We start from the raw sequence: 40,824 nt of genomic DNA on the forward strand, positions 1-40,824 counted from the left end.
GTACTGTCTCCGCCTGACCGACGCCCTCGGCCCCGCGGGCACCCGCCGCCTCCGATGCCGGGGGCACCCGCCGTACGATCTCCGCATGACCGACGCCCTCGGACCCGGCGGGCACCCGCCCCCTCCGACGCCGAGGCCGCCCGCCGTACTGTCTCCGCCTGACCGACGCCCTCGGCCCCGCGGGCACCCGCCGCCTCCGATGCCGGGGGCACCCGCCGTACGATCTCCGCATGACCGACGCGCGGATCGAGGCCCTGACAGAACTGCCCGCTGACACCGCCGAAGCGGTGCTCGGCCTGATCGAGGCGGCGACCGCCGCGGACGGGCAGCCCGCCGTCTCCGAGAGCGGGCGGCTCCATGTGCGCGGCGGCGCGCGCGAGGGCGTACGGCACCTGCTGCTGTGGACGCCTGGCGAGGCCGGGGCCGAGGGGGCCGACGGGGCCGGGGCCGACCTGACCGGATACGCGCAGATCGACGGCTCGGACCCGGTCGAGGCGCCCTCCGCCGAACTCGTCGTCCACCCCGCGCGGCGCTCCCGCGGCCACGGCCGCACCCTGGCCGCGGCCCTTCTGGACACCACCGGCAAGCGGGTACGCGTCTGGGCCCACGGCGGCCACCCCGCCGCCCGGCACCTCGCCGTCCAGCTCGGCCTCAAGCTCTTCCGCGAGTTGCGGCAGATGCGGCGGCCCCTGACCCCCGACGCCGCCGACCTCCCCGAGCCGCGGCTGCCCGACGGCATCACCGTCCGCACCTTCGTCCCCGGCCGCGACGACGCCGCGTGGCTCGCCGTCAACGCCGCCGCCTTCGCCCACCACCCCGAGCAGGGCTCCCTCACCCAGCGCGACCTCTCCGACCGCCTCGCCGAGCCCTGGTTCGACCCCGCCGGCTTCTTCCTCGCCTTCCGCGGCGACGACCTCGTCGGCTTCCACTGGACCAAAGTCCACCCCGAAGGGCTCGGCGAGGTCTACGTCGTCGGCGTCCTCCCCGCCGAGCAGGGTTCCGGCCTCGGCCGCGCCCTCACCGCCCTCGGGCTCCGCCACCTCGCCCGTGACCGCCGCCTTCCCGCCGCCCTGCTCTACGTCGACGCCGACAACCCCGCCGCCCTCTCCGTCTACGAACGCCTCGGCTTCACCACCCACGAGGTCGACCTCATGTACCGCACCGAAACCTGAGCCCCCCTCCCGCAGGGCCTGCCTTTTTTTGGGGGCGCGCCCCCGTACGTCCACCCCCCGCACGGCCTGCTTCGAGGGGCGCGCCCCCTCTGCGTCCACCCCGCGCACGGCCTGTCTTTAGGGCGCGCGTCCCCCGCGCCTCCGCCTTGCGCACGGCCTGTTCTTAGGGGCGCGGGGAACTGCGCGACCAGCCCCCACCGGGCTTTCAGCCCGAAAACAACAGCATCTGCCCCGCTGGGGCCGGTTCTCAAAGGCGCACCACCGCGCGGGCTGAGCGCGCAGTTCCCCGCGCCCCTGAAAAGATCGGCCCACCCCCCGGCAGAAGAACCCCCGGGGCCGCGCCCCTAAAAACACGTGGCCGGCGCCCGGCAGAAGAACCGCCCCAGGGCGAGCCCCTGAAAAGATCGGCCCACCGCCCCGGCAGGGGCCCCGCGCGGGGCCGCGCCGCTGGAAAGGCGCTCACCTGCGCGAGGTGGACGGGGAGGGGGCGGACCGGAGGGTTCGGACGGGGCGCGGGCCCTGATTCGAAGGCACCCCCGCTGGAAGCGTCCCGCTTGCCTGACGGCAACGCTCTCGTTACCGGCGATTCAACCTCGCTTGCGAGCATCGCAGGATGCAGCCCGCTGCCCCCGCACCCCCTCCCCCGCCCGACCTGCCGAAACCCTCGGGTACACGGGACAATGGAGCGACGGCCCACGGTCGCCCCGAGCCGGCCGCAGGCCGCCCCGTGCCGGACCAGGAGGAGGGCTCGCATCTCATGGCCCAGACGAATCACCCCAGTTTTCCCGCCCAGCCGCAGCAGTCGTTGGCGTCCGGGACGTTCCGCCCCCGCGTCGTACCGAATCCGGACCCGGGATCGTCGAGCCTGGGCGAGGCGAGCGAGGAATTCGGTGAGGAATTGCCGCAGGGCCGCTTCCTGGACCGCGAACGCAGCTGGCTGGCGTTCAACGAGCGGGTGCTGGAGCTGGCCGAGGACCCGGCGACCCCGCTCCTCGAACGGGCTAACTTCCTGGCGATATTCGCCAGCAATCTGGACGAGTTCTTCATGGTCAGGGTCGCGGGCCTGAAGCGGCGTATCGCGACCGGTGTCGCGACCCGCTCGGCGTCCGGCGCCCAGCCGCGCGAGGTGCTGGACCTGATCCTGACCAGGTCGCGGGAGCTGATGGCCAGGCACGCGGCCTGCTTCCAGAACGACGTGGCGCCGCAGCTCGCGGACGAGGGCATCCACGTCATCCGCTGGCACGAGCTGACCGAGAAGGAGCAGGCGCGACTGTTCACGCTGTTCCGGCAGCAGATCTTCCCGGTGCTGACCCCGCTGGCCGTCGACCCGGCGCACCCGTTCCCGTACATCTCGGGTCTGTCGCTGAATCTGGCGGTGGTGGTACGGAATCCGGTCTCGGGCAACGAGCACTTCGCGCGGGTGAAGGTGCCGCCGATCCTGTCGCGCTTCCTGGAGGCGGGCCCGCAGCGGTACGTGCCGCTGGAGGACGTGATCGCCGCGCACCTGGAGGAACTGTTCCCCGGCATGGAGGTGCTCGACCACCACATGTTCCGGGTCACGCGCAACGAGGACCTGGAAGTGGAGGAGGACGACGGCGAGAACCTGCTCCAGGCGCTGGAGAAGGAACTCATGCGCCGCCGCTTCGGCCCGCCGGTCCGCCTGGAGGTCGAGGAGTCCATCGCCCCGCGCGTGCTCGACCTGCTGGTGCACGAGCTGAAGATGAAGCACAACGAGGTGTATCCGCTGCCGGGTCCGCTGGACCTGACCGGGCTGTTCGCCATCGCGGGCCTGGACCGCCCCGAGCTGAAGTACCAGAAGTTCGTGGCGGGCACCCACCGCGACCTGGCGGAGGTCGAGTCCGCGTCGGCGCCCGACATCTTCGCGGCGCTGCGCCGCCGGGACGTGCTGCTGCACCACCCGTACGACTCCTTCTCCACCTCCGTGCAGGCGTTCCTCGACCAGGCCGCCGCCGACCCCGACGTGCTGGCGATCAAGCAGACGCTGTACCGGACGTCGGGCGACTCGCCGATCGTGGACGCGCTGATCGACGCGGCCGAGGCGGGCAAGCAGGTGCTGGTGCTGGTCGAGCTGAAGGCGCGCTTCGACGAGCAGGCCAACATCAAGTGGGCGCGCAAGCTGGAGGAGGCGGGCTGCCATGTCGTGTACGGCCTGGTCGGCCTCAAGACGCACTGCAAGCTGTCGCTGGTGGTCCGCCAGGAGGACGACACCCTGCGCCGCTACAGCCACGTCGGCACCGGCAACTACCACCCGAAGACGGCCCGGCTGTACGAGGACCTCGGCCTGCTGACGGCCGACCCCCAGGTGGGCGCGGATCTGTCGCACCTGTTCAACCGGCTGTCCGGCTACTCGCGCCGCGAGGTCTACAACCGGCTGCTGGTCGCGCCGCGCAGTCTGCGCGAGGGCCTGATCTCCCGGATCATGGAGGAGATCGCGCACCAGCGCGCCGGGCGTCCCGCGTATGTCCGGCTGAAGGTGAACTCGATCGTCGACGAGCAGATCATCGACGCGCTCTACCGGGCCTCGCAGGCCGGGGTCCCGGTGGACATCTGGGTGCGCGGGATCTGCGCGGTACGGCCGGGCGTCGCCGGTCTTTCCGAGAACATCAAGGTCCGCAGCGTGCTCGGACGCTTCCTCGAACACTCGCGGGTGTTCGCGTTCGGCAACGGCGGCGAGACCGAAGTCTGGTTCGGCAGCGCCGACATGATGCACCGTAACCTCGACCGCCGCATCGAGGCGCTGGTCAGGGTCGCCGACCCGACCCACCGCGCCACCCTCAACCGCCTGCTGGAGGACGGGATGTCGGACACGACCTCCTCCTGGCACCTGGCGGCGGACGGTAATTGGACCCGGCACAGCACCGACCCGGACGGGAAGCCGCTGCGCAATGTCCAGGAGATGCTCATCGACGCCCGGAGGCGCCGGCGTGGCCCAGCAGCAGCTACCTGACAGCCCCCCGCTGACCCCCGCGGGAAGCGGCGACCCGGGCCCACCGGCCGCCGCCCCCGCACCGGGCGGCACGACGGGGACACGTACGACGCAAGCGCGTACACCGCAATCGCGGACGGCCGCGGCGCCCACGGCCGACGCGGGCCCGACGCCCGCGGCCCCGCCCGGCGGTACGGCGGGCGCTACGGCGGGCGGCACTCTCGCGCGCTATCTGCACGACCAGGCCACCGCCTTCCTGCGGGCCCTGAGCCTGCGGGCCGAGCACGAGGGCGACGCCGACGAACTGCTGCGGGCCAGCGCCCGGCGGATCGGCGGGGTCCTGCACATCTACGCGCCGCTGACCGACCCGGTGTGGGCCGAGTCCCTCCGCGCCGAACTGGGCTGGCTGGCCACCACCTTGGCCCGCGAGCCGCAGTACACCGCCCGGCTGGCGCGGCTGCTGGAGGCGCTGCGGCGACTGTCGGCCGCCGCGGACCCGGGCCTGGACGCCGGCGGCAAGGCCCCCGCGGACACCGGCGACGTCCCGGGGCCGCCCGCGCCCGCGGTCCCGCCGCCCCCGGCCGGGAGCGGTCCGCTGGCGCTGGGCGCCGCGCGCGCCGGGGCGCTGCTGGAGCGGCAGCTCACGCTGGCCCGTACCCGGGCGCACTCGGCGACGCTCCAGGCGATGGGCTCCTCGCGTTTCCACGCGCTCGCGGACAACATCGCCGTCCTGGCCTCCGAGGTGCCGCTGACCGCGGCGGCCGAGGGACCGGCCGCGACCGTACTGCCGCCGCTCGCCGCCCAGGCGGACCGGCGGCTGGCCGACGCGGCGGGCGCGCTGCCGCTGCTGCGCGCGGCGCACCCGTACAACGCGGAGGCCGTCCAGGCGGCGCTCGGCACCGAGCTGACGGCCGACCTCCAGGACTCCCCCTGGCACCAGGTACGGGTGCTGCTGCGGCTGAGCCGTTACGCGGCCGAGGTCTGCCGGGGCATCGACCCGGGCGGCGAGGCGGCGGCGCAGCGGCTGGCCGAGGCGGCCGTACTGCTGGCCAGGCACCGCGAGGCGGCCGAGTGCGCGGCGGCCGTCGCGGCGGCGGCCCGCACCCCGCGCATAGCTCCGGCGACCGCGTACGCGCTGGGCGTGCTCCACGCCGACCAGCGGCACGAGGTGGAGGCCGCGCGCTTCGCCTTCTCGCGGCTGTGGCAGCCGGGCTCTGGCGCCTCTCGGCCCGGTCCCGTAGCGAGTGCCGTGCCGGGGTCCGCACCGGGACCCGTACCGGGCTCTGGGCCGGGCTCTGGGCCGGGCTCTGGGCCGGGCTCTGGGCCGGGCTCTGGGCCGAATTCCGTACCGGGGGCGCGCACGGAATGAAACGCGCGGGCGACAAGAGCGGAACGACCGTACGGGCGGCGGGCGTCGTGCTGTGGCGCGTCTCGCCGTACCACGGCGGGATCGAACTGGCGCTGGTGCACCGGCCGCGTTACGACGACTGGAGCCTGCCGAAGGGCAAGCTGAAGCGCGGCGAGGAATTCCCGGCCGCCGCGCTGCGCGAGACCCGTGAGGAGACCGGCCTGGGCTGCTCACTCGGCGCACCGCTGCCGACGTCGCGCTATCTGGTGGACGGCCGCCCCAAGGAGGTCCGCTACTGGGCGGCCGAGGCGTGGGCGGGCTCTTTCGTCCCCAACGACGAGGTGGACCGGATGATCTGGCTGCCGCCCTCCGCGGCCCGCCGCAGGCTCACCCACGACCGCGACCGGCCCCTCGTGGACGCGCTGCTGCACGCGCTGGCGGGCTGACGGCGGTCGGCGGAGCGGTCCCACAGCGGGCTCATCGGGCCTGCCCTACCGGCTCGCGGGGCCCGAGCAGGTGGACGAGCGGACGCCCGAGCGGGTGGACGGCCGGCGAACCGACGTACCCCTGCGTGCCGATCGGCCCGCCCAGCGGCCGTAACCGGCCCGTGTCACCCCCGTGACCTGCCCGTGTTCCTTTGTGACACAACGGCAGCCCCGGATGCCACTTCGTCACCACGGCGCGCGTAACGCGCGTAGCGGCACCACCCTGATAGACGAGGTTCACCTGGCGTTCACCCCCTTCCGTCGGTCGCTTCACTTCATCTGCCTAATTTCGGGCTTACCGGTGAGCATCACGCGACGCCGGGTGGATGCAGAACCCATAACCCTCTGCTTCGCCGTCCACCGGCGGGCTTTTGGAAGGAACACACGAAGGTGAAGCTTCAGCGTAAGAACGGGCTGCGGGCCCTGACCGTCGGCGCGGTCGCGATTACCGGCGCGCTGGTCCTGAGCGCCTGTGGTTCGGACAACAACAACGACTCCACGTCCACGCCCAGCGGCAGCGCCTCGGCCAGCTCGTCCGACAGCAGCGCCAACGCGAGCGGCATCGCCTGTGAGAAGGGCCAGATCCTGGCCTCCGGCTCCAGTGCCCAGCAGAACGCGATCGAGTCGTGGGTCAAGGACTACCAGCAGGCCTGCTCCGGCGCGACGATCAACTACAAGACCTCGTCCTCCGGTGAGGGCATCGTCGACTTCAACCAGGGCACGGACGCCTTCGCGGGCTCCGACTCCCCGCTGAAGCCCGAAGAGGTCACCGCCTCCAAGAAGGTCTGCACCAACGGCCAGGGCATCAGCATCCCGATGGTCGGCGGCCCGATCGCCGTCGGTTACAACCTCTCCGGTGTGAGCAACCTGGTTCTGGACGCGCCCACCCTGGCGAAGATCTTCAACTCGAAGATCACCAACTGGAACGACGAAGCGATCAAGAAGCTCAACCCGGGTGTCACCCTGCCGAGCTCCAAGATCCAGACCGTGCACCGCCAGGACGAGTCCGGCACCACGGACAACCTGACCAAGTACCTGAAGGGCGCCGCTCCGGCCGACTGGCCGTACGAGCACGCGAAGGCGTGGATGGGCAAGGGCGGCCAGGCCGCCGCGAAGTCCGCCGGTGTCGCCGCGCTCGTCAAGCAGACCGAGGGCTCCATCGGTTACTTCGAGCTGTCCTACGCGACCGCCAGCACCATCCCGACGGTGAAGATCAACACCGGTGCCTCCGCGCCGGTCGAGGCCACCTCGCAGAACGCGTCGGCCGGTATCGCCTCCGCCAAGGTCGTCGGCACCGGTTCCGACCTGTCCCTGGACCTGGGCGCCGCGTACACCACCAAGGCGGACAACGCCTACCCGATCGTCCTGGTGACGTACGAGATCGCCTGCGACAAGGGCAACAAGGCCGACACCCTGCCGCTCACCAAGTCCTTCCTGACCTACATCGCCAGCGACGCCGGTCAGGCGAAGCTCTCGGCGGCCGGCTACGCCCCGCTGCCGACCGAGATCGCCACGAAGGTCCGCTCCACCATCACCGCCCTGTCCTAGTCGAGTCGGCGGGCCCCGCGGTCCTGGCGACCGCGGGGCCCGCCGTACATCCGGTGCACCGCCGCCGGGGGACCGAAAGTCCCCCACCCAGACCGGAGAAATCCCTATGACCACCACCGCCCCTCCCCCTACCGCGCCACCGGTGGAGACGAAGACCGTCACCCGGCCCGGCGACCGGATCTTCGCGGGACTCTCCCGCGGGTCCGGCATCTTCCTCCTCGTCGTGATGGCGGCCATCGCCGTCTTCCTGACGGTCCGCTCGGTGAGCGCGATCTCCAAGGACCACGGCAACTTCCTGACCACCTTCGAGTGGAACGCCGGCCTCAACCCGCCGGTGTTCGGCATCGCCGTACTGGCCTACGGCACCGTCGTCAGCTCCGTCATCGCGATGGTCATCGCGGTCCCGATCGCCGTCGGCATCGCCCTGTTCGTCACGCACTACGCACCGCGCCGCCTGGGCGGTCCGATCGCCTACGTGATCGACCTGCTCGCCGCGGTGCCCAGCATCATCTACGGCCTGTGGGGCGCGCTCTTCCTGGTGCCGCACCTCAAGGGCCTCAACCTCTGGCTGGACAAGTACTTCGGCTGGACCGTCATCTTCGAGAAGCAGGACCCGAACTCGGCCGCCAGGTCGCTGTTCACCGTCGGCATCCTCCTGGCGATCATGATCCTGCCGATCATCACCAACGTCAGCCGCGAAGTGATCCGCCAGGTGCCCAAGATGCACGAGGAGGCGGCGCTCGCGCTCGGCGCGACCCGCTGGGAAGTCATCCGCCTGTCGGTGCTGCCCTTCGCGCGCTCCGGCATCATCAGCGCCTCGATGCTGGGCCTGGGCCGCGCGCTCGGCGAGACCATGGCGGTGGCCACCGTGCTGTCCGCCTCGCCGCAACTGTCCGCGCACATCCTGGACCCGCTCGGCGGCACCTTCTCGCAGAACATCGTCGCCAAGTTCGGTGAGGCCGACGAGTTCGGCCGCGACGCGCTGATCGCCTCCGGCCTGGTGCTCTTCTTCATCACCCTGCTGGTCAACGGCGCGGCCCGACTGATCATCGCCCGCCGCAAGGAGTACTCGGGGGCCAACGCATGAGCGACCTGATCGTGGACGACAAGCCGCCGGCCCCGGCGGAGGCTCCCGCCACGCCGCCGCTGGCCTCCCGTCAGCTCCCCAAGTGGGCTCCGCCGGCCATCGCGGCCGGAGCCGTCGTCGTCGCCGGGGCGATCGGCGCGGGCTTCGGGCTCGACAGCAAGATCCAGTGGGGTCTGATCGCGCTGCTCCTCTTCGTCGCCGGTTCGTACGTCATCACCGCGCAGGTCGAGGGGCGTCGCCAGGCCAAGGACCGGGTGGCCACCAGCCTCGTCTGGTCCAGCTTCATCCTGGCCGTCATCCCGCTCTACTCGCTGGTCGAGACGACGATCAGCAAGGGCGTCAAGGTCCTCGACGTCAACTTCCTGACGCACTCGATGAACAACGTGCTGACCATCCAGCCCGGCGGCGGCGTCTACCACGCCATCATCGGCACCCTGGAGCAGGTCGGCATCGCCGCGGTCATCGCCGCGCCGCTGGGCATACTCACCGCGATCTACCTGGTCGAGTACGGCAAGGGCGCGCTCGCGAAGTGGGTCACCTTCTTCGTGGACGTCATGACCGGCATCCCGTCGATCGTGGCCGGTCTGTTCATCCTCTCGATGTGGTTCGTGCTGATCGGCAAGGCCCCCGCGACCGGTTTCGCCGGCTCGCTGGCCCTGGCCATCCTGATGATGCCGATCGTCGTCCGCTCCACCGAGGAAATGCTCAAGCTCATCCCGAACGAGCTGCGCGAGGCCTCCCTCGCCCTGGGCGTCCCGAAGTGGCGCACCATCGTCAAGGTCGTCATCCCCACCGCGATCGGCGGCATCACCACCGGCGTCATGCTCGCCATCGCCCGCATCGCGGGCGAGAGCGCGCCGATCGCCCTGCTGGTGTTCGGCAGCAACCTGATCAACACGGACCCCTTCAAGGATCCGCAGTCGTCGCTGCCGTTCTTCATCTACCAGCAGTACGGCAACGGCAACGAGCCGAGCTACGACCGCGCGTGGGCCGCGGCTCTGGTGCTCATCGCCTTCGTGATGATCCTCAACCTGGTGGCCCGCGGCATCGCCCGCTGGAAGGCCCCGAAGCATCGATGAGCGGCTCCGCCGCGTGGCAGGTCGCTGACGCGGCCGACATCAGACGACCTTGAGAAGAGAAGTGATCCCCATGGCCAAGCGAATCGACGTCAGCGGCCTCACCGCGTACTACAGCGCCTTCAAGGCCATCGAGGACATCTCGATGACCGTGGAGCCCCGCACCGTGACCGCCTTCATCGGCCCGTCCGGCTGCGGCAAGTCCACCTTCCTGCGCACCCTGAACCGCATGCACGAGGTCACCCCCGGCGGCCGCGTCGAGGGCAAGGTGCTGCTGGACGACGAGAACCTGTACGGGACGGGCGTCGACCCGGTGACCGTACGCCGCACGGTCGGCATGGTCTTCCAGCGGCCGAACCCGTTCCCCACCATGTCGATCTACGACAACGTGGCGGCCGGTCTCAAGCTCAACGGTGTCCGCAAGAAGGGCGAGCTGGACACCATCGTCGAGAAGTCCCTCAAGGGCGCCAACCTCTGGAACGAGGTCAAGGACCGGCTCAACAAGCCCGGCTCAGGCCTGTCCGGCGGCCAGCAGCAGCGGCTGTGCATCGCCCGTGCCATCGCGGTCGAGCCGCAGGTGCTGCTGATGGACGAGCCGTGCTCGGCGCTCGACCCGATCTCCACCCTCGCCATCGAGGACCTGATCGGTGAGCTGAAGACCCGCTTCACGATCGTGATCGTCACGCACAACATGCAGCAGGCCGCCCGTGTCTCCGACCGCACCGCGTTCTTCAACCTGGCCGCGGTCGGTCAGCCCGGCAAGCTCATAGAGATCGACGACACCGAGCGCATCTTCTCCAACCCGTCGGTCCAGGCCACCGAGGACTACATCTCGGGCCGCTTCGGGTGACAGGACCGCCGCGCGGTGCTGCATGGCGGTGCCACCGCAAGGCGCAGGCCCCGCTTCCCGGTGACGGGAAGCGGGGCCGAACCCGTTTCAGGGGGCGTCGCCTCGATGCGCGCGACGGGTCGGCCGAGGATCAGCCGGGGCGCGCGACGTCGGCGTGGGCGCGCGACGGGTCAGCCGAAGATCAGCCGCACCAGGTAGAAGCCGATGGCGGCCACGAGACCGGCGGCGGGCATCGTGATGAACCATCCGGCCACGATGTTCTTGGCCACCCCCCAGCGCACCGCCTTGACCCGCTTGGTCGCACCGACGCCCATGATCGCGGAGGTGATGACGTGGGTCGTGGAGACCGGCGCCTGGAAGATGTACGAGGTCGCGTAGAGGATGCCCGCGGACGTCGTCTCGGCGGCGAAGCCCTGCGGCGGGTCGAGGTCGATGATGCGACGCCCCAGCGTCCGCATGATCCGCCAGCCGCCCGCGTACGTACCGAGCGACATCATCGCGGCGCACACGAACTTGACCCAGATCGGGATGCCGTATCCGTTGCTCGGGTCGTGGATGACCAGGGCGAGGACGACCACGCCCATCGTCTTCTGCGCGTCCTGGAGACCGTGGCCGAGCGCCATCGCCGCCGCGGAGACGGTCTGCGCGATACGGAAGCCGCGCTTGGCCTTGTGCGGATTGGCGCGGCGGAAGAACCAGAGGATCGCCAGCATCACGAGATAGCCGACGACCAGGCCGACCACGGGCGAGACGAACATCGGGATGATGACCTTGTCGACCACGCCCGACCAGTGCACGGTGACGCCGCCGGCCAGCGCGGCGCCGACCAGACCGCCGAACAGCGCGTGGCTGGAACTCGACGGCAGACCGAAGTACCAGGTGACCAGATTCCAGATGATCGCACCGGCGAGCGCGGCGAAGAGGATGCCCATGCCGTTGCGGCCGGTGGGGGTCTCGATCAGCCCCTTGCTGACGGTCTTGGCGACGCCGCTGCCCAGGAACGCGCCGGCGAGGTTCATCACGGCGGCCATGGCCAGCGCGGCCTTGGGGGTCAGCGCGCGGGTCGACACCGAGGTGGCGATGGCGTTCGCCGAGTCGTGGAACCCGTTGGTGTACGTGAAGAAGAGCGCGACCCCGATGGTCGCGACCAGAGCGAAGGTGTCCACGTAGGTCAGGACTCCTTGACCGCGATGGTCTCCACCGTGTTCGCCACGTGCTCGAAAGCGTCCGCGGCCTCTTCCAGTACGTCCACGATCTGCTTGAGCTTGAGCACCTCTATGGCGTCGTACTTGCCGTTGAACAGGTGCGCGAGCAGCTTGCGGTGGATCTGGTCGGCCTGGTTCTCCAGCCGGTTGACCTCGATCCAGTACTCGGTGAGGTTGGACATGGTGCGCAGGTTCGGCATGGCTCCCGCGGTCAGCTCGGCCGCCCGTGCCAGCACCTCGACCTGCTGCTCCACGCCCTTCGGCAGTTCCTCGACCTTGTAGAGGACGACCAGGTCAACGGCCTCCTCCATGTAGTCCATGATGTCGTCGAGCGAGCCGGCGAGGGTGTAGATGTCCTCGCGGTCGAAGGGGGTGATGAAGGAGGAGTTGAGCTGGTGGAAGATCGCGTGGGTCGCGTCGTCCCCCGCGTGCTCCGCCGCCCGCATTCTCTCGGCGATCTCGGTCCGGGTAGCCGAATCGGCCCCGAGCAGTTCCATGAGGAGCTTCGAACCGGTGACGATGTTGTCCGCGGACGCGGCGAACATGTCGTAGAAGCTCGTCTCCCTGGGGGTCAGACGAAAGCGCACGTGAGGTCCTCGGTGTGCATCGGATTCGGTCTCGTTGATGCTAGGCGCATCATCCGGCCACGGCTAATGGGCGTCACCCAGTGTCGCCCATCCAGAAGTGTCCCCCTCACCGGGGATGCGTCGCACAAGGTGTCGATTCGGTACGATATACCCGGCAGGGGTATAACGGGACAGGAAGGGCGGGGTTGACGATGACGACGGAGGCCAGGGAACCGGCCGGGGTTGAGGCGGAGATCACGCCGGAACAGTCACCTCGGGACGCGGGGGCGGACACGGGTTCCGACCCATCTTCGCGCCCCCAGGGGCCGCATGGATACAGCCATGACAAGGAGTCCCACCTCAAGCGGCTGCGCCGGATCGAGGGGCAGATCCGCGGCTTGCAGCGGATGGTCGAGGAGGACGTCTACTGCATCGACATCCTCACCCAGGTGTCGGCGAGCACGAAGGGCCTCCAGTCCTTCGCCCTCCAGCTCCTGGAGGAGCACCTGCGGCACTGCGTGGCCGCGGCGGCGGTCGGCGGCGGGCCGGAGATCGACGAGAAGGTGGCGGAGGCGACGGCGGCCATAGCGCGGCTGCTGCGGACGTAGGCGGGGCGGCTTTTCCGGGGGTTCCCAGGGGTTCCGGGGGTTCCCAGGGGTTCCGGTGGTTTCGGGAGCGGCTTTCCCGGACGTTCCGGGGGCGTACGGGCGGCGCGCCCCGGTGTCAGCCGGCGCGCTCGGAGAGCGGGGCGCGCACCAGGAGCGCGGGCATCGACTCGCGGTCGCGCGCGACCCCCAGCACCTCGTCGATCCGGGCGAAGCTCAGCCGCTCCTCGTCGGCGGTGGACGCGGCGATCATCAGCTCACCGCAGAGTTCGATCTCCGCGAGGGCCACCGGATCGTCCTGGACGACCAGCATTCCGGGCGACGGCGCCATACGCGCACCACCTCCTCGTCCACGAGTGCCTGGCTCTTGGCTGTCTGCCACTGCCTCAAGCCAGGGTAGGGACCGGCACCCGGTCCGCGCATGGCACGGATGGACCATTTCGACAACGCCCTTTCCGGTGAGGGCCGTTACCGCGAAGACCCCTTACCCCTGCTGGGAAGAAACGATCTTGCCCGTCCAGATGTCGGCAGCTCGGGGCATGGTGACGGGGACGGCGCGGCCGAAATCGTCGAAGCGAGTGGTAGAGACCACGGTGACGTCGGGCGCGGCGGCGCTCGTCGTACGGCCGCCGGCGCCGGTCGTCGTACGGGGGGTGTCGGGCCCGCCCTTGCCGTTCTCGCCGGTCTGCTTGTCGTTCTGGCCGGCCTGCTTGTCGTCCTTCTTGTCGATCTTCTTGTCGATCTTCTTGTCGTCCGAGCTGAAGGTGAACCGCTGGCTGACCTGGCGCAGCCGCCCCGCCTCGTCCAGCCACGCGTCGAAGGGCACCCGGGTGACCGTGAACCCCTTGGCCGCCGCCTGCAAGGGCCCGCGTACGCCGGGCGCGGCGGCCTTCGCGGCACGCCCGATGTCGGCGGTCCCCCGGTAGTGCCACACCTTCGTACCGCGCAGGGTCTCGACGCCGACCAGCTCGACGTCCTGGGCGCCGCGCAGCAGTTCGGCGGCGGCCAGCGGCTCGGTTGCGCCGCCGGTCACCAGATTGCCGTCCGGCAGCCGGTCGGTGTCGACGCGTACCCACTTCCCCTCGGGCACGCCCTCGCCGCGGTCCTTCATATAGAGGGCGCCCGGCGTGAGCAGTTCGATGATCGGCTTGTGCTCCTCGGCGCCCGCCGCGTCCCTGGGCAGCAGCAGCCGCAGTTCGCCCTGCCGCTTCACGTAGTCGAAACCGCCGGTGCCGGTGATGGTCAGCCAGGTGCCGCCGCTGGCCATCCGCATCGAGGTGTCCACGTGCGAGCTGCCCGCCCGTACGAGAACGTCCGCGGCGCCGCGTACCGCCTGCGCCGCGTCGTGCCCGTTGGCGTACCTGCCGCTCTCGGCCGCCGCGCCCTGCCCGACGCAGCCGGTGAGCAGGGCGGCCCCGCAGGCGCAGCCGAGCGCCGCGGCCATGGCGGCCTTCGTACGTCCTCGGCGCCGCCGTACTGCCGTCGCGCGCCGTACCGTCGCTGCCCCCGGGGCCATCGCCGCCACCATCCCTGAACCGTTCCTGGACCATTCCTGGACCGGCCTTCGACCGGCCGGGGCCTTATGGCGTCTAACGACCGTCGGAAGTGCCCCGTCACGCCCGCTACGGTGGTCTCGTGCTCAACTTGCGCGCCGAGCAGGATTCCGCCAGGGCCTCCGTCACAGCTTCAACCGGAACTCCATCGGGCACTCCGGCCGACGCTCCGGACGGTGGCCATCGGACGTCGATCGTCGAGCGCGGCTCCTTCGCCGTCGCCCGCTGCTCGTGCGGCTGGAAGGGTCCGGCCCGGCGGGCCAGGGACCGCGCGAGACGCGATGCGGAGGAGCACATCTCCGGCTGACGCGCGCCGCGTTCCCGCACCTCGCGCCGGTCGCGCCCGGCTGAACTGCGCTCACCCCGCTGTGCTGTTCCCGCCCCGCCGTAGTCTTCTCGCCCCGCTGTAGTCTTCTCGCCCCGCTCTTCGCGCCGGTCGCGCCCGGCTGAACTGCGCTCACCCCGCTGTACTGTTCCCGCCCCGCCGTACTGTTCCCGCCCCGCTGTAGTCTTCTCGCCCCGCGCCTCGCGCTCCGCAACCGGACTCGTGATTCGCACGTCTACGGATAGGCGAAGGCGGTGGGGCAAGTGAGTCGTGTGGAGCCTGCGGTCCTGACGGACCCTGAGGACCGAAGTGACCGGGGTGACCGTATGGACAAGGGCGACCGGGTCGAGCGCAGGACAGCGCTCAAGGCGGGCGGGGCCGTACTGACCGCCGCCTGGCTGACCGGCTGCGGACCCGACAGCGGCGACGACGCCAAGGGCGGTACGTCCGCGCCCCCGTCGTCCTCCGGCGGTTCCGCCGCGCCGTCCGCGGCCACCACCGCGCCCCCCGTCAAGCCCGACTGGCCGGCCCTCGCCACGTCCCTGGACGGCAGCCTCGTACGCCCGGACGACAGCGCGTACGCCGCCGACCGGATCCTGTACAACACCCGCTTCGACGGCCTGCGTCCGGCGGGCATCGCGTACGTCACCGGCACCTCCGACATCCGTGCCTGCCTGGACTTCGCCCGCCGCACCGCCACCCCGCTGGCCATCCGCAGCGGCGGCCACTCCTACGCCGGCTGGTCGAGCGGCGACGGCCGCCTGGTCATCGACGTCTCCCGGCTCAACTCGATCCGCCTCGACGGCACCACCGCCACGGTCGGCGCGGGCGCCAAGCTCATCGACGTCTACTCCGCCCTCGGCAAGCAGGGCCGGACGATCCCGGCCGGGTCCTGCCCGACCGTCGGCGTCTCAGGACTCGCGCTCGGCGGCGGCCACGGCGTCATGAGCCGTTCCATGGGCCTGACCTGCGACAGCCTCGTCGGCGCCACCATCGTGACCGCCGACGGCCGGATCCTCGACTGCTCCGCCGACTCCCAGCCCGAGCTGTTCTGGGCGCTGCGCGGCGCGGGCAACGGCCAGTTCGGCATCGTCACGTCACTGCGCTTCGCCACCCACCCGATGCCCGACGGCGTCGTCACCGGCTACCTCACCTGGCCGTGGAGCCGGGCCGCCGCCGTGATCCGCGCCTGGCAGCGCTGGGGCCCCGACCAGCCGGACCACATCTGGTCCGCCCTGCACCTCGACTGCGACGCCGGCGGCTCCCCCACCGTGGCCGTCCCGATGCTCTCCACCGGCTCGCGCGACGACCTCGCCGCCGCCACCGACCGGCTCGCCGCCGGCATCGGCGCCGACGCCAGCACCGTCTCGCTGCGCCCGCACAGCTACCTCGACGCGACCTTCTCGTACGCGGGCTGCGCCGGTCTGTCCGCCGCCCAGTGCCGTCTGACCCCCGCCGGGCACCTGCACCGCGAGACCTACACCGCGCGCTCCGACTTCTACGACAAGGACCTGCCGGACGCGGGCATCTCCACGCTGCTCTCGGCCGTCGAGCGGCTGTCCGCCCAGTCCGGCGACGGCGCCGGCAGCATCGCCCTCACCGCCCTCGGCGGCGCGGTCAACCGCCCGTCCCCCACGGACACCGCCTTCTGCCACCGCACCTCACGCGTCCTCACCCAATACCTGGCCTCGGACGCCCTCTCCACCAGCGGCTGGCTCGACACCACCCACAAGGCCATGTCCCCCTACGCCTCGGGCGCCGCGTACCAGAACTACGCCGACCCCACCCTCCCCACCTGGCGCACCGCCTACTACGGCCCCAACGCCCCCCGCCTCACCGCCCTCAAATCCCACCTCGACCCCCACCGCCTCTTCACCTTCCCCCAGGCCCTCTAGCCCCCCGGGGGAAACCCGAGAAAAGGTGAAGCGACCCACCGCGGATCAGCGGTTAACCGCCTGAATCTCCTGCACGGTGACGTCCTGCTGGAACTCGGAGAATCCCGCGTCCATCGCCGTACCGTTGGGCTGCGAATTCGCGGTCGGTGTCCACCACACGCGCCACGTCATGTCCGCCGTGAACGGATATGTCCCCGCGCTCGCCTTCAGGTACGTGACGTTGCACCCGGCCCCCGCCGAGTTCAACGCCGCCGCCCCGCCGAGGTCGTACTCACAACTCCCCGGCCGCGCGTACTGCGTCCCCGCCTGCACCGTCAGACTCTGCGGCACCGCCGTCACTGTCGCCGCGAGCACCTGCCCATTCGGCTCCGTGAGCTGCGCCGTCACCGACACCTGCGCGTTCGCCCGCTGGAACTTCACATACGTCGGCAGATTGACTTTCTGATTCTCCGGCGCCGGACTGAGGTCAACACCCTTGGACGGCAGCTTCATCTGCCCGTACGCGGCGTCGGCCAACATCTTCGGCGTGATCTGTCCGGCCGGCGGATTGGCGGGCGGCCGCCAGAAGTACCCGTCGTCATAGGGGCAGAAGCCATGGTTCGGCTGGTTCATCTGCACTTCGTCCCAGGTAAGGACCCACCAATTACCGTCCTTGCCCTCGTTGTACTTGTACCCGTCCATTTCGTTGTTCTGATCGTTGTAGAAGTTGTAGGTCGTGCCCGACCCGTCATGACCGGCCTTGTAGAACCGCGCCATGATCTCCGCCTTCATCTGCTCCGGAGTCATGGCCGTGTACCAGCACACCGGCGGCGAGAAGTTGGCATTGGACGACCTCACCGGCTGCGGATTGTCCCCGTCCCCAGTCCCGCGGTGGACGTAGTCCACATGCGCGGTATAGGTGGTCCCGTCCCCGGTGGTAGTGCTGTTACCGGTCGGCCCGTTCGCGTCGACATCGTCACCGGCGGAGGCCGAAGTGACCCCGGCCGTCAGGAAAGAAAGGCACATCAGTGTAGTGACGAGTCCACGACTGAATCGGTTACTCACGCGACCTGGCACTGCTTTGCCCCCTTGAGCCACTGGTGGTCGAAGACCGTCCACTCGCCCGACGACGACTTCGTCATGAGTAGCGTCCATTGACGGAAGTCGGTCGCCGACGGGGTCGTCATCTTCGCCTGGCCAGTCGTCGAATCCTTCGAGTACGCCTTCCGCTGGTCCTCGCAGTACGCGACGGAGAGATTGCCGCCACCGTTCGCCAGCGTCTTCACCACGGGGTTGTAGTAGTGGTACGTCCCCGTGATCCCGCCCTTGCCCTTGATCTGCGCCAAGAGCGAGTCAGCGAAGGCCGCTCCGCGGTCACCCGTCCAGAACCGGCTGAAGTTCGGCGTCACCTTCGAGTGCGCCTTCACCTCGATCTCGAGCACCGCCTGCGCCGCGTACGTGGCATCCGTCAGCACGGCCTTCTTCGTCGGGTCGCTGTCGTCAAACCCCTTGAAGTCCACCTTGACGTCGGACGGCAGATCGAACTTCGGAGCGTTCGGCCCCGCCGCCTGCGTAGGCGAAGCCGTCGTCGCCGAAGGCGCCGCCGTCGTCACCGTCTCCGTCGGCTGAATCTTGTCCGAGCTGTCCGACCCACCCCCACCGCAAGCGGTCAGCAGCAGGCCCGCCGACGCTGCGAGGGCGACGGCGATGGGCAGGGATGAGCGGGTCACGATGAGATCCCCCGTGAGTCGTCCAGTTACCGAGTCAGTTGCGCGTAGCCCTTGACATTACCGGCGCGCGTCGTGGGGCTGTAGGGCCCTCCCGTGATCGGTACCGGTTCGCAGCACACTTCACACACCCTTCACTCCCGGAATCGCGCCCACCTCAGGGGCCCCACTTGTCACGTCGATCACCGTACGTATAGCGTCGATCACTCGAACACCAGAGCTTCGGGCGGGCGGGGAGGGTGGGTTCGATGGGGGACGCGCGGGCGGGGAGGTTCCCGCTGCTCGGGTTCGACCCGACGCCGGGAGACGTGGACAGGACGCGCGCACTGGCGCGTCAACTGGGCGATCTGCACGGAGAGTTGACGGCGACCGTCACCGAGCTGGACCGGCTCGACTGCGGCTACTGGAAGGGCGAGGCCGCCAAGGCCTTCGTCTCCCACATCGACAGCGACATCGCGCCCCTGATCAAGAAGGCGCACGACTCCTTCGGCCGTGCTTCCAGCGCCCTGTCTCGCTGGGCCGACCAACTCCACGGTTTCCAGGCCGAGGCCGACGCCCTCGAAAAGGAAGCCGCCACCAAACAGGGCTCCCTCGACCACGCGAAGTCCGCCGCCGACCCACCCCACCCCCCAGGCGACCGGCCCGCCTTCGTCACCCCCGCCCAACTCGGCAAGGACGCCAAAGCCCAACAAGCCGTCACCGACGCCGCCAACGCCCTCGACGGCGTACGCCACCGCGCCGAAGAACTCCACAACCGCTTCACCAGCGCCGCCACATCCATCAGCCACGACCTCGACAAGGCCGGCGACATCGCCCCGGACAAACCGGGCCTGTTCAGCCGCCTGGCGCACGGCGTCGCGGACGCCTGGAACGACACCCTCCAATGGGTGAAGGACCACGCCGACCTCATCAAACTCATCGGCGACCTGCTCAGCGACCTCAGCGGCATCCTCGGAATGCTGGCGATCCTGACGCTGCCCTTCGAGCCCATCGGCGCGATCTTCGCCGGGCTGGCGGTGGCCACGAGCGCCTTGGCGCTGGCGACGCACCTGATCGCCAAATTGGCGGGCGTGGACGTGAGTTGGCTGAGTATCGGCTTCGACGCGCTCGGCTCCGTTCCGGGACTCACCGCGTTCACCAAGGGCGCGTCGACGGCCGTGAAGGGGGTGACAGCCGCGGAACGGGCAGTTCAGCTCGGCAGGGCCTACAAGGTGGGTTCGGCGATCACGAAGGGCGCCACGGAGGGGATCAACTGGGTGGGGAAGGCGGACGAAGTCGTCTCCGGAGGCGTCAAGTTCAAGAGCATCGCCCTGTGGGGGAAGAAGAGCGTGGAGGGGATCAGCGCGACCGGGATGAAGGGGCGCCTGGCCATGGTGGCGGAGAACAACATCGCCAAGGGCCAGCTCATCGGTACGAAGGGATGGAACCTCATCGCCAAGGAGAGCCGACTCGCCGTCGATCCGTTGACCGGCCTCGGCCGCAACATCGACGCCGGGCTCAAGCTCGCGCCGAAGGTGTGGTCCATACCGCAGCACATCGGCGAGGCTGTACACCTGGGGGACCGCTTTCATCAGTCCGCGAGCGATCACTGAGGTTGGGCACAGGGAATGACATGGCAGCCGGCGCCCGGTGAGGTGCTCCAGATCCGATGGCCCATCGAATTCGCGACGGGTGTGTCCCGCCTCGTGGAGGGGCGGCGGTCGTTTCGCGACACTGACAGGCGCGACATCGAGGCGGAGTTGCAGGCCGACGAGGCCTGGCCGGCGCGGCCGGAGTTCGCGGTGCTCGACGCCTCGGAGCAGCGCGAGCAGCGCGCGGTGAACGGAATGCTGCGGTGGGTTCCCGCGGTGGTCGGGGCGATCGTCAATCTGGGCGGGCCGTCAGGGGTGGGCGGAGGGCGCGAGCCGCACGGGCCGCGCGAATCGCAGGACCCGGAGAACGAGGTCGAGGACTTCCCCGTCATGTGGGCCGAGCGTGGCGCGCTCGCACGGAACGTGCCATGGGAGCTGGACCCCGACCGGGTGCCGCGCCGCGCGGGCGTGGCCCTCCTCGCCACGGACCTCGCGGTCACCGACCGGAGCGTGTACGTCGTCGGTTACGGGCCGAAGAGCCCGGACGAGGCCGAAGTCCTCTGGTCGACGCCGCGCTCCACGATCACGCACGCCGAGGTCATGCCGTGCTCGGGCGCCCATCCCGACCTGCGTCTCACATTCACCGACGGCTCGTGGATACGGCTCAACGCGAAGGCCACGAGCCAGGCCAAGCTCCTGGTGAACGCCGTCAACGGTGCCTCGCGTGTCATCTCCGAGGCCGATCTCACCGACGGCCAGCGGGCACAGGTGACCGAGACGGCCAAGCGCTTCAAGGTCGACGCCGGTCTTCCCCGGGTCTTCACCCGGCTTCCGAGCGGTCTCGTCCAGGCGGAGCTGCGGCGTTCTTCCCACCGGACGGGGCAGTCCGTCTCGTTGTGCATGACCAACGACGGCTCCCCGGCCGCTCCTCACCCCGACGACATGTGACGACGTGCCCGGGGCGCGTGAGGGAGCGTCAGGCGGCGAGGTCCTTGTCGTGGGCGCTTTGGTGGGGGTAGGGCTGGCCGCGGCGCGGGGGTGCGGGGGTGGTGGTGGCGAGGCGGTGGCGGGAGTGGATGAGGGCGGCCGCGCGGGAGTGGGAGACCGCGGTGGTGAGTGAGGTGAGGAGGGCCAGGGCGAGGGGGGCGAGGAGGAGGGCGGTGGCGGCGCCGAGGGCGAAGCCGCCGATGACGTCCGTGGGGTAGTGGACACCCATGTAGACGCGGCAGAAGCCCTCGCCGAGGGCGAGCAGTATGGCGACCGTGCCGACCTTGCGGCTGACCATGAAGAGGGCGACGGCCATGGCGGCGGTCAGCGTGGCGTGGTCGCTCACGAAGGAGTAGTCGGTCTTGCCGTGGACCAGGACGTCGATGCCGTCGTGGTCCACGAAGGGTCTAGGCCGCTGGACCAACGCGCGGATCGGGATGTTGAGCAGCAGGGCGATTCCGGCGGCGAGGCCGGACCACAGCACACCGGCGACGGCGGCCGGAGCGTCCGGGACCGGGGCGCGGCGGGCGACGCGCCACCAGCACAGGGCGGCCAGCAGTACGGTGAGGCCGATCAGCCCGTACTCGCCGATGAACTCCACGGCCCGGTCGACACCGCGCGGGGCGTGCTTGGCCAGGTCGTTGATGTCGCGGAGCAGGCTGATGTCGGGGTTCACGCTGTCATTGGCGACCGCTGCCATGGGTGGTGCCCCTTACCTAGCAACTCACTGACTGTGCCTGTACGGCTCGGCTCGTCTGCAACCCCCGTCGCTTGCGTCCCGCGCCATTCTCCCCCGTACAACGACCGACACGCTACGTAGCGTTCCGGTCTTCGCCAGAAGATCACCATGCCGTTATCCAAGGGTGACCGGAGAGGACGATCTGGCCCATTTGCGGCCCGGCGCACAGGCCAGAGCCTTACGCAGAGCTGACACGAAAGCCGCGAGCGACGGGGGGACTTACAGAGCCGTCGGCAGCGCCGCCGCACCGTCACGCGTGACGCGGGTCGCCCCGATGTAGTCCGCCGAGCCGATCGGGTCGAAGCGGATCTTGGCCCCGGTGTGCGGCGCGTCGATCATGTAGCCGCCGCCGACGTAGATCCCGACGTGGTGGATGGTGCGCGGGTCGGTCAGGTCGGTGGCGAAGAAGACGAGGTCGCCGGGGAGGAGTTCGGCCCGCGACGGGTGCGCGCCGGCGTTCCACTGGTCGTTGGCCACGCGCGGCAGTTCGATCCCCACCGAGTGGTACGCGGCCTGCGTCAGCCCCGAGCAGTCGAACCGCCCACCCTGCGCCGCCGTACCCTCACCGCCCCACAGATAGTCGGTGCCGAGCCGCTGCTGCGCGTAGTAGATCGCCCCGGCCGCCTGCTGCGACGGCGCGACCCGGCCGACCGGCGCGGCGAAGCTCTTCGACAGGCTGGTGATGATCTTCACGTAGTTCTGGGTCTCCGCGTACGGCGGGACACCGCCCGCCTTTATCACCGCGTACGCGCCCGCGTTGTACGACGCCAGCATGTTCGCCGTCCGGTCGCCCGGCACGTTCTTCACGTACGACGCCAACTCGCAGTCGTACGAGGCCGCCGACGGGATCGCGTCCTCCGGGTCCCAGACGTCCGCCTTGCCGTCACCGTTGGCGTCGATGCCGTGGGTGGCCCAGGTGCCCGGAATGAACTGCGCGATGCCCTGCGCGGCGGCCGGACTCTGCGCCCGCGGGTTCCATCCGCTCTCCTGGTAGAGCTGCGCCGCCAGCAGCGCCGGGTTGAGCGCGGGGCAGAGATTGCCCCACTTCTGGACGAGCGACTGATATATGGCCGGAACCGATCCCTTGGCGAGCGTCACCGTCCCGCCGCCGCCACCGCCCGCGAGCCCGGCCGCGGCCGAGTACGTGCCCACCACGAGCAGCGCGAGGAACGAAAAGCACAGGCCACAGCCGATAATGACGGGGAGCCAGATCTTCCGCGCCACAGGGCGACCCTTCCTCTCGGTTCCCGAACACGCACTCGTACGGTCTCGTACGTTCCTATCGTTGCCCTACGGTGACGCTCGTGATACACAGAGTAGTCGTCTACGTCCTATCGAACACCGGTCCACGCACTATTTTGACGGCTACGGGCCGGATCACACGGACGATCCGCCGAGAAAGTCGTTGAGTCGACATGCAACAGCGTCATCCTCGGCCAAGATAGACCCTGGACCCTTGCGCCCCGGCGAGGGAGCCAACTGATCGAGCGGGGTGGTGAGTTACATGTTCGTGGCAGCCGCTAAGGGCGACATCAACACCATCATCGGTGGCATCGCACCGGACTGGGGACCCTTCGGGTCCCTCGGCAATGAAGCACGCGTGATGATCGAAGTGGTCATGGCGGTGGCGATCCTGCTGTGCCTGGCCATCGCGATCTGGGGCGCGGCGAAACAGAGGATCGGCGCGACCGCGCTGCGCGACACCTTCAGCGCGGAGCAGGGCAAGGGATTGATCATCGCCGGGCTGACCGGCGTGTTCATCATCGGATCACTCGGCACGCTGTTCACCATCGTGTACGGGATGGCCGTCTAGACCCGAGACCCGCTGGAAACAGCCGCCCGTCCCACTTCGTACCCGCTTCTCCGTCGACGTCCCTGGAGCCCGTCCCAGGCTCCACCTTCCCACCTGAGGCTGCGTACTGATGCCCACTCAACCAAGCAGCGGTGCCGTCCGTGCCACACGCCGCTCCGGCGTGCCCGCGGCGCGGGCGCCCCAGGGGGCGAAGGCACGATGAGCCTCGGCCAGGACGGACCCCCGACCAGGACCCGGATGCCGGAGGGCCACGGCGGCCACGGAGGCGGTGCCCGCCGCCCCCAGCCCCGGCGCGCCCTGGTCACCGTCGTCAGCATCATCGCCCTCCTCGTCGCGGCCCTGGCCTTCGCCAACCGCGGCTCCCACCCGTCCTCCTCCGGCTCCGCCAACAACGGCACGGCGGCCGGTTCCGGCGCCACCGCCGGCTCCAGCGGCGGGGGCGGTGGCAAGGCCGGCACGGACGCCCCGACCGCCCCCTCCGGCCAGAAGCCGGTCACCGGCAAGAGCGGCGGCATCCCCTCCGGCTTTGCGCACAGCGGGGAGGGGGCGCAGTCGGCGGCGGCGAACTACGCCGTCTTCCTCGGAGGCGACGGCATGTACTCCGCCGCCCGCCGCCACGAGATCGTCGACACCGTGTACGCGGCCGACGCCGCCGCGAAGGTGCAGAGCGATCTCGACAAGGCCTACTCCGACGCGGCCTTCCTCCAGCGGATAGGGCTCAAGCCCGACGGCACGGCACCGGCCGGGATGACGTTCATCTCCCGGGTCAACCCGGTCGGTTCCAAGGCGGAGAAGATCAGCGGGGACACGGCCACCGTGAGCGTCTGGTTCTCGTCGCTGTTCGGTCTGGCAGGCGAGGGGTCCACCAACCCGGTCGCCGAGAGCTGGTACACGAACACGTTCGAGATGAAGTGGGTCGGCAACGACTGGAAGATCGTCTCCTTCCAGCAGAAGGACGGCCCCACTCCGGTAGGACGTGACCAGGCCGCGTCGTCGGCCCAGGACATGACCAACGCAGTGAACGGGTTCGGAGGCTTCACCTATGCCCGGTAGTCGTCGTGTCCTGACCCTGGCCGCCGTTCTGAGCAGTGCTCAGGTCTCCGCGGTGCTGCTCGCCACGCGCGCGCTCGCCGATCCCTCGCCCAAGGCCACGGCCCCGGGCTCCGGTACGGCGACCAAAGACCCCTGCGCGCTCATCCGCGGCCCGGCCAAGTCGTACTGCGAGAACGGCGCGCCCTCCACCTCCACCAAGGGCGGCACCGACTCCAGCACCACGCTCGACCCGCTCACGTCCCTCGGGCGGGGCTGCGCCGACGCCGCCGCGTGGACGATCGACAAGCTGTCCCAGGCGGTGACGAAGACGACGCAGGTCGACTTCACGAACACCGCGTTTCTGCGGCAGTACGCGGTGGTGTTCGCGGCGTCGACGATTCTGACGCTGGTGCTGTGGCTGCTGGCGGTGGCCAAGCGGGCGGTGCGCGGGGTGCCGTTGACGGAGGCTTTGACGGAGGCCGTCGGGTTTCTTTGGCTGACGGTGCTGGCGTCGGCGTTCACACCGCTGGTGCTGTACACGGTGGTGACGGCGACGGACGCGGTCACCGAGGTGATCTCGTCGGGAACCTCGTCGAACACGGATGTGTTCTTCGGGTCGTTCTCGGGGGCGCTGACGAAGGGCAAGGACATCGGCGGCGGCCCGATCATGCTGATCGTGGTGTCGATGGTGTCGATCCTGGCCGCCGGTGTGCTCTGGCTCGAACTGGTGATCAGGGCGGCCCTGCTGTACGTGGGGGCGCTGCTGGGCACCGCGGTGTACGCGGGTCTGGTGGACAAGAACATGTGGGGCCACGTGCGCCGCTGGGCCGGGATCATGATCGCGGTGATCCTGGTGAAGCCGGTGATCGTGATCGTGCTTGGTCTGGCTGGTGCGCTGTCGTCGTCCAAGGACGGACCTGACGCGTTCTCAGCGGTGGTGTCCGGCCTGTCGATCATCCTGCTGGCGATCTTCGCGAGCGCGATGATTTACCGCTTCGTGCCCGGTTTCGGCGACGACGTGGTGAATCTGCGGAACAACCGCAAGGCCAGCGGCCAGAGCCAGGCCGCCGCGGTGATCTCGTCGCCCGCGGCGCTGGTGCGGCAGGGCATCAACACGCACAGCGCGCGCGGCGGGCCGCAGGAGCAGGCGCAGGGCGGCGGCTCGCAGCCGTCGAACCCGGTGGCGGGCGGGGTGGCCGCGCACAGCAGTCGTACCGGCAATCCGGGACCGTCCGGCGGGAGCGGCGGCTCCGGCGGTGGCTCACGTACGGGCGGAAACGGCTTCGGGGGCGGAAACTTCGGCTCGAACTTCGGCAGAGGCTCGGGCTCAGGACCGAACAACGGCAATTCGCAGGGAGGTGATCGCCGGTGACGACCCAGCCCTTCACCCAGCCGCGCCGTACGTATCTGATCGGCAAGGCCCGGCCCAACGCGATCGTGGGCAAAAACCGGGAGACCGGCGAGATCGCGCTGATCGTGGCCGGAGCGGGCCTCGGCATGCTGTGTGGCCTCCTGGTCCCGGTGCTGCTGCTGCGCATCGTCGGCCTGGTCGGCTGGCCGATGCTGGCCCTGGCCGCGGTGTACATGCCGTACCGGCGGCGCACCTTCTACCGCTGGTTCGAGATCAACCGCACCTTCCGCCGTACGCTGCGGGTCTCGCCCACCTACCGGTCGGGGATCGAGGAGGCCGGGATCGGGCTCGACGGGCGCGAGGTCGAGGTCGGGCCGCCGCCTGGGATCGGGCGGATCAGTTGGCTGGCGGCGCCGTTCGGGCCCGACGAGATCGCGGTGCTGCTGCACGTCGACCGGCGTACGGTGACGGCCGCCATCGAGATCGAGGGACCCGGCGTCGGGCTGCGTGACAGCGAGGACCAGGAAGCCCTGGTCGAGCGGTTCGGCACCCTGCTGAAGCATGTGGCCAACGGCGACGGCTTCGTGACCCGGCTTCAGATGCTCGCCCGCACCCTGCCCGCCGACCCTGACGCCCACGCCAAGGACGTCGCCCAGCGCGGCGACCCGGCGGCCGAGAACTGGCTCAAGGACTCCTACGACCAGCTCCAGTCCATGGTGTCGACCTCCTCCGAGCAGCACCGCGCGTATCTGGTGGCGTGCATGCACTTCACGCGCGAACTGGCCGCCGAGGGCAACGCGATGGCACGCGCCACGTCGGGCCGCGGCGTGAAGGTCGACAAGGATGCGGGACTCGCCGCGGTGATGGCCCGTGAGCTCAACGACATCTGCGCCCGTCTCGCCGAGGCCGACATCCGCGTCAGGCAGCCGCTGGGCCAGGCCCGGCTGTCGTCGCTGGTGCACTCGATGTACGACCCGGACCACCCCATCGACCACATCCAGGCGATGACGCGCCGCAATGCCTGGCCGGCCGAGCTGGACGCGACCGAGCCGACGTACTTGCAGGCCAAGACCCGTGAGTCGTCGACCCGCGCGCCCTGGAACCACTCCACCGCGTGGGTCAAGGAGTGGCCCATGACGCCGGTCGGGGTGAACTTCCTGGCGCCGCTGCTGGTGCACACCCCCGATGTGATCCGTACGGTCGCGGTCACCATGGACCTCGAACCCACCGATGTGGCCATCGAGCGGATGCTGACCGAGAAGACCAACGACGACGCCGACGCCAGCCGCGCCGCGAAGATGAACCGGGTCGTGGACCCGCGCGACGTCGCCCATCACGGGCGGATCGACCAGCGTGGCGAGGACTTGGCGAGCGGCGCCGCCGGCGTCAACCTCGTCGGCTACATCACGGTGTCCTCGCGCTCCCCGGAAGCGCTGGCGCGCGACAAGCGCACCATTCGCGCTTCCGCCGGTAAGTCGTATTTGAAGCTTGAGTGGTGCGATCGTGAGCACCACCGGGCATTCGTTAATACGTTGCCGTTCGCGACCGGCATCCGCCGCTAGTCCGCCCGTACGAGGAGGCCACCGCCATGCCCATGCTGGACCCTCTTGCGGCGCTCACGGACGCCTTCACGAGCTTCCTGTTCGGCCGGGTCGAGTCGACGCGGCTGCCGGTGCGCACCTCCACCGGCCAGGCCCAGGCGGTGTACCTGCCCACAGCCGCCCCCGGGCTCGGCGACTCCGGCGTCATCATTGGCCGCGAGGTGTACTCGGGCAAGGGGTACATCTACGACCCCTTCCAGCTCTACGGCCAGCAACTGCCCGCCCCGCACTGGCTGGTCCTCGGCGAGTCCGGCAACGGCAAGTCGGCGCTGGAGAAGACCTACGTACTGCGCCAGCTCCGCTTCCGCGACCGGCAGGTCGTGGTGCTCGACGCGCAGGGCGAGGACGGCGTCGGCGAGTGGAACCTCATCGCGAAGTCGCTGGGATTAACTCCCATCCGGCTGGACCCGATGGCCGCGCTGGACGGCGGCATCAAGCTCAATCCCTTGGACCCGGCGATCACCCTCACCGGTCAGCTCGCGCTGCTCCGGACGATCATCGAGGTCGCGATGGGCCGCGGTCTCGACGAGCGGTCCGGCTTCGCGCTGAAGGTCGCGCACGCCTATGTGATCGAGACGATCACCGACCGGCAGCCGATCCTCACCGACATCGTGGAACGGCTGCGGCACCCGCTGGAAGAGTCGGCGGAGGCCATGAACGTCGACCTGGACGACGTCCGCGCCTGGGGCCTGGACGTGGCCCTGGTGCTCGACCGGCTGGTCGACGGTGACCTGCGGGGCATGTTCGACGGGCCCACGACCGTCGGCATCGACCTGGACGCGCCCCTGATCGTCTTCGACCTCTCCCACATCGACCGCAACTCGATCGCGATGCCGATCCTGATGGCGATCGTCGGTGTGTGGCTGGAGCACACCTGGATCAGGCCCGACCGGAAGAAACGCATCTTCCTGGTCGAGGAGGCCTGGCACATCATCAACTCGCCCTTCGTGGCCCAGCTCTTCCAGCGACTGCTGAAGTTCGGCCGCCGCCTGGGCCTGTCCTTCGTCGCCGTCGTCCACCACCTCTCGGACGTGGTCGACGGGGCTGCGGCGAAGGAAGCCGCCGCCATCTTGAAGATGGCCTCCACCCGCACCATCTACGCCCAGAAGGCCGACGAGGCGCGCGCCACCGGGCGGGTGCTCGGCCTGCCACGCTGGGCGGTGGAGATCATCCCGACGCTCACCCCCGGCATCGCCGTCTGGGACGTCAACGGCAATGTGCAGGTCGTCAAGCACCTGATCACCGAGGCGGAACGGCCCCTGGTCTTCACCGACCGCGCGATGACCGAGACCTCTCTGGAGCACGAGGCGGAGGTCGAGGCCGAAGCGGCGTCGGAGGCGGAGGCCGAGGCCCGTGCCGAGGCGCACGCCGCCGCCGAGGTGGCGCTGGCCAAGCAGTTGGCCGACGACGCGGTGGCATGAGAGGTGGGGTGAGATGGCCGGGAGGAAACGCGAGTCCTCTGGGGGCCTGCCGGACGGCCTGATCGTCGGCGTCCTCGGCTTCCTGCTGGGCGTGACGCTGCTGGTGTGGACGGCCACCGGCATCGCGGGGGTCCTCTCGCACGGCGGCTGGCCCGCCGAGGTGCACTTCACCCGCACCCCCCAGGCCATGCGGCACCTGATCGCGGAACCGCACGACGTCGCCGCGGCCTGGCCCGACTCGCCTCCCGGCCAACTGCCCGGCTCCGGGCTGTTCTGGGGCATCTTCATCAGCCAGTTCATGGTGCTGTTCGTCCTGACCGTCTTCGTGCTGAACGCGGTGGCCCGCACCCGCGCCCGCCTCAGGGCACCCCGCCAGGCCCCGCCCGCCCCGGCCCCGGAGGCGGCGCCCACGCCGGCGGAACGCGCCCCGCTGCCCTCGCCGCGCCGCCGCCGCGGCCAGCCGGTCGGGTCCAAGGCGGCAGGCGACGACGGCCTGGATGCCTGGTTCCGCTCCGTGCCGGGCGCGGCGGGTCCGCGCGAGGACGCGCCGACCACGGCCTTCGAGCCGATCCCCGCCGCGGCCACCGAAGCGACCGGGCCCACCGCCGCCGGAGCCACCGGCACCATGGCCGCAGCCCCGATCCCGCACCCCGTCGCCGACCCGCTGCCCGGCGGTGAAGTCACCCGCACCTATGCCCTGTTCGCCAGCCCGCGCGGCGACAAGTCCAAGCGCATCGTGCAGCCCGCCGTCCTGGCCGCCGCGGGACCCGCCGTGGTCACCACCGCGGACCCGGACACGTATCAGCAGACTGTCGGCAACCGCAGCAAGCTCGGTCCTATCCACGTCTACGATCCGGTGCACCTCCTCGATGTGCCCGGGCGGCTGCGGTGGGCGCCGCACGGCGGCTGCGAGCGCCCGGAGACCGCCGGGATACGCGCGGGCGCACTGCTGGCGCCGCTGCGGCCCGCGCGCGCCGACGAGGCCATCGTCCACGACGCCGCCGTGACACTGCTGCGCTGCTGGCTGCACGCGGCGGCCCTGGACGGCGGGCCGTTCCGCCAGGTGCAGCGCTGGGCGGCGAGCGGTTCAGCGGCCGGTGAGGCGGTGCGGATCCTGCGTACCGACACCGAGGCCGCCTCCGGCTGGAGCGGCGAACTGGAGTCGGTGCTGCACGCCCACCCCGAACGCCGGGACGCGGCGCAGGCGTTGATCCGCCAGACACTCGAACCGCTGAACGCGGTGCACATCCGCGACGCCTGCAATCCACCGCGCTCAGGTGGCCTCGACGTGGAGTCATTCGTCGCGGAAAGGGGCACACTTTACGTAGTGGGTGAGCGCATCGAGGATCCGCGGACCCACTTGGGTGCGATGCCCCTGCTCACCGCACTCGTCTCCAGCGTGGTCGAGCACGGCCGGCGCATGGCCGCAACGTCATCCGCCGGTCGGCTCGACCCACCACTGACCTTCGTCCTGGACGATGTCGCCGCGCTGGCCCCGCTCCCGGGCCTGTCCGACCTGCTGAGCACCGGTCACCACTCCGGTCTGCCCACCCTCGCCGTCTTGCGCTCCCCCGAACAGGCGCTCGCGCGCTGGCACGCGCCGCTGTGGCAGCACGCCGACATGCGCCTGGCCCTGGGCGACGAGACGGCCGACGCGCTCCCGCCGTCGATCCCGGACGCGGTCCGCATCCGCTGATTCCGCGCGCGGGCACCCGGCCGCGCACACGCGCCCGCCCGCGTGTGCGCACGCGCGGGAGAGAACGCACGGGAGAGATGCCCCGTGCGGGAACGCGGGCGCGCCGCCCGCCCGCCCGGCCGGTTCGCGCCCCTGATTCCCCTGCTCCCTGTTGAGTTGTCAATGTCCGCCTGTCACTGATCATCAGTATCCGCTCCACGGTGTCCTCGTGGGGCAACTGATTTCCAGCCTGTGGATAACTCACTCGCCGAAAGTCGCCCTGTGGAAAACTCCGCGAGCGAATCCGCCGACCCTGTTACCGTTCGAGAGTCGACCGCGGGACTCCGTCGCGACTTCCGGAACCTGCCTCTAAAGCAATGATTCGCAGCTCGCGCCCTCATTCCCCGGTCGGCACCGAACACCTCGAACACACCAGCACTCGACGCCCCAACACACCTACGCGGGAACAGGAGTCACGTCATGAAGCCAGAAGGACTGATCGCCGCCGAGGACGTCCTCCTGTTCGCCAATGCCGCGACCACATCCACCGCGCAACGCGAATTCCACTCCGCCGCCGACGCCCAGCACCTCTCGCTCGGCTTCCTGCACGCGTACATGCTGGGCAACTACCGTGATCTGTACGCCGCCGCACTCGCCCTCGACATCAACGACCACAACGCCGCGCTGATCATCCGCCGACTGCTGGAGAGCGCCACCGAAGCGACCCCTGAACAGCGCCGCTCCGAAGGCCGGTTGATTGCCCGACGGCTGACCGCACTGCCCCCGCAGCGGGTCTACGCCCTCTTCGCCGCGCTGCGCCGGGCCAAGGTCAACAACCGCCGCACCCGCGCGATCATGCGGGACTGGCTGACCGCCCGCCCCGACCCGGCGTTCGACGCCGTCAAGTACCGGACCGGGGTGAAGACGGCGCTGCGGCACGCCCACCTGCGCTCTTGGGAAGCCGAGTTGGGCGACTTCCTGTTCGCCCCACGCCGCCGCACGCGGTACGGGACGCCGCTGCTGGAGACCTGGCGGCGCGCGCACTACGAGCAGGCGGCGGTCTACGAGTTGCCGTTCACCGTCGCGGAGGGCTTCGCGGCCCGGCACGGCATCGCGCGCGCGGCATTCCTGGAGCGGATCGCGCCCCGGATGACCCGGCTCGAGCGGCTCCGTTTCCAGGACTCGGCGCGCCGCCGCGGCGCGACCGCCGTCCGGACCGGCTTGACGCGGATGTCGCTGACCCGGCTTGCCTCGTACGTCCTCGGGCTGTCGCTGGACGAACGAGCCGGTCGACGGGCGGAGTTGACGGCGGCGCTGCGGGCCGCCGCGCACCGGGCCGCGCGCGGCGAGCGCGGCTGGGGCCGGGTCGCGGCAGTCCTGGACGACAGCTTCTCCTCATACGGCTCCGGCCAGAAGCGGCGCCGCCCGCTCGCGGTGGCGCTCGCAGCACACCACCTGCTGGAGGCACTCGCCGACTCGTACACACCCCTGTGGACCTCGGGACGGAGCGATCCGCTGCTGGCGTTCCCGCACGGGGCGACCCCGCTCGGCGAGCGGATTCTGGACGCGCTGGAGACCGGCCCGGACCGGCTGCTGATCATCTCCGACGGCTGGGACAACGCACCGCCGGGGCTGGCCGCCGAGGTGCTGCGCGTATGGCGGACGCGGCTCGACCCGGACGGGCGGGTCACGGTCGTACACCTCAACCCCGTGTACGACGCGGACGACTTCGACGTGCGCCGCCTGGCCCCGACCGTGCCCACCGCGGGCATCCGCGACGCCGAGGACCTGCCATCGCTGGTCGGCCTGGCGCGGTTCGCCACCGGCCGCACCGGCCTGCCCGAGCTGCGCGCCCACCTGGACAGCCGTATCACCGCGTTCCTGACCGCACCCGAGGAGGCCCGATGACCGCCACCGGCACCCTCCGCCTCGACCTGGCCGGACTCACCACGCGCCCCTCGCAGGTCTGGGGCGGCATCCGCCTCGTCCCGCTGGTCCGCGCCGAACCGCTGCCGGGCCTGCGGCTGCACGCCGAACTGTACGGGGACGGCGTCGGTGTGGTGACGGTCGGGCCGCGCATCACCTACACCTCGTACATCCCGCACGGCTTCGTCGCCGACTGGGGCGCGGACAGCGGTCGTGCGGGCGCCGCGGCGGCTTACGGCACACAGTTGCGCGGCGACCGGGACGCCGAGCCCGTCGCCGCGATGCCGCTGCGCATCCACCGCCGGATGGCACGCCGAGAGGCCAAGCACCGACTGCGGTTCCTGCCACTGCACCTCGCGCTCGACGGATATCTGGCGCTGCACTTCGGCGGCCCGACCATCGCGTGGGAGGAGTGGTCGCAGCGGGCGCTGCGGCAGGGCCTGTCGCCTCGGGTGGAGGAGGCGTACGTCGGCGTGACCGTGCGCGGGATCGGTGACGCGCTGAAGGTGTTCGAGATACACCCGGGCCAGTGCGGGGTGCTGCTCTACGCGGCCGACGCCCTCGCCGCGGCCTTCGTCGTACCGCACCCGGAGGACTACCGGGCGCTGCACGCCACGCTCGTCCAGGACCTGTACGGGGAACTCATCTACCAATACGTCCTGTTGAGCGCGGCCGTGCCGGACTTCGTGCCGAGGATCGACGAGACGCGGGTGCGGACGACGGCGGATCTGCGGGCGGCGGTGGCCTCGGAACAGCGGGCGTGGGCGGAATTCCACGACGGGACGATGGCGGCGGGGCTGCTGAATACCGAGTACGCGACACGGAAGGTGTACCGGGCGGGCGGGTTCACGCTGTCGCGATTCGTACCGGCCTTTCGGCCCCGCGAGGAGAACCACATAGGTGAGGTCATCACCGCGGCGGACGGTCGGATCGCGTATCTGAAGACCTTTCGTCTGTCCGAGACGCAGATTCGGCGCGGGCACCTGTTGGAACGGCTGGCAGCACACGACTGGCACCTGGGACGGACGGCGGAGGAATTCGGGCTGGACGAGAGGGAATTCGCTTCGCGCGTGCGGGCGGCGGGATTCGGTTCACTGCTCCGCCAGGGATGAGGACGCCTCCGCGAAGGGCCGCACCCGAGAAGAACTCGGGGACCACCCACCGCGGGAGCAAACGCGAAAGGCCGCGCCTAAAGCGCTGACTCCTCCGCCGTGAGCCGTCGCACGGACTCCCGCAGGACGATGTGCGTGCCCAGGAGATGGCGGGTCTGGGCGGTGCCGCGGGCGGTGCCGGGGAGGGCGGCGTCCTCTTCGGCGAGGGCGAGGCGGACGGCGGCGCGGCCGAGTTCGTAGGAAGGGATGTTGACGGTGGTCAGGGGAGGGTTGAGGTCTTGGGAAACATCGTCGTTGTTGTAGCCGACCACCGAGATGTCCTCGGGGGTGCGGAGCCCGCGCTCGCGCATGGCGGCCATCGCACCCGCGGCGACCAGGTCGTCACCGGCGAAGACCGCGGTGAAGTCGGGGTTGCCGTCGCACCGCGCGAGCAGGTCCCGCATGGAGTTGTAGCCGTTGGTGCGGCCGAGGCCGATACCCGCGATCCGCTGGTGCTCCGGCCCGAGCCCGTGGTCGGCCAGCGCACGCTGGTATCCGCGCACGCGCGGCTCGGCCGTGCTGTGCCCCGGCATCGTGCCCAGGTAGAGGATCCGCCGGTGCCCGGCGGACAGCAGGTGGCTGACGGCGGCGTACGCACCGGCCTCGTTGTCGTACTCCACCGCGATGACCGGGGTGTCGGGGCTCGGCGCGGGGCGCCCGCACAGCACGAGCCGGGAGCCCGCGGCGGCGAGCCCGTGCGCGTACTCGGTCAGCCGCACGCGGTACGCCTCGTCCTCGACCGCACCGCCGACCAGGATCACGATCTCGGCGCGTTGCTCACGCATCATCTGCACCAGCGCCAGCTCGCGCGCCTCGTCACCGCCGTGGCTGCACACCATGCAAAGCCGGCCGCGCGCGGCGGCCTCCTGCTCGACGCCCTGGGCGACGGCGGCGAAGAAGTAGCTGTCGACCGACATCATGATCACCGCGACCGTCTTCGGCCCGGTCCCGGCCAGCGCCCGCGCCCGGCCGTCGATCACGTAGTCGAGGTCCTTGACCGCCCGCAGCACCTTGGCGCGCGCGGCGGCCGACGTCGGGTAGTTCCCGGCCAGCGCCCGCGAGACGGTGGCGACCGAGACACCCGCCCGGACGGCGACATCGCGGATGGTGACACGCCGGCTCCCGCCGCCCGCACCCGCCGCGGTCCCCGCACCCATGGGGCTTCCCGCGCCCGGCCCGTTACCCGGCCCCGGCTCTGGTGCAGTATCCGCCATCCCCGCCATCCGATTCCTCAGCGGCCCGCAGCTCCGGATCCGCGACGGCCAACACGCAGCGCAAGGACCGACCCACGGCCCGGCGCCAGGCTCAGCGCAGGGCCGGGTCCCACGCCCGACGCTTCGTTCAACACATCGTTCGACGCGGCGCCCGGCGCCCTCTGCGCTGCCGCCCAGCGTAGTAGTGCGGGGCCGGGCGGCAGGCACAGGGCGTCAGTGGTTGGCCGCGTAATCCGCCGCGTACTCGTCGGCGATCTTGTTCAGGCCGTCGCCGCGCATCTTCCTGACCGCCTCGTCCCACGCGCTCAGCGGCTTGCGCCCGGCCACGATCGCGCCGATCGTGTCGAGCCGGTACTGCCCGATGGTGGCTCCGGACCGGGTGAAAGTCTCCGACTGGAGGCCGAACCGCGGATTGCGTACGAGCATCGGCGCGATCTTCACCTGCCAGGCGTGGCTGCGCTTGACGTCGTCCGGCCGCCCCGGCAGGTAGAGCACCTGCGGCGCGTCGGACAGGTACTTGATCGGAAGATTGACGGTGCTCTCCACCAGACCGAGGTCCGTCGGTATCGGCGAGCCCTCCGCGTCACGCGTGAAGTGCGTGCCCTCGATGCCGAAGTGCGTCAGCTCGTACTCCTTGGTGCCGAACGGCGCCGCCAGGTAGTCGAGCACCCGCAGGATCAGCTTGATCCGCTCGGGCGCGGCCTTCTTCAGCACCGTGTAGCCGAAGATCCCACGCGCCCGCTCCATGCCGGGCTTGCCACCGCCCGACGGCGTGTACGGCACCGCGCCGTCCAGGACGAAGGCGTCCTTGATGCTCGGAATGCTCGTGGTCAGCGCCCCGAAGCCGTCTCCCATCGACGCGACCGTGCCGTTGTAGAAGAGCGTCTTGCAGTCGACGGTGGAGGTGCTGAGCGCGTTCGGCAGGTACGTTCCCGCCTGCCGCAGCTTCAGCATGAACTCCAGGCCCGCCTTGTACTCGTCCGTGCCGTACGCGTCGACGAAGTGCCCACCGTCGAGCTTCCACTCCTGCGGCGCGCCGAACGCCATCGTGTGCACCGCGAAGCCGAAGCCGGTCTGCTGCGCCGCGCCCAGCGCGTACTTCTTGCCGTGCGTCGCCTCCTTGGCGACGGCCATGAAGTCGTCCGACGTCCAGCCGTCCTTCATGCCGGCCCCGCTGAAGATGTCGTTGTTGATCCACAGCGTGGTGCCGGGCGCGGACCGCTGCACCGGTACGCCGAGGATCCGCCCGCTGATCCGGCCCATGTCCTCCCACGCGTAGGTGGGGATGTTCGCCAGATTCGGGTAGTCCTTGACCGCGTCGCCCGCCAGGTACTCGCTCAGGTCCGCGCACTTGGCCTGCACGAATTGCGCCTCGCGTGGCAGTACGTGACCGCCGCCGAGGTTGATGACGTCCGGCAGGTCGTTGCCCGCCATCAAGGTGGCCATCTTGTTGTCGTAGTCGGAGTCCGGCACGACCGTGAACTCGATGTTCACCCCCAGCGCCTTGTTGACCGCCGCCCAGAACTTGTTCTCCGACGCGGGCTTCGGCGGCGTCCCGTACGAGATCGTCATCACCTTGATCGTCTCGCCGTTGCCCGGCTTGTCGGGGACCGCGCTGACCAGGTTCTTGGGATACGTCAGATATCCCGGCTGCACCCCGTCCGCCGTCCCCGGCAGATCGGGCGCGGGCCCGCTGACCGGCTTGTACGTCGGCCAGGGTGCGAGCTTCTTGCCCGCGTTGCTCACATCGTGGCCGCCGGACGAGGAGGACGAGCAGGCGGCGAGAACGGATGGGGCGGCCAGAGCGGCGCCACTTGCGGCGATCGAGCGCAGCAGCGTACGCCGCGAGAACGACGAGGTGCTCACGGTCAGTCCTTTCAGGGGTACGGGTGCGATGCGGGTGCGGTGATACGGGTACGGCGGCACGGTCCGCGGCCATGCGGTCCGCGTTCCGCGTACGGCTCAGCTCTTGATGGCGCCGGTCAGCACGCCCTTGGTGAAGTACTTCTGGAGGAAGGGGTAGACGACGAGGATCGGCACGGTCGCCACCACCAGCACCGCCATCTGAATCGTCTGGGGCGACGAGACCATCCCCGCCTCGCTGGCCCCGGAGTCCGCGAGCTGCGCGCCCCCGATGACATACGTGCGCAGCACCTGTTGGAGCGGCCAGTGGTCGGAGTTGAGGTAGATCGACGCGTAGAACCAGGCGTTCCAGTACGAGACCGCGTAGAAGAGCCCGACGACCGCGAGGGCCGCCTTGGACAGCGGGAGGACGATCCTGCGCAGGATCAGCCACTCGCCCGCGCCGTCCAGCCGGGCCGCCTCGTACAGCTCCTCGGGGATCGACTGGAAGAAGCCGCGCAGTACGACGAGGTTGAACACATTGATCAGGACGGGCGCGATCAACGACTCGTAGCTGTCGAGCATGTTCAGGCCCTTGACCAGTAGGAAGCCGGGGATCATGCCGGGCGGAAAGAGGAAGGTGAACAGGATCAGCAGCAGGATCGGCTTGCCGCCGAAAACCTGGGGGCGACTGAGCGCGTAGGCCAGGCCGATCGTGCAGGCGAGGCTGAGAGCCGTGCCGATGATCGTCACACCGGCGCTCACCCACAGCGCGTGGGTGACGATGCTGCCGTCGAAGATCTCCCGGTAGGCGCGCAGAGTGGGGTGTTCCGGCCACAGCACCCAGCCGCCGTTGGCGACCACGTCCTTGTTGGACGCGAAGCTGGTCGACACGATGATCAGGAACGGGACGGTGACCAGGAGGACGACGGCGACCAGGGCCACCGCCTTGGCCGCCTGGGTGACGGGCTTCGGCTTCTCCATCCACGAAGGACGGAGGGGACGGACCGGGCGACTCGAACGGCCCGGACGGACCGAACGGAGCGGGCCGGTACGAGGCGTGCGACCGGCGGACTGAACGGCGCTCATCGGTAGACCCCCTGCTCGCCCAGCCGGTGCGCGACCTTGTTGGCGGTGAAGACGAGTGCGGCGCCCACGACGCCCTTGAAGAGACCGGCCGCGGCGGCATAGCCGAAATCGCCGCCGATGATGCCCTTGTAGTAGACGAAGGTGTCGATGATCTCGGCCGCCTCGGGCCCGACCGCGGGCCGTTGGAGCAGCATCTGCTCGAAGCCGACCGACAAGATGTCGCCGAGCCTCATGATCAGCAGAAGAACGATGATCGGCCGCAGCGACGGCAGGGTGACGTGCCAGAACCGCCGCCACGGACCCGCACCGTCGATCGCCGCGGCCTCGTACTGCTGCTCGTCGACCTGCGACAGCGCGGCGAGGAAGATGATCGTGCCCCAGCCGCAGTCCTTCCAGATCACCTGGGCCACGACCAGCGGCTTGAACGCGTCGGGGTTGCCGATGATGTTCACCGTGTGCAGGTGGGCGTCGCCGAGCACGCTGTTGAGCAGCCCGGTCTCGCCGAGCACCTGCTGGAAGAGGGCCACCACGATGACCCACGACAGGAAGTGCGGCAGATACGCCACGCTCTGCACGAACCGCCGCACGCTGTCACGGGTCAGGCTGTGCAGCAGCATCGCCAGCGCGATCGGCACGGGGAAGAAGAAAACGAGCTGGAGCAGTGCTATCCACAGGGTGTTGACGACCGCGGCCCAGAAGTCCGGGTCGCCGAACATCCGCTGGAAGTTCGCGAAGCCCACCCACTGGCTGGCCCAGAGCCCGTCGAAGGGCACGTAGTCCTTGAACGCGATGACGTTCCCGACCATCGCGCCATAGTGGAAGAGCAGGAAGTACGCCACGCCGGGCGCCATCAGCAGGACGAGGGCGGCGTCCCTGCGCAGCCGCTTGCGGCGCGAACCGGGCTCGGGCTTCACACGGTTCGCCCCGCCCCTACGGGCCAGGCGTTTCGCGCGTCTCACGCGTCGTTCGGACGCGCCCACCGCATCGGCGCGGCTGGTGGCGTCCTGTTCGGCAATCGCCATCGCGTCCTCCTCGACGCTTAAGGTGGGACGGAACCTAAACCGGTTACTACGACAGGTCAACCCCTCGCGCAGCCCAAGACGTTGACCTCCGATGGCGTCGGCCCTAATCTCGTAGCCGAAGAAAGAAACCGATTACACCGACATGCGCGGACAGCGGCCCGCACGCACGGCGACACACGCGCACGACGACGAACACGAGCAGGACCACGAACACGAGCACGTCACCGTGCACAGACACACGCAGACCTGCGGACACGTGAGGGGCAGACATGGCGGAGCGTCCGAATCTGGTGCTGGCGATGCGTCCGGACATCCTCGACCTGGTACTTCCGGCCTCCCTGCGCACCCGGCTCGACGCCCTCGCGGCCGTCCACCCCGCCCTCGTCACCGACACCACGACGCCCGCCGCGCGGGCCGCGCTCGCCGACGCCGACGTGCTGCTCACCGGCTGGGGCGCGCCCGCCGTCGACTCCGCCGTCCTGGCCCTCGCGCCCCGGCTCGGCGCCGTCATCCACGCCGCCGGCACCGTCAAAGGCCACGTCGGGCCCGAGGTCTGGCAGCGCGGCATCGCCGTCTCGTCGGCGGCCGACGCCAACGCCGGTCCCGTCGTGGACTTTACGATGGCCACGGTCGTCCTCGCCGCCCGCCGCGCGCTCGGCACCGCCGCCGAGTACACCGACGGCCAACTCCTCGGCTACCGCGACCGGCGCGGCGCGGACGGCGCCGTCGTCGGCGTCATCGGCGCCTCCCGCATCGGCCGCGGCGTGATCGCCCGGCTCCTCGCCGCCCCCTCCGGCTTCCGCGTCCTGCTCGCCGACCCGTACGTCTCCGCCGCCCAGGCCACCGCTCTCGGCGCGAAACTCGTGGACCTCGACGAGCTGTGCGCGACCTCCGACATCGTCACCGTGCACGCACCCGATCTGCCCGAGACCCACCACCTGCTCGACGCCCGCCGCCTGGCCCTGATCCGCGACGGCGCCTCCGTCATCAACACCGCACGCGGCCGGCTGGTCGACACCGCGGCCCTCACCCGCGAATGCGCCGCGGGCCGCCTGGACGCCTACCTCGACGTCACCGACCCCGAACCACTCCCCCGCGGCCACCGACTGCACAGCCTCCGCAACGTCCTGCTCACGCCGCACATCGCGGGCTGCCAGGGCACGGAGGTCCAACGGCTTGGTGCCTACGCCGTCGACGAGGTCGAGCGCTGGGCACGCGGCGAGGCACTCCTGGGGGCCGTGCTGGTGGACGACTTGGCGCGCATCGCGTAAGGCGACGTGCGGCGGTGCGGCGGTACGGTGCCGGATTCGTCGTCGTCTGGCGGCGCGGCCTAACGGTCCCTGAAGAGCACCATCTCGTACTCCGTCTCGGACGGGTTCAGCGGATACTTCATCGTCTCGCCGGTGCGGATGAAGCCGAAGCGCTGGTAGAAGGACTCGGCACGGCCGTTGTCCTGATGGACCCACAGGTACACGCGGTCGGTACGGTCCCAGGCCCAAGCGATGGCGGCGGCGAACAGGCGCTCGGCCAGACCGGTTCCACGGGTCTCGGGGATCAGATAGACGGCGTTGACGGAGAAGTAGTCGGGACGCTCCACGACGACGGTGAGCATGCCGACCCAAGCGCCGCCCTTGTCGCCGTCGGTCTCGTCGGGCTTGCGGACCGCGTCACGGTCGATGGCGACGAACTGCTGGGATCCGGCACCGGACGCCCGTCGCTGCCAGACCGTGTCGCTCAGCGCGGACTCCTCCTCGAAGGTCCGCGCGAAGGCCATGCTGCTGACCGGGTCCTGGAGCGCTGCCAACCGCAGTGCCCGGATCCGCTGCCACTCCGCCGGTGCCACCGGCCGTATCTCGTACCGCATCATCCGACGGTACAACGCAAAAAAGCTCGGGTCCTCCGAATTAAATTCGGAGGACCCGAGCTGAAAGATTGTTCGGCGGTGTCCTACTCTCCCACAGGGTCCCCCCTGCAGTACCATCGGCGCTGAAAGGCTTAGCTTCCGGGTTCGGAATGTAACCG

General features: G+C 70.2%; 34 protein-coding genes and 1 rRNA gene. 21 read left to right on the top strand and 14 right to left on the bottom strand.

All coding sequences use genetic code 11. The features are described 5' to 3' along the window. Window positions 1-230: 230 nt before the first annotated feature. From mshD to pstB, 8 genes are all read left to right on the top strand, one after another. Window positions 231-1,172, top strand: a complete 942-nt coding sequence (mshD, locus tag ACFZBB_RS29225) for a mycothiol synthase (RefSeq protein WP_391128439.1) — start codon at window positions 231-233, stop codon at window positions 1,170-1,172. A gap of 757 nt (window positions 1,173-1,929) precedes the next feature. After that, entirely contained in the window at window positions 1,930-4,140 is a 2,211-nt protein-coding gene (locus ACFZBB_RS29230; protein WP_391128441.1) for an RNA degradosome polyphosphate kinase, read from the top strand. Further along, entirely contained in the window at window positions 4,118-5,488 is a 1,371-nt protein-coding gene (locus ACFZBB_RS29235; RefSeq protein ID WP_391128444.1) for a CHAD domain-containing protein, read from the top strand. Before ACFZBB_RS29230 ends, ACFZBB_RS29235 begins: the two co-directional genes overlap by 23 nt. Continuing rightward, a complete protein-coding gene (locus tag ACFZBB_RS29240; RefSeq protein ID WP_391128447.1) occupies window positions 5,485-5,913 on the top strand; it encodes an NUDIX domain-containing protein in 429 nt (142 codons plus the stop codon). Before ACFZBB_RS29235 ends, ACFZBB_RS29240 begins: the two co-directional genes overlap by 4 nt. A gap of 429 nt (window positions 5,914-6,342) precedes the next feature. Further along, window positions 6,343-7,500, top strand: a complete 1,158-nt coding sequence (gene pstS, locus ACFZBB_RS29245) for a phosphate ABC transporter substrate-binding protein PstS (protein ID WP_355341863.1) — start codon at window positions 6,343-6,345, stop codon at window positions 7,498-7,500. 106 nt (window positions 7,501-7,606) lie between these two features. Continuing rightward, window positions 7,607-8,587, top strand: coding sequence for a phosphate ABC transporter permease subunit PstC (pstC, locus tag ACFZBB_RS29250; protein WP_391128451.1), 981 nt, complete (start codon window positions 7,607-7,609; stop codon window positions 8,585-8,587). Beyond that, window positions 8,584-9,666 (top strand): phosphate ABC transporter permease PstA, encoded by a 1,083-nt coding sequence (gene pstA, locus ACFZBB_RS29255; RefSeq protein ID WP_391128454.1) that lies wholly within the window; start codon window positions 8,584-8,586, stop codon window positions 9,664-9,666. The genes pstC and pstA overlap by 4 nt, the downstream gene beginning before the upstream one ends. 70 nt (window positions 9,667-9,736) lie before the next feature. After that, entirely contained in the window at window positions 9,737-10,513 is a 777-nt protein-coding gene (pstB, locus tag ACFZBB_RS29260) for a phosphate ABC transporter ATP-binding protein PstB (protein ID WP_188285540.1), read from the top strand. A gap of 170 nt (window positions 10,514-10,683) precedes the next feature. Here pstB and ACFZBB_RS29265 read toward each other — a convergent pair whose 3' ends face one another. After that, entirely contained in the window at window positions 10,684-11,679 is a 996-nt protein-coding gene (locus tag ACFZBB_RS29265) for an inorganic phosphate transporter (RefSeq protein WP_391128457.1), read from the bottom strand. 5 nt (window positions 11,680-11,684) lie between these two features. Then, entirely contained in the window at window positions 11,685-12,305 is a 621-nt protein-coding gene (locus ACFZBB_RS29270; protein ID WP_188285542.1) for a DUF47 family protein, read from the bottom strand. 191 nt (window positions 12,306-12,496) lie between these two features. Between ACFZBB_RS29270 and ACFZBB_RS29275 the strand changes: the two genes are divergently transcribed. After that, window positions 12,497-12,892, top strand: coding sequence for a metal-sensing transcriptional repressor (locus ACFZBB_RS29275; RefSeq protein ID WP_391128548.1), 396 nt, complete (start codon window positions 12,497-12,499; stop codon window positions 12,890-12,892). A 115-nt stretch (window positions 12,893-13,007) separates the two neighbouring features. On the opposite strand, the gene ACFZBB_RS29280 is transcribed toward ACFZBB_RS29275, so the two are convergent. Then, window positions 13,008-13,220, bottom strand: a complete 213-nt coding sequence (locus ACFZBB_RS29280; RefSeq protein WP_391128460.1) for a hypothetical protein — start codon at window positions 13,218-13,220, stop codon at window positions 13,008-13,010. Window positions 13,221-13,373: 153 nt separating this feature from the next. Then, a complete protein-coding gene (locus tag ACFZBB_RS29285; protein WP_391128462.1) occupies window positions 13,374-14,333 on the bottom strand; it encodes a hypothetical protein in 960 nt (319 codons plus the stop codon). Window positions 14,334-15,093: 760 nt separating this feature from the next. On the opposite strand from ACFZBB_RS29285, the gene ACFZBB_RS29290 reads away from it, so the two are divergent. Further along, entirely contained in the window at window positions 15,094-16,662 is a 1,569-nt protein-coding gene (locus ACFZBB_RS29290; RefSeq protein ID WP_391128465.1) for an FAD-binding protein, read from the top strand. 45 nt (window positions 16,663-16,707) lie between these two features. On the opposite strand, the gene ACFZBB_RS29295 is transcribed toward ACFZBB_RS29290, so the two are convergent. Together ACFZBB_RS29295 and ACFZBB_RS29300 are read right to left on the bottom strand one after the other, a co-directional pair. Then, entirely contained in the window at window positions 16,708-17,706 is a 999-nt protein-coding gene (locus tag ACFZBB_RS29295) for a hypothetical protein (RefSeq protein WP_391128468.1), read from the bottom strand. Continuing rightward, window positions 17,703-18,371: a hypothetical protein gene (locus ACFZBB_RS29300; protein WP_391128471.1), complete on the bottom strand. Its 669-nt coding sequence runs from the start codon at window positions 18,369-18,371 to the stop codon at window positions 17,703-17,705. Before ACFZBB_RS29300 ends, ACFZBB_RS29295 begins: the two co-directional genes overlap by 4 nt. A gap of 245 nt (window positions 18,372-18,616) precedes the next feature. Here ACFZBB_RS29300 and ACFZBB_RS29305 point away from each other — a divergent pair, with 245 nt between their 5' ends. Continuing rightward, window positions 18,617-19,960 (top strand): putative T7SS-secreted protein, encoded by a 1,344-nt coding sequence (locus ACFZBB_RS29305; RefSeq protein WP_391128474.1) that lies wholly within the window; start codon window positions 18,617-18,619, stop codon window positions 19,958-19,960. A 15-nt stretch (window positions 19,961-19,975) separates the two neighbouring features. Beyond that, complete coding sequence (locus ACFZBB_RS29310) at window positions 19,976-20,887, top strand: hypothetical protein (protein WP_391128477.1); 912 nt, start codon at window positions 19,976-19,978, stop codon at window positions 20,885-20,887. Window positions 20,888-20,915: 28 nt separating this feature from the next. Here the strand turns inward: ACFZBB_RS29310 and ACFZBB_RS29315 are convergent, their stop codons facing one another. Both ACFZBB_RS29315 and ACFZBB_RS29320 read right to left on the bottom strand, forming a co-directional pair. After that, window positions 20,916-21,626, bottom strand: coding sequence for a phosphatase PAP2 family protein (locus ACFZBB_RS29315; RefSeq protein ID WP_391128480.1), 711 nt, complete (start codon window positions 21,624-21,626; stop codon window positions 20,916-20,918). Between the two features lie 258 nt (window positions 21,627-21,884). Continuing rightward, window positions 21,885-22,889, bottom strand: coding sequence for an NlpC/P60 family protein (locus ACFZBB_RS29320; RefSeq protein ID WP_391128483.1), 1,005 nt, complete (start codon window positions 22,887-22,889; stop codon window positions 21,885-21,887). 280 nt (window positions 22,890-23,169) lie between these two features. On the opposite strand from ACFZBB_RS29320, the gene ACFZBB_RS29325 reads away from it, so the two are divergent. The 8 genes from ACFZBB_RS29325 to ACFZBB_RS29360 all read left to right on the top strand — a co-directional run bounded on the left by ACFZBB_RS29325 (window position 23,170) and on the right by ACFZBB_RS29360 (window position 33,596). Continuing rightward, window positions 23,170-23,478 carry a hypothetical protein gene (locus tag ACFZBB_RS29325; protein ID WP_093717809.1) on the top strand — a complete coding sequence of 103 codons (309 nt, stop codon included), beginning with the start codon at window positions 23,170-23,172 and terminating at the stop codon, window positions 23,476-23,478. A 198-nt stretch (window positions 23,479-23,676) separates the two neighbouring features. Then, window positions 23,677-24,531, top strand: coding sequence for a hypothetical protein (locus ACFZBB_RS29330; protein WP_391128486.1), 855 nt, complete (start codon window positions 23,677-23,679; stop codon window positions 24,529-24,531). Next, window positions 24,521-25,882 (top strand): hypothetical protein, encoded by a 1,362-nt coding sequence (locus ACFZBB_RS29335; protein WP_391128489.1) that lies wholly within the window; start codon window positions 24,521-24,523, stop codon window positions 25,880-25,882. Before ACFZBB_RS29330 ends, ACFZBB_RS29335 begins: the two co-directional genes overlap by 11 nt. Continuing rightward, window positions 25,879-27,423 carry an SCO6880 family protein gene (locus ACFZBB_RS29340; RefSeq protein WP_188285554.1) on the top strand — a complete coding sequence of 515 codons (1,545 nt, stop codon included), beginning with the start codon at window positions 25,879-25,881 and terminating at the stop codon, window positions 27,421-27,423. The genes ACFZBB_RS29335 and ACFZBB_RS29340 overlap by 4 nt, the downstream gene beginning before the upstream one ends. Before the next feature lie 32 nt (window positions 27,424-27,455). Then, window positions 27,456-28,883, top strand: coding sequence for an ATP-binding protein (locus tag ACFZBB_RS29345; RefSeq protein WP_188285564.1), 1,428 nt, complete (start codon window positions 27,456-27,458; stop codon window positions 28,881-28,883). 13 nt (window positions 28,884-28,896) lie between these two features. Next, window positions 28,897-30,579, top strand: coding sequence for a type VI secretion protein (locus ACFZBB_RS29350; protein WP_391128491.1), 1,683 nt, complete (start codon window positions 28,897-28,899; stop codon window positions 30,577-30,579). 459 nt (window positions 30,580-31,038) lie between these two features. Then, window positions 31,039-32,466: a hypothetical protein gene (locus ACFZBB_RS29355; protein ID WP_391128494.1), complete on the top strand. Its 1,428-nt coding sequence runs from the start codon at window positions 31,039-31,041 to the stop codon at window positions 32,464-32,466. Further along, on the top strand, window positions 32,463-33,596 hold the full coding sequence (locus ACFZBB_RS29360) for a hypothetical protein (RefSeq protein WP_391128497.1): 1,134 nt from the start codon (window positions 32,463-32,465) through the stop codon (window positions 33,594-33,596). Before ACFZBB_RS29355 ends, ACFZBB_RS29360 begins: the two co-directional genes overlap by 4 nt. Window positions 33,597-33,673: 77 nt before the next feature. Here the strand turns inward: ACFZBB_RS29360 and ACFZBB_RS29365 are convergent, their stop codons facing one another. The 4 genes from ACFZBB_RS29365 to ACFZBB_RS29380 form a co-directional block, all read right to left on the bottom strand. Then, the gene (locus ACFZBB_RS29365; protein ID WP_391128500.1) at window positions 33,674-34,792 is read right to left on the bottom strand and encodes a substrate-binding domain-containing protein; all 1,119 of its coding nucleotides are present in this window, start codon (window positions 34,790-34,792) and stop codon (window positions 33,674-33,676) included. A gap of 270 nt (window positions 34,793-35,062) precedes the next feature. After that, a complete protein-coding gene (locus ACFZBB_RS29370; RefSeq protein ID WP_391128503.1) occupies window positions 35,063-36,715 on the bottom strand; it encodes an extracellular solute-binding protein in 1,653 nt (550 codons plus the stop codon). Between the two features lie 96 nt (window positions 36,716-36,811). Continuing rightward, window positions 36,812-37,675, bottom strand: coding sequence for a carbohydrate ABC transporter permease (locus ACFZBB_RS29375; RefSeq protein ID WP_188285559.1), 864 nt, complete (start codon window positions 37,673-37,675; stop codon window positions 36,812-36,814). Window positions 37,676-37,776: 101 nt separating this feature from the next. Beyond that, complete coding sequence (locus ACFZBB_RS29380; protein WP_391128551.1) at window positions 37,777-38,631, bottom strand: ABC transporter permease subunit; 855 nt, start codon at window positions 38,629-38,631, stop codon at window positions 37,777-37,779. Window positions 38,632-39,071: 440 nt separating this feature from the next. Between ACFZBB_RS29380 and ACFZBB_RS29385 the strand changes: the two genes are divergently transcribed. After that, the gene (locus tag ACFZBB_RS29385; RefSeq protein WP_391128508.1) at window positions 39,072-40,073 is read left to right on the top strand and encodes an NAD(P)-dependent oxidoreductase; all 1,002 of its coding nucleotides are present in this window, start codon (window positions 39,072-39,074) and stop codon (window positions 40,071-40,073) included. 59 nt (window positions 40,074-40,132) lie between these two features. On the opposite strand, the gene ACFZBB_RS29390 is transcribed toward ACFZBB_RS29385, so the two are convergent. Then, window positions 40,133-40,666, bottom strand: a complete 534-nt coding sequence (locus tag ACFZBB_RS29390) for a GNAT family N-acetyltransferase (RefSeq protein WP_391128511.1) — start codon at window positions 40,664-40,666, stop codon at window positions 40,133-40,135. Between the two features lie 70 nt (window positions 40,667-40,736). After that, window positions 40,737-40,824, bottom strand: a 5S ribosomal RNA gene (gene rrf / locus ACFZBB_RS29395); the annotation flags it as partial.

It is taken from the genome of Streptomyces sp. NPDC008139 (genome assembly GCF_042957025.1).
GTDB lineage: Bacteria > Actinomycetota > Actinomycetes > Streptomycetales > Streptomycetaceae > Actinacidiphila.

What these genes read in the sequence shown, in the direction of transcription:
- pstA (WP_391128454.1), top strand. Translation starts at nt 8,584, where the DNA reads ATGAGCGACCTGATCGTGGACGACAAGCCGCCGGCCCCGGCGGAGGCT.
- ACFZBB_RS29275 (WP_391128548.1), top strand. Translation starts at nt 12,497, where the DNA reads ATGACGACGGAGGCCAGGGAACCGGCCGGGGTTGAGGCGGAGATCACG.
- ACFZBB_RS29290 (WP_391128465.1), top strand. Translation starts at nt 15,094, where the DNA reads ATGGACAAGGGCGACCGGGTCGAGCGCAGGACAGCGCTCAAGGCGGGC.
- ACFZBB_RS29335 (WP_391128489.1), top strand. Translation starts at nt 24,521, where the DNA reads ATGCCCGGTAGTCGTCGTGTCCTGACCCTGGCCGCCGTTCTGAGCAGT.
- ACFZBB_RS29325 (WP_093717809.1), top strand. Translation starts at nt 23,170, where the DNA reads ATGTTCGTGGCAGCCGCTAAGGGCGACATCAACACCATCATCGGTGGC.
- ACFZBB_RS29310 (WP_391128477.1), top strand. Translation starts at nt 19,976, where the DNA reads ATGACATGGCAGCCGGCGCCCGGTGAGGTGCTCCAGATCCGATGGCCC.
- ACFZBB_RS29280 (WP_391128460.1), bottom strand. Translation starts at nt 13,220, where the DNA reads ATGGCGCCGTCGCCCGGAATGCTGGTCGTCCAGGACGATCCGGTGGCC.
- ACFZBB_RS29350 (WP_391128491.1), top strand. Translation starts at nt 28,897, where the DNA reads ATGGCCGGGAGGAAACGCGAGTCCTCTGGGGGCCTGCCGGACGGCCTG.
- ACFZBB_RS29385 (WP_391128508.1), top strand. Translation starts at nt 39,072, where the DNA reads ATGGCGGAGCGTCCGAATCTGGTGCTGGCGATGCGTCCGGACATCCTC.
- ACFZBB_RS29315 (WP_391128480.1), bottom strand. Translation starts at nt 21,626, where the DNA reads ATGGCAGCGGTCGCCAATGACAGCGTGAACCCCGACATCAGCCTGCTC.
- ACFZBB_RS29390 (WP_391128511.1), bottom strand. Translation starts at nt 40,666, where the DNA reads ATGCGGTACGAGATACGGCCGGTGGCACCGGCGGAGTGGCAGCGGATC.
- pstB (WP_188285540.1), top strand. Translation starts at nt 9,737, where the DNA reads ATGGCCAAGCGAATCGACGTCAGCGGCCTCACCGCGTACTACAGCGCC.
- pstC (WP_391128451.1), top strand. Translation starts at nt 7,607, where the DNA reads ATGACCACCACCGCCCCTCCCCCTACCGCGCCACCGGTGGAGACGAAG.
- mshD (WP_391128439.1), top strand. Translation starts at nt 231, where the DNA reads ATGACCGACGCGCGGATCGAGGCCCTGACAGAACTGCCCGCTGACACC.
- ACFZBB_RS29305 (WP_391128474.1), top strand. Translation starts at nt 18,617, where the DNA reads ATGGGGGACGCGCGGGCGGGGAGGTTCCCGCTGCTCGGGTTCGACCCG.
- ACFZBB_RS29355 (WP_391128494.1), top strand. Translation starts at nt 31,039, where the DNA reads ATGAAGCCAGAAGGACTGATCGCCGCCGAGGACGTCCTCCTGTTCGCC.
- ACFZBB_RS29365 (WP_391128500.1), bottom strand. Translation starts at nt 34,792, where the DNA reads ATGGGTGCGGGGACCGCGGCGGGTGCGGGCGGCGGGAGCCGGCGTGTC.
- ACFZBB_RS29345 (WP_188285564.1), top strand. Translation starts at nt 27,456, where the DNA reads ATGCTGGACCCTCTTGCGGCGCTCACGGACGCCTTCACGAGCTTCCTG.
- ACFZBB_RS29230 (WP_391128441.1), top strand. Translation starts at nt 1,930, where the DNA reads ATGGCCCAGACGAATCACCCCAGTTTTCCCGCCCAGCCGCAGCAGTCG.
- ACFZBB_RS29330 (WP_391128486.1), top strand. Translation starts at nt 23,677, where the DNA reads ATGAGCCTCGGCCAGGACGGACCCCCGACCAGGACCCGGATGCCGGAG.
- ACFZBB_RS29285 (WP_391128462.1), bottom strand. Translation starts at nt 14,333, where the DNA reads ATGGCCGCGGCGCTCGGCTGCGCCTGCGGGGCCGCCCTGCTCACCGGC.
- ACFZBB_RS29360 (WP_391128497.1), top strand. Translation starts at nt 32,463, where the DNA reads ATGACCGCCACCGGCACCCTCCGCCTCGACCTGGCCGGACTCACCACG.
- ACFZBB_RS29380 (WP_391128551.1), bottom strand. Translation starts at nt 38,631, where the DNA reads ATGGCGCCCGGCGTGGCGTACTTCCTGCTCTTCCACTATGGCGCGATG.
- ACFZBB_RS29240 (WP_391128447.1), top strand. Translation starts at nt 5,485, where the DNA reads ATGAAACGCGCGGGCGACAAGAGCGGAACGACCGTACGGGCGGCGGGC.
- ACFZBB_RS29375 (WP_188285559.1), bottom strand. Translation starts at nt 37,675, where the DNA reads ATGGAGAAGCCGAAGCCCGTCACCCAGGCGGCCAAGGCGGTGGCCCTG.